The sequence below is a fragment of the Streptomyces roseus genome (assembly GCF_001044425.1).
Taxonomy (GTDB): Bacteria; Actinomycetota; Actinomycetes; order Streptomycetales; family Streptomycetaceae; genus Streptomyces; species Streptomyces roseus.
In genome coordinates this window covers 74,752-132,422 of sequence record NZ_LFML01000149.1, presented here as the reverse complement: position 1 = coordinate 132,422, position 57,671 = coordinate 74,752, and the positions used below count along the sequence as shown (strand labels likewise).

General features: G+C 73.3%; 36 protein-coding genes (1 of these 36 running past the window's edge). 15 read left to right on the top strand and 21 right to left on the bottom strand.

Annotated features, from left to right (window positions below; genetic code table 11):
* Together ACS04_RS40185 and ACS04_RS39785 are read right to left on the bottom strand one after the other, a co-directional pair.
* Positions 1 to 2,000, bottom strand: partial view of a type I polyketide synthase gene (locus ACS04_RS40185; protein WP_048480122.1) — the start only. The gene continues 2,902 nt to the left of window position 1, outside the view; only the first 2,000 of its 4,902 coding nucleotides appear in the window; the start codon lies at positions 1,998 to 2,000; the stop codon falls past the left edge of the window.
* 70 nt (positions 2,001 to 2,070) lie between these two features.
* A complete protein-coding gene (locus tag ACS04_RS39785) occupies positions 2,071 to 12,822 on the bottom strand; it encodes a type I polyketide synthase (protein WP_048480121.1) in 10,752 nt (3,583 codons plus the stop codon).
* Between the two features lie 695 nt (positions 12,823 to 13,517).
* On the opposite strand from ACS04_RS39785, the gene ACS04_RS30880 reads away from it, so the two are divergent.
* From ACS04_RS30880 to ACS04_RS30860, 5 genes are all read left to right on the top strand, one after another.
* Positions 13,518 to 15,149: an MFS transporter gene (locus ACS04_RS30880; protein WP_048480120.1), complete on the top strand. Its 1,632-nt coding sequence runs from the start codon at positions 13,518 to 13,520 to the stop codon at positions 15,147 to 15,149.
* Between the two features lie 714 nt (positions 15,150 to 15,863).
* Positions 15,864 to 16,910, top strand: coding sequence for a polysaccharide deacetylase family protein (locus ACS04_RS30875; protein ID WP_048480119.1), 1,047 nt, complete (start codon positions 15,864 to 15,866; stop codon positions 16,908 to 16,910).
* Between the two features lie 5 nt (positions 16,911 to 16,915).
* Positions 16,916 to 18,190, top strand: coding sequence for a D-arabinono-1,4-lactone oxidase (locus ACS04_RS30870; RefSeq protein WP_048480174.1), 1,275 nt, complete (start codon positions 16,916 to 16,918; stop codon positions 18,188 to 18,190).
* Between the two features lie 20 nt (positions 18,191 to 18,210).
* Positions 18,211 to 19,029 carry a phytanoyl-CoA dioxygenase family protein gene (locus ACS04_RS30865; protein ID WP_078865531.1) on the top strand — a complete coding sequence of 273 codons (819 nt, stop codon included), beginning with the start codon at positions 18,211 to 18,213 and terminating at the stop codon, positions 19,027 to 19,029.
* 11 nt (positions 19,030 to 19,040) lie between these two features.
* Positions 19,041 to 19,823: an LLM class F420-dependent oxidoreductase gene (locus ACS04_RS30860; RefSeq protein WP_245236626.1), complete on the top strand. Its 783-nt coding sequence runs from the start codon at positions 19,041 to 19,043 to the stop codon at positions 19,821 to 19,823.
* Positions 19,824 to 20,128: 305 nt separating this feature from the next.
* Here ACS04_RS30860 and ACS04_RS30855 read toward each other — a convergent pair whose 3' ends face one another.
* The 11 genes from ACS04_RS30855 to ACS04_RS30805 are packed head-to-tail and all read right to left on the bottom strand — an operon-like array spanning position 20,129 to position 31,647.
* Positions 20,129 to 21,016, bottom strand: coding sequence for an aminoglycoside phosphotransferase family protein (locus ACS04_RS30855; protein WP_048480117.1), 888 nt, complete (start codon positions 21,014 to 21,016; stop codon positions 20,129 to 20,131).
* A gap of 34 nt (positions 21,017 to 21,050) precedes the next feature.
* Positions 21,051 to 21,755 carry a helix-turn-helix domain-containing protein gene (locus ACS04_RS30850; RefSeq protein ID WP_053081049.1) on the bottom strand — a complete coding sequence of 235 codons (705 nt, stop codon included), beginning with the start codon at positions 21,753 to 21,755 and terminating at the stop codon, positions 21,051 to 21,053.
* 24 nt (positions 21,756 to 21,779) lie between these two features.
* A complete protein-coding gene (locus ACS04_RS30845) occupies positions 21,780 to 23,153 on the bottom strand; it encodes a glutamine synthetase family protein (protein ID WP_048480116.1) in 1,374 nt (457 codons plus the stop codon).
* Between the two features lies 1 nt (position 23,154).
* Entirely contained in the window at positions 23,155 to 23,859 is a 705-nt protein-coding gene (locus ACS04_RS30840) for a class II glutamine amidotransferase (RefSeq protein WP_053081048.1), read from the bottom strand.
* A 28-nt stretch (positions 23,860 to 23,887) separates the two neighbouring features.
* Entirely contained in the window at positions 23,888 to 25,114 is a 1,227-nt protein-coding gene (locus ACS04_RS30835) for an MFS transporter (protein WP_048480115.1), read from the bottom strand.
* Positions 25,111 to 26,358: an ATP-grasp domain-containing protein gene (locus ACS04_RS30830; protein WP_048480114.1), complete on the bottom strand. Its 1,248-nt coding sequence runs from the start codon at positions 26,356 to 26,358 to the stop codon at positions 25,111 to 25,113. The genes ACS04_RS30835 and ACS04_RS30830 overlap by 4 nt, the downstream gene beginning before the upstream one ends.
* A gap of 30 nt (positions 26,359 to 26,388) precedes the next feature.
* On the bottom strand, positions 26,389 to 27,657 hold the full coding sequence (locus tag ACS04_RS30825) for an ATP-grasp domain-containing protein (RefSeq protein ID WP_048480113.1): 1,269 nt from the start codon (positions 27,655 to 27,657) through the stop codon (positions 26,389 to 26,391).
* Positions 27,658 to 27,667: 10 nt separating this feature from the next.
* A complete protein-coding gene (locus ACS04_RS30820; RefSeq protein WP_048480112.1) occupies positions 27,668 to 28,933 on the bottom strand; it encodes a DegT/DnrJ/EryC1/StrS aminotransferase family protein in 1,266 nt (421 codons plus the stop codon).
* A 55-nt stretch (positions 28,934 to 28,988) separates the two neighbouring features.
* Positions 28,989 to 29,792: an SDR family NAD(P)-dependent oxidoreductase gene (locus tag ACS04_RS30815; RefSeq protein ID WP_048480111.1), complete on the bottom strand. Its 804-nt coding sequence runs from the start codon at positions 29,790 to 29,792 to the stop codon at positions 28,989 to 28,991.
* Positions 29,789 to 30,514 carry a cupin domain-containing protein gene (locus ACS04_RS35580; RefSeq protein ID WP_053081047.1) on the bottom strand — a complete coding sequence of 242 codons (726 nt, stop codon included), beginning with the start codon at positions 30,512 to 30,514 and terminating at the stop codon, positions 29,789 to 29,791. The genes ACS04_RS30815 and ACS04_RS35580 overlap by 4 nt, the downstream gene beginning before the upstream one ends.
* Positions 30,514 to 31,647 (bottom strand): 2-deoxy-scyllo-inosose synthase, encoded by a 1,134-nt coding sequence (locus tag ACS04_RS30805; RefSeq protein WP_048480110.1) that lies wholly within the window; start codon positions 31,645 to 31,647, stop codon positions 30,514 to 30,516. The genes ACS04_RS35580 and ACS04_RS30805 overlap by 1 nt, the downstream gene beginning before the upstream one ends.
* A 191-nt stretch (positions 31,648 to 31,838) precedes the next feature.
* On the opposite strand from ACS04_RS30805, the gene ACS04_RS30800 reads away from it, so the two are divergent.
* From ACS04_RS30800 to mpaD, 6 genes are read left to right on the top strand one after another with little or no spacing between them, the layout of a single operon-like run.
* The gene (locus ACS04_RS30800; RefSeq protein ID WP_053081046.1) at positions 31,839 to 32,660 is read left to right on the top strand and encodes a 2OG-Fe(II)-dependent halogenase WelO5 family protein; all 822 of its coding nucleotides are present in this window, start codon (positions 31,839 to 31,841) and stop codon (positions 32,658 to 32,660) included.
* Between the two features lie 20 nt (positions 32,661 to 32,680).
* A complete protein-coding gene (locus ACS04_RS30795; RefSeq protein WP_053081045.1) occupies positions 32,681 to 33,931 on the top strand; it encodes an ATP-grasp domain-containing protein in 1,251 nt (416 codons plus the stop codon).
* Between the two features lie 35 nt (positions 33,932 to 33,966).
* Entirely contained in the window at positions 33,967 to 35,166 is a 1,200-nt protein-coding gene (locus ACS04_RS30790; RefSeq protein WP_048480109.1) for an ATP-grasp domain-containing protein, read from the top strand.
* Positions 35,163 to 36,350 (top strand): ATP-grasp domain-containing protein, encoded by a 1,188-nt coding sequence (locus ACS04_RS35575; protein ID WP_107438750.1) that lies wholly within the window; start codon positions 35,163 to 35,165, stop codon positions 36,348 to 36,350. The genes ACS04_RS30790 and ACS04_RS35575 overlap by 4 nt, the downstream gene beginning before the upstream one ends.
* Before the next feature lie 26 nt (positions 36,351 to 36,376).
* Positions 36,377 to 37,732 carry an MFS transporter gene (locus tag ACS04_RS30780; RefSeq protein ID WP_048480108.1) on the top strand — a complete coding sequence of 452 codons (1,356 nt, stop codon included), beginning with the start codon at positions 36,377 to 36,379 and terminating at the stop codon, positions 37,730 to 37,732.
* A gap of 48 nt (positions 37,733 to 37,780) precedes the next feature.
* Positions 37,781 to 39,007: a daptide-type RiPP biosynthesis aminotransferase gene (gene mpaD / locus ACS04_RS30775; RefSeq protein WP_245236625.1), complete on the top strand. Its 1,227-nt coding sequence runs from the start codon at positions 37,781 to 37,783 to the stop codon at positions 39,005 to 39,007.
* Between the two features lie 106 nt (positions 39,008 to 39,113).
* Here mpaD and ACS04_RS30770 read toward each other — a convergent pair whose 3' ends face one another.
* The gene (locus tag ACS04_RS30770) at positions 39,114 to 40,334 is read right to left on the bottom strand and encodes a helix-turn-helix domain-containing protein (RefSeq protein ID WP_048480106.1); all 1,221 of its coding nucleotides are present in this window, start codon (positions 40,332 to 40,334) and stop codon (positions 39,114 to 39,116) included.
* A gap of 260 nt (positions 40,335 to 40,594) precedes the next feature.
* Here ACS04_RS30770 and ACS04_RS38460 point away from each other — a divergent pair, with 260 nt between their 5' ends.
* Positions 40,595 to 40,765 carry a hypothetical protein gene (locus ACS04_RS38460; RefSeq protein WP_158977700.1) on the top strand — a complete coding sequence of 57 codons (171 nt, stop codon included), beginning with the start codon at positions 40,595 to 40,597 and terminating at the stop codon, positions 40,763 to 40,765.
* 127 nt (positions 40,766 to 40,892) lie between these two features.
* Here the strand turns inward: ACS04_RS38460 and ACS04_RS30765 are convergent, their stop codons facing one another.
* The 7 genes from ACS04_RS30765 to ACS04_RS30735 form a co-directional block, all read right to left on the bottom strand.
* Positions 40,893 to 41,639, bottom strand: a complete 747-nt coding sequence (locus ACS04_RS30765; protein WP_078865537.1) for a TetR/AcrR family transcriptional regulator — start codon at positions 41,637 to 41,639, stop codon at positions 40,893 to 40,895.
* Between the two features lie 239 nt (positions 41,640 to 41,878).
* A complete protein-coding gene (locus ACS04_RS30760) occupies positions 41,879 to 42,634 on the bottom strand; it encodes a thioesterase II family protein (RefSeq protein WP_048480105.1) in 756 nt (251 codons plus the stop codon).
* Positions 42,631 to 43,998, bottom strand: coding sequence for a methylaspartate mutase (locus ACS04_RS30755; RefSeq protein WP_048480104.1), 1,368 nt, complete (start codon positions 43,996 to 43,998; stop codon positions 42,631 to 42,633). The genes ACS04_RS30760 and ACS04_RS30755 overlap by 4 nt, the downstream gene beginning before the upstream one ends.
* A complete protein-coding gene (locus tag ACS04_RS30750; protein ID WP_209441817.1) occupies positions 43,995 to 44,501 on the bottom strand; it encodes a cobalamin B12-binding domain-containing protein in 507 nt (168 codons plus the stop codon). Before ACS04_RS30750 ends, ACS04_RS30755 begins: the two co-directional genes overlap by 4 nt.
* Positions 44,494 to 45,729, bottom strand: coding sequence for a type III PLP-dependent enzyme domain-containing protein (locus ACS04_RS30745; RefSeq protein WP_048480102.1), 1,236 nt, complete (start codon positions 45,727 to 45,729; stop codon positions 44,494 to 44,496). Before ACS04_RS30745 ends, ACS04_RS30750 begins: the two co-directional genes overlap by 8 nt.
* An 11-nt stretch (positions 45,730 to 45,740) precedes the next feature.
* Positions 45,741 to 47,210, bottom strand: a complete 1,470-nt coding sequence (locus ACS04_RS30740) for an AMP-binding protein (protein WP_078865536.1) — start codon at positions 47,208 to 47,210, stop codon at positions 45,741 to 45,743.
* Positions 47,211 to 47,408: 198 nt separating this feature from the next.
* Positions 47,409 to 48,206: a thioesterase II family protein gene (locus ACS04_RS30735; RefSeq protein ID WP_048480101.1), complete on the bottom strand. Its 798-nt coding sequence runs from the start codon at positions 48,204 to 48,206 to the stop codon at positions 47,409 to 47,411.
* A 482-nt stretch (positions 48,207 to 48,688) separates the two neighbouring features.
* On the opposite strand from ACS04_RS30735, the gene ACS04_RS30730 reads away from it, so the two are divergent.
* From ACS04_RS30730 to ACS04_RS39780, 3 genes are all read left to right on the top strand, one after another.
* Positions 48,689 to 49,927 carry a cytochrome P450 gene (locus ACS04_RS30730; protein ID WP_048480100.1) on the top strand — a complete coding sequence of 413 codons (1,239 nt, stop codon included), beginning with the start codon at positions 48,689 to 48,691 and terminating at the stop codon, positions 49,925 to 49,927.
* Between the two features lie 14 nt (positions 49,928 to 49,941).
* Positions 49,942 to 50,157 carry a ferredoxin gene (locus tag ACS04_RS30725; RefSeq protein ID WP_229907090.1) on the top strand — a complete coding sequence of 72 codons (216 nt, stop codon included), beginning with the start codon at positions 49,942 to 49,944 and terminating at the stop codon, positions 50,155 to 50,157.
* A gap of 212 nt (positions 50,158 to 50,369) precedes the next feature.
* Positions 50,370 to 57,671, top strand: a 7,302-nt coding sequence (locus ACS04_RS39780; RefSeq protein WP_245236624.1) for a type I polyketide synthase, incomplete at its 3' end; no start/stop codon positions are given.

The window sequence follows — 57,671 nt, the reverse complement described above, 5'->3', positions numbered from 1 at the left end:
TCGAGGACCCCGGCGGCGTGGGCCGCGGCGACCTCCCCGATGGAGTGGCCGGCCAGGACGTCGGGGCGCAGGCCCCAGGAGCGGACGAGCCGGAACAGGGCGCTCTCGACGGCGAACAGCGCGGGCTGGGCGTAGGCGGTGCTGTTCAGCGCCTGCTCGTCGTCACCCCACATGACGCCCTTGAGCGGGGTGTCGAGGTGGGCGTCGAGGGCGGCGGCCGCCTCGTCGAGGGCGGCGGCGAAGACGGGGAAGGCGGCGTGCAGTTCACGGCCCATGCCCAGGCGCTGGGCGCCCTGCCCGGAGAAGAGGAAGGCGGTGCGGACGTCGGGCTCGGCCACGGCGCGGGCCGCGTCGCCCGGGACGTCCCCCTCGGCGAGGGCCGTCAGGCCCCGTACGAGCTCCTCGCGGTCCGCGGCGAGGAGGACCGCGCGGTGCTCCAGCGCGGCGCGGGTGAGGGCCAGCGAGTGGCCGAGGTCGCGTACGGGCGCCTCGTCACCGGCGGCGTCCAGGGCGCTCAGGTGGTCCAGCAGGTTGGCGGCCTGGGCGCGCAGCGCGTCGGCGGTCTTCGCCGAGAGCGGCAGCAGCGCGGGGGCGAGGGCTTCGGGGGCCTGGGCTTCGGGGGCCTGGGCGCCCTCCGGGGCCTCCTCGGCCGGCGCAGCCTCGATGATGACGTGCGCGTTGGTGCCGCTGAGGCCGAACGCGGAGACGGCGGCGCGCCGCGGCTCCCCGGTCTCGGGCCAGTCGACGGCCTCGGTGAGCAGCCGGATGTTGCCCGCCGACCAGTCCACCTTGGGGCTCGGCTCGTCGACGTGCAGGGTCTTGGGCAGGACGCCGTGGCGGATCGCCTGGACCATCTTGATGATGCCGCCGACCCCGGCCGCGGCCTGTGCGTGCCCGATGTTCGACTTGATGGAGCCCAGCCACAGCGGCTTGTCGGCGGGGCGGCCCTTGCCGTACGTGGCGAGCAGCGCCTGCGCCTCGATGGGGTCGCCGAGGGTGGTGCCCGTACCGTGCGCCTCGACCGCGTCGACCTGGTCGGCGGTGAGCTGCGCCCCGGCCAGGGTCTGCTCGATCAGCCGCTGCTGGGACGGGCCGTTGGGAGCGGTGATGCCGTTGGAGGCGCCGTCCTGGTTGACGGCGCTGCCGCGGATGACGGCGAGCACCGGGTGGCCGTTCCTGCGGGCGTCGGAGAGCCGCTCGACGACGAGCATGCCCGCGCCCTCGCCCCAGCCGGTGCCGTCGGCGGCCGCGGCGAAGGACTTGCAGCGGCCGTCGGGGGCCAGCCCGCGTTCCTGGCTGAAGCCGACGAAGGAGGTCGGCGTCGCCATCACGGTCACGCCGCCGGCCAGGGCCAGGGAGCATTCGCCGGCGCGCAGGGCCTTGACCGCCCAGTGCAGGGCGACGAGCGAGGAGGAGCAGGCCGTGTCCACGGTGACCGCGGGGCCCTCCAGGCCGAGGGTGTACGCGATGCGGCCGGAGGCGATCGAGCCGAGACCGCCGATCCCGCCGTCGGAGGGGTAGTCGTGGTAGACGACGCCCGCGTACACGCCGGTGCGGCTGCCGCGCAGCGAGTGCGGGTCGATGGTGGCGCGCTCCAGCGCCTCCCAGGAGGTCTCCAGCAGCAGGCGCTGCTGGGGGTCGGTCTCCCGCGCCTCCTTCGGGCTGATCTTGAAGAAGTCGGCGTCGAACCGGTCGGCGTCGTGCAGGAACCCGCCTTCCCGGGCGTACGACTTGCCGGGCGTGCCCGGCTCCGGGTCGTACAGCCCGTCGACGTCCCAGCCCCGGTTCAGCGGGAAGCCGGTGATCCCGTCGCCGCCGGAGGCCACCAGGTCCCACAGGTCCTCGGGGGAGCCGATCCCGCCGGGGTAGCGGCAGGCCATCCCGACGATCGCGATCGGCTCGTGCTCGCGGGCCTCGGCCTCGCGCAGGCGCCTCTTGGCGCTCTGCAGGTCGGCGGTCGCACGCTTGAGATAGTCGCGGAGTTTGTCCTGGTCAGGCATCTGAAGTCAACCAATCTGAAGCCAACTGTGGATCGCGGCGGTCGGGGTCGTTGTCCGTTGTCGCGGCGGGTCAGAGCCCGAGCTCCCGGTCCAGTGCCTCGAACAGTTCGTCGTCGGTGACCGCCTCGAAGTCCTGCTCCGGGCCGGCCGGTTCGGTGGTGCGGGTGTCCTGCCAGCGGCGCAGTACCGCTTCGAGCCGTGCGGTGATGCGGGCGGGGTCGGCGGCGCCCTGGGCGACGGCGGCGAGGGCCGCGTCCAGCTGGTCCAGCACCTCGGTCACCGCGTGCGTCCCGTCGTTGTCCTCGGGCCGCAGGGCGTCGGCCAGGTAGCCGGCCACGGCCCGCGAGGTCGGGAAGTCGAAGGCGAGGCTCGCCGGGAGGGCGAGTCCGGTGGCCGTGCCCAGGCGGCTGCGCAGTTCGACGACGGCCAGCGAGTCGAAGCCGAGCTCCTGGAACGACTGGTCGGCGGCGACGGCGTCGGCCGAGGCGTGGCCGAGCAGTCCGGCGACCTGCGAGCGCGTCAGCTCCAGGAGCAGCCGCTCCCGCTCCGCCGGGTCCAGGCCGGTGAGCCGGCGCCGCAGCCCTTCGGCCTCGTCGCCGCCCCGGCCCGAGCGGCCGGCGGGCGTCCGTACGAAGCCGGCCAGGACGGCCGGGACCCGGCCGGCGGCCGCGCGGAGGGTGCCGCGGTCCAGGTCGAGGGCGGTCAGGTCCGCCTCGGGGGTGCGCAGCGCCTCGTCGAGCAGGGCCAGGCCGCGCTCGGCGCCCAGCGCGGGCAGTCCGAGCGAGGCCAGCAGCTCCGTCTGCCCGGCGGGCGCGGCGGCCGCCTCCCAGGGCCCGAAGGCGAGGGCGGTGGCGGCGAGTCCGAGGGTGCGGCGGTGCCGGGCGAGCGAGCTGAGGAAGCCGGCCGCGGCGGCGCGGGCGCCCTGTCCGGCGCCGTGCATGAGCCCGGCGGAGGAGGACAGCAGCAGGAAGGCCGCGAGGGGCTGTTCGAGGGTGAGCTCGTGCAGGTTCCAGGCCGCGTCGGCGCTGCGCCGCAGGTCGGCGTCGAGTGCGGCGGCGTCCTGCGGGTCGGTGCGGGTGGCGCCGGCCGGGAGGTCGGCGTGGACGACCGCGACGAGCGGCTGCCCGGCGGGTACGCCGGCCAGCAGCGCGGCGAGGGCGGCGCGGTCGGCGGGATCGCAGTCGGCGACGACGGTCTCGGCGCCGAGGCCGGTGAGGTCGGTGCTGAGGTCACCGGGGCCGCTGGGGTCACCGGGGTCGGCGGTGGTCCGCGTACGGACGAGCAGCAGGCGGGCGGCGCCGTACTCGGTCACCAGGCGGCGGGCTACCGCCGCGCCTGCGGCGGACCCGGCTCCGGTGACCAGCACCGTGCCGGCCGCCAGGGACGGCCGGTCCGCGGCGGGCGCGGGGGCCTTGGCCAGGCGGGGCACGAGGACGGTGCCGGCCCGGATCGCGAACTCGGTGAGCCCGGCGCCGAGGGCGGCGGGCAGCGCCTGCCGGGAGGCCTCGGTGTCGTCGAGGTCGGCCAGCACGAAGCGGCCGGGGTGCTCGCTCTGGGCGGCCCGTACCAGACCCGGGACCGGGGCCTGGGCGAGGTCGGCGCCCTCGTCCTCGCGGACGGCGACGGCCCCGCGGGTGACCACCGCCAGGGGCGCGGCGGACTCCTGCTCCTCGCCGATCCAGCGCGCGAGCCGGTCCAGGGTGGCCGCGGCCACCGTACGGGCGCGGGCGGCCGCGTCGGCGTCGGCGGCCCCCTCGGGTACGGGGCATTCGAAGAGGACGGGCGCCTCCTGCGGCGCGGAGCCGCCGGCGGGGGTCTGGATCCAGGTCAGCCGGTGGAGGGCGCCGGGCTGTTCGCCGGTGCGCAGTTCCTCCGCCGAGACGGTGCGCTGGTCGACCGCGGCCGCCGACAGGACGGGGCGGCCCTCGGCGTCGGCCGCTTCGAGGGCGAGCGTGCCCTGCGCGTCGCGGGTGATGCGGACGCGGAGGGCGGTGGCGCCGGTCCGGTGCAGCCGCAGGTCGCTCCAGGAGGCGGTGGTCAGCGGGGCCGGGGCATCGGTGCCGGGCTGGTCGAGGCGGTCGAGGCGGTCGAGGTGCAGGGCCGCGTCGAGCAGGGCGGGGTGGACGGTGAACCGCTCGGCCGCGGCCTCGCCGGAGCCCGCGTCGGCGGGCAGCGCGATCTCGGCGAACAGTTCGCCGCCGCGCCGCCAGGCAGCGTGCAGGCCCTGGAAGACGGGGCCGTACCCGTAGCCGCGGACGAGCAGCCGCTCGTACGCGTCGGCCACCGCGACGGGCGAGGCGCCCGGGGGCGGCCACGCCGACAGGTCGGCGGGGGCGGTGGTGCCGGTGGTGCCGGTGGTGCCGGTGGTGCCGGTGGTGCCGGTGGTGCCGGTGGTGCCGGTGGTGCCGGTGGTGAGCGTGCCCTCGGCGTGCAGGGTCCAGCCGGAGTCCGCGTCGCCGTCGGCGTCCTCGGCCCGGGAGTACACGCCGACCGGGCGCAGACCGTCCTCGCCCGGCGCGCCCACCACCACGTGGAGGGGGACGCCGCCCTGCTCGGGCAGCGGCAGCGGGGCGTGCAGGGTCAGGCCGGCCAGCCGGTCGCAGCCGAACTCGGCCCCGGCGCGCAGGGCCAGTTCGACGAAGCCGGTGGCGGGGAGGACGACCGTACCGAGCAGGTCGTGGTCCTCCAGCCAGGGCTGGGCGGAGCGGGCGGGGCGGCCGGTGAAGGTGGCTCCGCCGGTGCCGGGGGCGGGGACAGCCGCGCTCAGCAGCGGGTGGTCCACGGCGTCGAGGCCGAGCGAGCCGGCGTCCCCGCCGCGGCGCTCGTCGAGCGCCCAGAAACGGTCGCGGCGGAAGGCATACGTCGGCAGCTCGACGCGCCGTGCGCCGCTGCCGGCGAAGAAGGCGTGCCAGTCGACGTCGACGCCGTGGGTGTGGGCCCGGGCGAGGGCGGCGACGAGGGTGTGCTCCTCGTCGTGTTCGCGGCGCGAGAGCGCCACGAACACCGGGGCGTCGGCGGTGCCCCTGCCCGTGCCCGCGTCGGTGCCGGTTCCCGTGTCGGTCTCGCGGCCCGTGCCGGTCTCTGCGTCGGCGAGGCAGGCGGGGCCGAGCCCCGCGAGGACGGCGTCCGGGCCGACCTCGACGAAGGCGGTGGCTCCGGCCTCGGCGAGGGCCCGTACGCCGTCGCAGAAGCGGACGGCCTCGCGGACGTGGCGGACCCAGTACTGCGGGTCGGCGATCTCCTCGGCGGTCATGATCCGGCCGGTCACGTTCGACACGAGCGGGATCCGGGGCTCGGCCGGGGTGAGTCCGGCCGCGACGGCGCCGAACTCGGCGAGCATCGGCTCCATGAGCGGCGAGTGGAAGGCGTGCGAGACGCGCAGCCGGGAGGTCTTGCGGCCGAGGGCGGTGAAGTGTTCCTGGATCGCGGTGACTTCGTCCTCGGCGCCGGAGACGACCACGGACTGCGGTCCGTTGACCGCGCCGATGCTCACGGCGTCGGTGAGCAGCGGCAGCACCTCCTCCTCGGAGGCCTGCACGGCCGCCATGGCTCCGCCGGAGGGCAGGGCCTGCATCAGCCGGCCGCGGGCGGCGACCAGCCGGGCGGCGTCGGCCAGGGACAGCACGCCGCAGACGTGGGCGGCGGTGATCTCGCCGATGGAGTGCCCGGCGAGGAAGTCCGGGCTCACCCCCCAGGACTCCAGCAGCCGGAACAGGGCGCTCTCGAAGGCGAACAGCCCGCTCTGGGTGTAGACCGTACGGCTCAGCTCGCCCGCGTCCTCGCCCCAGACGACCTCGCGCAGCGGCCGGTCCAGGTGCCGGTCGAGTTCGGCGAGGGCGGCGTCGAAGGCCTCGGCGAACACCGGGAAGGCGGCGTGCAGTTCGCGCCCCATGCCGGGGCGCTGGGCGCCCTGGCCGGAGAAGAGGAAGGCGGTGAGAGGGCCGGTGGCCGCCCGTACGGCGGGCACGGCGGCTGGCGCCCCGTCCGCGAGCGCGGCCAAGGCCCGGCGGGCCTGCGCGGAGTCGGTGGCGAGAAGCGCGACCCGGTGTTCCAGGGGCGCCCGCGTGGTCGCCAGCGAGTACCCGACGTCACGCGGCTCGGCGGCGGGCAGCGTGTCCAGGTGCGCCAGCAGCCGGCCGGCCTGCCGTACGAGCCCCTCCGCGTCCCGCGCGGAGAGCAGCCACGGCACGACCCGCGCCGGGACCTCCGCCGCCGGCGCGGCGGGGGTTTCGCCGGCGGGGGCCTCCGGGAGGGCCGGGGCCTCCAGGATGACGTGGGCGTTGGTGCCGCTGATGCCGAACGAGGAGACGCCGGCGCGGCGCGGGCGGTCCGACTCGGGCCACTTGCGGGCCTCGTCGAGGAGGCGGACCGCGCCCGCCTCCCAGTCGACCTTGGTCGACGCCGTGTCCAGGTGCAGGGACTTCGGCATGATGCCGGTCCGCAGCGCCTGGACCATCTTGATGACCCCGGCCACACCGGCAGCGGCCTGCGCGTGCCCGATGTTCGACTTGATGGAGCCCAGCCACAGCGGCTCCGCGTCCCCGCGGCCTTGCCCGTACGTCGCGAGCAGCGCCTGGGCCTCGATCGGGTCGCCGAGGGTGGTGCCCGTACCGTGCGCCTCGACGAGGTCGACGTCCGCGCTCGACAGGCCCGCGTTGGCCAGCGCCTGGCGGATGACCCGCTGCTGCGAGGGCCCGTTCGGCGCCATCAGGCCGTTGCTCGCACCGTCCTGGTTGACGGCGCTGCCGCGCAGCACGGCGAGCACCTGGTGCCCGTTGCGCCGTGCGTCCGACAGCCGCTCGATGACGAGGACGCCGACGCCCTCGGACCAGGCGGCGCCGTCGGCCGCGTCGGAGAAGGACTTGCAACGGCCGTCCTTGGACAGGCCGCGCTGGCGCGAGAACTCCACGAAGGTCTCGGTGGACGACATCACGGTCACGCCGCCGACCAGGGCCAGCGGGCATTCGCCGGACCGCAGGGCCTGCGCCGCGAGGTGCAGGGCGACCAGCGAGGAGGAGCAGGCGGTGTCCACCGTCACGGACGGGCCTTCGAGGCCGAACGTGTAGGAGACGCGGCCCGAACCGAGCGAACCGGCGGCGCTGTTGCCCGTGTAGTCGTGGTACATGATCCCGGCGAACACGCCGGTGGAGGTGCCCTTCAGCGAGGCCTGGTCGATCGCCGCGCGCTCCAGGGCCTCGTAGGCGACCTCCAGCAGCAGCCGGTGCTGCGGGTCCGTGGTCAGGGCGTCGTTGGGGCTCATGCCGAAGAACGCCGGGTCGAACTCGTCGGCGTCGTGCAGGAAGCCGCCGTGGCGGACGTACACCTTGCCGGGGGTGCCCGGCTCGGGGTCGTACAGTCCGTCGAGGTCCCAGCCGCGGTTGACGGGGAACTCGGTGATCGCGTCGACCTCGTCCTCGACGAGGCGCCACAGGTCCTCGGGCGAGCGGACGCCGCCCGGGTAGCGGCAGGCCATGCCGACGATGACGATCGGGTCGTCGTCGTCGGCCGCCGCGCCGCCCGTGACGGTCGCCGCAGCGGCGGTGTCCGCGGCCGGGGCGAGGAGGGTGTCGAGGTGCTCGGCGACCGCCTGGGCGTTCGGGTGGTCGAAGACGAGCGTCGGGGTCAGCCGCAGGCCGGTCGCGGTGGTGACCTGGTTGCGCAGCTCCAGTGCGGTGAGCGAGTCGAAGCCCAGCTCGTTGAAGGCGCGCTCGGGGCCGACCTCGGCCGTGGTGGAGTGCCCCAGGATCGAGGCCACCTGGCCGCGTACGAGGTCCAGCAGGGCGCGGCGGCGCTCCTTCTCCGGCAGCGCGGCGAGCTCCTGGCCGCGGGTGGCGGTACGGGCGCGGCCGGCGCCGGCCGCGGCGCGGGCGCGCCTGCGGACCAGCGCGGAGAACTGCGCGGGCAGCTCCTCGGCGGCGCGCAGGGCGGCGAGGTCGAGTGCGAGCGGTAGCAGGACGGGGTCGGCCGAGGCGGTGGCGGTCTCGAACAGGGCCAGGCCGTCGGCGGCGGACAGCGCGCCGATGCCGGAGCGGCGCATGCGCTGGAGGTCGGTGCCGTTCAGCTCCTGCGCCATGCCGTCGCCGCTGACGGAGCCGCCGTCGCCCTCGGTGGCCCACAGGCCCCAGGCGAGCGACTGGCCGGGCAGGCCCTCGGCGCGGCGGTGGGCGGCGAGGGCGTCGAGGAAGGCGTTGCCCGCGGCGTAGTTGCCCTGGCCCGGGTTGCCGAGGACGCCGGCGACCGAGGAGAACAGCACGAAGGCGGACAGCTCCCGGCCGCGGGTCAGCTCGTGGAGGTTCCACGCGGCGTCGACCTTGGGGCGCAGCGAGCCCGCCAGCAGCTCGGGGGTGAGCGAGCCGATGGTGACATCGCCGAGCACGCCCGCGAGGTGGATCACGGCGGACACCCGGTGGCGGGCGAGCAGCTCGCGCGCCTGGTCCGGGTCGGCGAGGTCGCAGGCGGCGAGGGTGACCTCGGCGCCGAGGCCGGTGAGTTCGGCGTGCAGGTCGGCGGCGCCGGGGGCCTCGGGGCCGCGGCGGCCGACCAGCAGGAGCTCCCGTACGCCGTGCTCGGTGACGAGGTGGCGGGCGACCAGGCGGCCCAGCGTGCCGGTGCCGCCGGCGAGCAGGACGGCGCCGGGGGCGTCGAAGCGGACCGCGGGGACCGCCTCCGGCGCCGTGGCCCCGTTCGCCGCACGGACCAGGCGCGGGGCGTACGGAGCACCGCCCCGTACGACGATCTCGGGCTCGGCGGCGGCCAGCAGGACGGCGGGCTCCACCGGGAGTCCGGCGGAGCCGGGTTCGAGGTCGGCCAGGACGATCCGGCCGGGGTTCTCGGCCTGGGCCGAGCGCATGAGACCGCGGACCGCCGCACCGGCCAGGTCCGTGACGCCCTCGCCGGGCGCGGCGACCGCGCCCCGGGTGAGGACGAGCAGGCGGGAGTCGGCGTACCGCTCGTCCGCGAGCCATTCCTGTACGCGGGCCAGGGCCCGGGCCGCGGCCGCGTGCACCCGGGCGGCGGTGTCCGCGGCCTCGATGCCTTCCGAGCCGTCGAGGACGAGTACGTCCTTGGCGGGCCCGGTACGGTCGTCGGCCTCCCACGGCCCCCAGGACAGCGGGGCGGGGGCGGCGGCGGGGGCCGGCAGCGGCTGGAGCTCGACGGTGAACAGCGCGCCGCCCGGGGCCTGTCCGGCGGACTCGGCCGGGGCTGCGGGCCGCGAGGTGAGCGACTCGACGGAGAAGACGGGGAGACCGTCCGTGTCGGCGCCGTCGATGGTGATGCCGTCCGGGCCGCAGGGGGCGATCCGTACGCGCAGACGGGTCGCGCCGACGGCGTGGAAGCGCACGCCGCGCCAGGCGAACGGCAGCAGCACGCCGGAGCCTTCGTTCTCGCCGTCACCCCGGCTGTCGCTTCGGCCGTCGCTTCGGCCGTCGTCCAGCAGGGAGCCGTGCAGGGCCGCGTCGAGGAGGGCGGGGTGAACGCCGAAGCGGTCGGCGTCCTCGTGCGCCTGCTCGGGCAGTTCGACCTCGGCGTACACCGCGTCGCCCTGGCGCCAGGCGGCCTTGAGGCCCTGGAACACCGGCCCGTAGTGGTAGCCGCGCTCGCGGAGCAGTTCGTACGCCTCGCCCACGGCCACCTCGGCGGCGCCGGCGGGCGGCCACACGGTGAGGTCCGCGCCGGAGGCGGCGGGAGCGGCGGCGAGGAGACCCTGGGCGTGCAGAACCCACGGCGTGTCGGGGAGGGAGTCCTGGGGCCGGGAGTGGATGAGCACGGGCCGCCGGTCCAGTTCGTCGGGTCCGGCGACCGAAACCTGGAGCGCGACGCCGCCGCGCTCGGGCAGGACGAGGGGGGCCTGGAGGATGAGCTCCTCCAGGGTGCCGTGGCCGATCTGCTCACCTGCGTGCAGGGCGAGTTCGACGAAGCCGGTGCCGGGCAGCAGCACGGCGCCGAGCACGTCGTGGTCGGCCAGCCAGGGCTGGGTGTCGACGCCGAGGCGGCCGCTGAAGGTCACCCCGTCCGTGCCCGGGGAGGAGATGACCGCGCCGAGCAGCGGGTGGTCGGCGGGGGCGAGGCCGAACGCGGAGGCGTCACCGGCGCCCGTGAGGTCGGTGATCATCCAGTACCGCTCGCGCTGGAACGCGTACGTCGGCAGCGCGACCGTCCGGGCGCCGGTCCCGGCGTAGAAGGCGGTCCAGTCGACGGCCGTGCCGGTGGCGTGCAGGCGGGCGAGGGCGGTCAGAAGGGTGCGCGCCTCGGGCCGGCTCTTGCGTACGGCGGGTTCGACGACGGCGTCTTCGCCGTCGAGGGTGTTCTGGGTGAGCGCGGTGAGGACGGCGTCGGGGCCGAGTTCGAGGAACCGGGTGACGCCCTTGGCGTGGAGGTGTTGGACGGTGTCGGAGAAGCGGACGGCTTCGCGCAGGTGGCGGGTCCAGTAGTCGGGGGTGCCCCAGTCCTCGCTGAGCTGTCCGTGGACCCCGGAGACGACGGGGATCTGCGCGGGCGCGTACGTCACGGACTCGGCGACGGCACGGAACTCCGCGAGCGCCGGATCCATCAGCGGGGAGTGGAAGGCGTGCGAGACACGCAGCCGGGTCGTCTTGCGGCCCAGACCGGTGAACGCGGACCGGATCGCCTCGACGGCCTCCTCTGCGCCGGAGACCACGATGGAGCGGGGGCTGTTGATCGCCGCGATGCCCACGACGTCGGAGACGTACGGAAGGACTTCCTCCTCCGTGGCTTCGATCGCGGCCATCGCTCCGCCGGCGGGCAGCGCCTGCATGAGGCGGCCGCGTGCGGTGACCAGTCGGGCCGCGTCTTCCAGGGAGAGGACACCCGCCGCGTGGGCGGCGGTGATCTCGCCGATGGAGTGGCCGGCCAGGAAGTCCGGCCGCACCCCCCACGATTCGACGAGCCGGAACAGGGCCGTCTCGATCGCGAAGAGGGCGGGCTGGGTGTAGGCGGTGCTGTTCAGCAGCGCCTCGTCCTCGGCGGACTCGCCCCACATCACCTCGTACAGCGGCCGGTCCAGGTGCGCGTCCAGCGCCCCGACCACCTCGTCCAGTGCCTGCGCGAACACCGGGAACGCGGCGTGCAGTTCACGCCCCATCCCCGGACGCTGCGCACCCTGGCCCGTGAACAGGAACGCCGAGCGGCCCTCCCGCACGACGCCCTGGACGGCGACGGACGTCGCCGAGCCCTCCGCGAGCGCCGAGAGGCCCGTCAGGAGCTCCTCGCGGTCGGCGCCGACGACGACGGCCCGGTGCTCGTGCGGGGTCCGGGTGGTCGCCGCCGAGAAGCCGAGGTCGGCAAGGCTCAGGTCCGCGTGCGCGGTGACGTGGGCGTACAGTCGCCCGGCCTGCTCCGCCAGGGCCTTCGGCGAGCGGCCCGAGACGGCGACGGGGACCAGCGGGAGGGTACGGACATCCGCGTCGGGCTCCACCGCGTCGGCCTCCACCGGGCCGGCGGCCGGGGCTTCCTCGACGATGACGTGGGCGTTCGTACCGCTGAGGCCGAAGGAGGAGATGCCGGCCCGGCGCGGGCGCTCGCCCGCCGGCCAGGCGACCGGCTCGGTCAGCAGCCTGACGTTGCCCGCCGTCCAGTCGACGTGCGGGGTCGGGTCCTCGGCGTACAGGGTCTTGGGCAGCAGGCCGTGGCGCAGTGCCTGGATCATCTTGATGACGCCGCCGACGCCGGCCGCGGCCTGCGTGTGCGCGAGGTTGGACTTGAGGGAGCCGAGCCACAGCGGCTGGTCCTCGTCGCGGCCCTGCCCGTACGTGGCGAGCAGCGCCTGCGCCTCGATGGGGTCGCCGAGGCGGGTGCCGGTGCCGTGAGCCTCCACGGCGTCGACGTCGGCGACGGTCAGGCCGGCGTTCTCCAGGGCGCTGCGGATGACCCGCTGCTGGGACGGCCCGTTGGGGGCGGTCATGGAACTGGACGCGCCGTCCTGGTTGACGGCGGAGCCGCGGATGACCGCGAGGACGGGGTGGCCGTTGCGGCGGGCGTCGGAGAGCCGCTCCAGGACGAGGACGCCGACGCCCTCGGAGCAGCCGGTGCCGTCGGCGTTCGAGGCGAAGGGCTTGCAGCGGCCGTCGGCGGCCATGCCGCGCTGGTGGCTGAAGTAGAGGAACATGTCCGGCTCGGTCATCACCGTGACCCCGCCGGCCAGCGCGAGCGTGGACTCGCCGGAGTTCAGGGACTGCGCGGCCAGGTGCAGGGCGACGAGGGAGGAGGAGCAGGCCGTGTCGATGGTGACGGCCGGGCCCTCCAGACCCAGGCTGAACGCGACGCGGCCGGTGACGAGGCTGCCTCCGGTGGTGGCCGCGGCCTCGGTGCCGAGCGCGTAGTCGTGGTACATCACGCCGCCGAAGACGCCGGTCTTCGTGCCGCGCAGGGTGTGCGGGGCGATGCCGGCGTTCTCGATGGCCTCCCACGAGGTCTCCAGGAGCAGCCGCTGCTGGGGGTCGAGGGCCAGGGCCTCGCGCGGGGAGATCCCGAACAGGCCCGCGTCGAAGTCGCCGGCGTCGTAGAGGAAGCCGCCCTCGCGGGTGATCGTCCGCCCGGGCTTGCCCGGCTCGGGGTCGTACAGGGCGTCGGTGTTCCAGCCGCGGTCCTCGGGGAACGCGGACACGCCGTCCCGGCCCTCGGCCACGAGCCGCCAGAGCTCGTCGGGGGAGGTGACACCGCCCGGGTACCGGCAGGCCATGCCCACGACCGCGATCGGCTCACCCGATGACCTGCGCTCCGCCGCCGCGAGCCTTTTGCGGGCCTCACGCAAGTCGGTGGTAGCCCGGCGTAGGTACCCGAGAAGCTTCTCCTCGTTGCTCACCGAGCACACCCTCCTATTGCCATTCGACGGCGCCGAGGCGAGCTGGGTTTTCCCGTGCGCTCCGGGCAGGAATTCCGACCCTGCGCCGAGCCGGCACGTACGTTCCACAAACTCGCCACGGACTGAGATCTCTCGAAAATTACTTCGGTGGGGGGTGGTCCGCCCACCCCTGAGCACGGCCCCGGGCCCCCTAGGATCACGGCCGCCCCACCCCTCCCCGTCGACGAGCGGCCGGAGTTGGCGCCGCGCCGCCGACTTGACCCCTTGGCGCGGGCAACGGCATACCAGGGGTCGGGTTAGGGGTGGATAGGGGTGGCTGTGGAGCAATTCGCTCCGTTAGCGTTCAGTACGGAAACTCTGACGACAGTCAGGTCAGGCGAATCGCCCATCCGGAAAAACGCTTGCTTTCAGGGATACAGCCATGCCTTACACATACCCGGAGTTAGCAGCCCGTACCGGCGATCCGATTTCCGTGCAGGATCTCACTCATATCAATTCCGACGAGCGCCTGGGGTACTTCACCCCACGGCGCTCATGCTGTCTTCCGCCGCTCCTCGCAGGACCCGTTCCCGCCCCCACCGTTCGCGGCGCAGCCCCCCACCGAACCCTCCACCCCCCAACGAGTACGTGACACGCGTGTGCGTACCTGATACGCTCTGCGTGCCGCGTACGCCGAGAGGATATGGACGATTGCCATGACGGAACTGAAGCCCAAGGCAGGAACGAAGGAGTGGATCGGCCTCGGAGTGATCGTTCTGGTCACCCTGCTGGTCTCTGTCGATGTATCCGTGCTGGGATTCGCGATCGCGCCGCTGAGTGAGGACATCTCACCCACGGCCTCGCAGCTGCTGTGGATCATGGACATCTACAGCTTCGTCCTGGCCGGCACCCTGGTCACCGTCGGCTGGCTGGGCGACCGCATCGGCCGCCGCAAGCTGCTGCTGATCGGTGCCGCCCTGTTCGGCGTGGCCTCCGCCTGCGCCGCTTTCTCCACCAGCCCCGAGATGCTCATCGCCTCGCGGGCCCTGCTCGGCCTCGCCGCGTCGACCCTGACGCCGACGTCGCTGGCGCTGATCCGCAACATGTTCCACGACTCCAAGGAGCGCAAGACGGCCATCGCGGCCTGGGGTGGCACGCTCACCTCGGGTGCCGCCATCGGTCCCGTCGTCGGCGGCCTCCTGCTGAACAACTTCTGGTGGGGCTCGGTCTTCCTGATCAACACCCCGGTGATGGTCCTGGTCCTGCTTTCGGCGCCGTTCCTGCTCCCCGAGTACCGTGACCCGAACCGCGGCAAGCTGGACCTGCTGAGCACCGCGCTCTCCCTGGCCGGCGTCATGACGCTGATCTACGGGTTCAAGGAGCTCGTCATCGAGGGTTACAGCCAGGGCGCGGTCATCTGGGCCGTCGTCGGCGCCGTCCTCGTCATCGCCTTCGTGATCCGCCAGAAGACCGCCGCCAACCCGATGATCAACATCTCGCTGTTCCGCAGCGGCGGCTTCAGCGGCGCCGTCATCGTCAACCTGATGGTCGCCTTCGCCCTGATGGGCAGCAGCGTCCTGACCAACCAGTACCTCCAGATGGTGCTCGGGTACTCCCCGCTCACCGCCTCGCTCTGGTCGCTGGCCCCGATGCCGGCCATCGGTATCGCCGTCGCCCTGTCGGCCTCGCTCGGCCGCAAGGTCCGCCCGGCCGTCCTCATCGGCTCCGCCCTGGTCATCATGGCCGCCGGCTTCGGCGTCCTGACCATGGTCGAGGTCGACTCCAGCATCGCGATCGTCCTCGTCGGCGTCGGCCTCCTGGCCGGCGGCATGGTGGCCTCGAAGACGCTGGCCGCCGAGATCGTGGTCACCTCGGCCCCGCCGGAGCAGGCCGGCTCCTCGGTGGCGACCTCCGAGACCTTCACCGAGTTCGGCATCGCCTTCGGCTTCGCCTCGCTCGGCTCCATCGGCTCCGCCGTCTACCGCGACGACATGGCCAAGATCAGCCCCGAGGGCGTCACCGGCTCGGCGCTCGACTCGCTGCGCAACACCATCGGCGGTGCGGCAGACGTCGCCGCCCACCAGTCGCAGCAGGTCGGCGCCCAGGTGATCGACGCCAGCCGGGAGGCCTTCACGCACGGCCTCCAGGTGGCCTCGGTCGCCGGCGCGGCCCTGATGCTCCTCACCGCGGTCGTCACCACCCTGCTGCTGCGCAAGACCCCGATCGAGGCGGCGCTGCCCGGCGCGGTCGAGGCCGCCCAGTCGCAGGAGCCGCAGCACATCCCGACCACCGCTGGTGCGGCTTCCACCCCCGCCGCCGCACCGCACTCTTCGGTCGCCTATCACTGATCCACCGACAGGACCCGAAGAGCCCGAAAGACGTCCGCCCCGGCCACCTTCAGGTGGCCGGGGCGGACGTCTTCGACTTCCCGGGAGCGGCCGATCCCGTTCCCGGCGCACGGCAACCGGCTTCGAACGGTTCCTGTGCCACGCTGCGCGGCATGGGGTGGACACTGACCTGACTGCCCGGAACCCTGCCGCCGACCCGGGCGACGTGGCCGCCGGCGGCGATCGTCACGCTCCTATCCCCGTCTTCACATCCGCTCTGGCGCGCTTGTTCCTGACACGCGCGGCACGGTCGCGGTCTCCCGAAGCCGGTACCAGGCTGTTCTGAAGAGCGATCAGCGCACCGTGTTCGCGATCCCGGGCCCCCTCTTCGTCCGCGCCGCGTACGCCGCCCTGGCAGCCGGAGAGCTCCGCCGAGCAGGCCGCGACGCGCAGCCCCCGTCCACGACCAGCGGTTCGGCGGCGGCCTCGCCCAGACGGCCATGCGCGGCGAGCACATCGATACAGCAGGGCTTGTACGGCATTGCAGCGGAACCGGGGCGGCTCGCCGGACGACACTCCATCAGGCAATTAAGTTGCCAAAACTTGACATCGATGCGCCAAACCCGCCATGCTCTGGGCACTATGCGACATGCGTCGGCCGCGGCAAATTGCAGGAGAAACCGCCAGTCGGCTCATGACAAGCATTTGACAACGAGTTGCCAACCTGGAGGGCGAATGCTCTATTCGGGAATAGGCTGGAGCGGCGACGGCTTCACGGTGGATGTCATCGACGAGCACGGGGAACGCCGACGGAACGCACGGCTGTTCGGACCCCGGGACACCCGGGAGCTGATCGCGTACCTGCGGGACCTCGAGGATCCGCTCGTCGCCGTGATCGACAGCACCAATGGCGTGCTCGACGGGCGCCTGATGGCCGCGGGCCTGACCGTGCACCGCGCGGACCCCCAGCTGCTGGGCGCCAGGCCCGATTTCGGGTCCGTGCCCGCCGGGGAGATCGCCGCCGCGGCCCGTCGCGCGCAGCCGGAGCCGACGCGGTTGCAGCGCGACCGCGGGACACAGACCGGGCGGGAGGACGATCTCGACGCCTTCGCCCGCAGCAGTGAGCGGGCATGGGACGCGTGGGCCGCGCGCGGTGCATGCGTGAGCCGGGGCAGCGGGGAGCGGCCGGAGGTCTCGCTGACCTTCGACGACGGTCCGCAGCCGCCGTACACCGGACAGGTGCTGGACGTCCTGGCGCGCTACGGCGTCAAGGCCACCTTCTTCTGCACCGGGATGTTCGCGAAGGCCTACCCCGAGTACCTGGCGCGGATGCGGGAGGAGGGGCACGGCGTCGCCAACCACACCTGGTCGCACCCGATGCTCTTCGAGCTGACCCGGACCCAGCTCGCAGAACAGCTGGAGCGCACCAACGAGGCGATCGCCGAGGCCACCGGCGGACCGGCGCCCACACTGTTCCGGCCGCCGTACGGATCGCGCTCCCCCGAGGTGCTGGAGCAGCTCGCGGAGTCGGGGATGACCACCGTGCTGTGGGACGTGGCGCCCGACGACTGGCAGATGCCGGGCGCGGACACCATCGCCGACCGGGTGGTCCGGGAGGCAGGACCCGGTTCGATCGTGCTGCTGCACGACAGCGGCGGCGACCGCTCGCAGACCGTGGCCGCGCTGGCCCCCGCCATCGAGGGGCTGCTGGAGCGCGGGCTGACGTTCGTACCCGTCGAGGAGCAGCTCGCCGCGCCCGCCCTGACCGGTCAGAGCCGGTGAGCACCATGACGCAGACACAGATACGGGCGCAGGCGCAGACGCTGAGCAACTGGGCCGGCAGTCTGACGTACGGGGCGCGCCGGGTGCACCGGCCGCGCACGCTCGACGAGCTGCGCGCGCTCGTCGCCTCGTCCGACCGGATCCGGGCACTGGGCACCGGGCACTCCTTCAGTGCCGTCGCGGACACCACCGGCGACCTGGTGCGGCTGGACCTGTTGCCGCAGTCCATCGTGGTGGACGCGCAGGAGCGGACCGTGACGTTGTCGGCGGGCACCCGCTACGCCGAGCTGGCCCGGCTCCTGCACGGGGCCGGGCACGCCCTGGGCAACATGGCCTCGCTGCCGCACATCTCGGTGGCCGGCTCGGTGGCCACCGGCACCCACGGCTCGGGCGACGACCAGCGCTGCCTCGCGGCGGCGGTGCGCGCGCTGGAGTTCGTCGGGCCGCAGGGCGACCTGGTCAAGCTGCGGCGCGACACCCACGGTGACGAGTTCGCCGGGGCGGTGGTGGCGCTGGGCGCGCTGGGTGTCGTCACCCGGCTCACCCTGGAGGTGGAGCCCGCCTACGAGGTGGCCCAGCGGGTCCGGCTCGACGTGCCGCTGGACGAGGTGGCCGGGGACGTGGACGCGGTGTTCGGCGCCGCGTACAGCGTCAGCCTGTTCACCGACTGGGCCAGCGGGCTGGGGTCGGTGTGGCTCAAGCACAGGACCGACCGGCCCGCCTCCGGCTGGGCCGGCGGCCGGGAGGCGACCGTACCGGTCCATCCGGTACCCGGAGTGGACCCGGGTTCGAGCACCGAGCAGCTGGGCGTGCCCGGTCCCTGGTACCAGCGGCTGCCGCACTTCCGGCCGGAGCTCACGCCGGGCGCCGGTGAGGAGCTGCAGTCGGAGTACTTCGTGCCCCGGGAGCGGGCGGCGGAGGCATTCGCCGCGATCCGCTCGGTGGCCGACCGGATCGCCCCGGTGCTGCACATCGCCGAGGTGCGCACCGTCCGTGGTGACGACCTGTGGCTGAGCTCCGCCCACGGACGCGACACCGTCACCTTCCACTTCACCTGGCTCAAGGACCTGCCCGCGGTCCGGCCGGTGATCGCGGCCGTCGAGGAGCTCCTGATGCCGCTGGGAGCCCGGCCGCACTGGGCCAAGCTCACCGAGACCCCGGCCGCGCGGATCGCCGCCGGCTACCCGCGGGCCGCGGACTTCGCCCGGCTCGCGCGCAAGTACGACCCGGAAGGCAAGTTCCGCTCCGCCTTCATCGATCAGCTGTTCGCACATTCGTAGGGATTCTGGGGGTAATTGCGATGACACCGAACGCCGCCCTGCTCGAACTCGCCGCTCCGGCGGTCGCGCTGCGCGCCGACCAGCTCCGGCAGTTCCAGGAGCTCGGCTATCTGGTCCTGCCCGGCTTCCTGCCACCGGACCTGGTCGAGCGGATGAGGCCCGAGGTCGACCGGTGGGTGGACCACGGACTGCGGGCGCGGTCCATCGACTCGGTGCGGGACCCGCAGCGGTTCGGCGTGCCGCCCATCATGGAGCTCGAACTGCCCGCCCACGGCGAGCTGATCACCCACGCCCCGCTGCTGAGGGTGATCGACCAGCTGATGGGCCGGGCGCCGTACGTGTTCCACCACCTGCACAGCGACCGCCAGGCCCCGGACGTACCGGGCAAGTCCTGGCACCACGACTACGAGGACGGCGCCCAGGACGACCGCTCGGCGACCATGATCCACGCCCTGCACTACCTGGACGGGCTGGACGCGGACACCTCCTCGCTGGTGGTGCTGCCCGGGTCGCACCGCGAGCACGCGGACAAGGCGGCCCGGGTGCACCTGGGCACCCGCCCGCTGCCCGGCGAGGTCGTGCTGGACGCCCTGCCGCCGGGCAGCACCGTCGTCCTGCACTCGGCGCTGTTCCACGCCCGCCGGCCCCGCCCGGACGACGTGCCGGGCAAGCCGCGGTACTTCGTCGACGCCTCGTACTGTGAGGTCGGCAGGCTGTGGCCGCCGGTCAAGCCGTACTGGCGCTACATGCTGCGCCGGGCCCGCGAGCTGGACCTGGCTCCGGAGCGTCCGGAGCTGTTCGCCGAGCGCCACTTCTCCGAGTACGTGAGGTCGGCGTGACGGGGCGGCCGGTGCGGATCGGGCTGCAGGTGCAGCCCGAGCACGCCGACTACGCGGCGATCCGCCGGGCGGCGGCCGGGGCCGAGGAGCTCGGCGCGGACGTGGTCTTCGTCTGGGACCACTTCTTCCCGCTGACCGGCGATCCGGACGGCAAGCACTTCGAGTGCTGGACGGTGCTCGCGGCGCTGGCCGAGTCCACCTCCACGGTGCAGCTCGGGCCGCTGGTGAGCTGCGTCGGGTACCGCAACCCCGACCTGATCGCGGACATGGCCCGTACGGTCGACCACATCAGCGGCGGCCGGGCCCTGCTCGGGCTCGGCTCCGGCTGGTACGAGAAGGACTTCACCGAGTACGGCTATCCGTTCGGGACCGACGGGGAGCGGCTGCGGGGTCTGGCCGCGGCGCTCCCGCGGATCAAGTCCCGGCTGGCGCGGCTCAATCCGGCGCCGGCCGGGAGGCTGCCGGTAATGCTCGGCGGCGGCGGCGAGAAGCGCACCCTGCGGATGGTCGCCGAGCACGCGGACATCTGGCACGCCTTCCAGGACCCGGCCACGCTGCGGCACAAGCTGTCCGTGCTGCACCGGCACTGCGCGGACGTGGGCCGGGACCCCGCGCAGATCGAGGTCGCCACGAGCGTGTCCGGGCTGGCCGCGCACGAGGGGGACCCGGAGGAGCTGGGGCCCGAGCTGCGCGAGCTGGGGGTCTCGCTGTTCATCGTCGGCGCCGGCGGCCCCGACTTCGACCTCGGGACGCTGCGGCGGTGGATCGCCTGGCGGGATGCCGTCAACGGCTGAGGACGCGGCGTGAGAAGGCAGAAGAGCCCGGGGAACCGGGCTCTTCTGCCTTCTCACGGGGGCCCCGCCGTACTCGTCGCTCGCTCCCGTCTGCGGAGAGGCCGTGCTGGTCGGTGAAGTCGCTGCGCGCCTCGTGCGGATGGCCCTCGGCCGTCACCCGGCAGCGGGTGCGGGGTGTCGGGCGATTCCGGCGGACAGCCCCTTGCCTGGGATCCGTACGCTGAGGTCGACGTCGGAGCACGCCGCTCGTGCCCGGTCGGTCAGTTCGACGGACGAGTCGATGCCGGGCGGGGCGGAGCTCCGGACTACTGGGCGCGGGACGCCAGGACCTCGCGGATGACGTGCCGGGCGTTGGCCGAGATCACCGGATTGGTACGGCGGTAGTACGGGAGCTGGATGACCGCCATGGACAGCGCCCAGCCGCGGCTGCGGGCCCAGGTCGCGTCGTCCGCCCGGACCGCCTCGCGGTACGCCGGGCGGACGGCGGCGGGCAACAGGTTCCAGGCCGGGATCAGGTCGGTGGCCGGCTCGCCCATGCCGACGGTGCCGAAGTCGATGACCGCGCCCAGGCGGTCGCCGGAGAGCAGCACGTTGCTCGGCATCAGGTCGGAGTGGGTCCAGCAGGGCGGGCCCGTATGGCGGGGGGCGGCGAGCGCCTCCTCCCAGGCGTCGGTGATCTCGTCGGCGTCGAAGGGCTCGTCGGTGCGGCGCAGGGCCTCGATGGCGGCCCGCATCTCGTCGTCCTCGGCGATCAGCGGCTCGCCGCGGTGCGCGGGCGGGCCGCCGGGGAGGTCGACACTGCGGAAGGCGAGGGCGAAGCGGGCGAGGTCGCGGGCGACGAGTTCAGGTGCGGCGAGCTCGCCCTCGACCGGGTTGCGGCCCTCGATCCAGCGGTGCACCGCCCAGCGCAGGGGGTACTCCGTGTCGGGGGCGCCGACGGCGACGACCTCGGGGACCGGCAGCGGCAGCAGGGGGGCCAGTCGGGGGAGGAGCTCGGCCTCCATGGCGATGGCTTCGGCGCCGCCGGGGCGCAGCGGCAGCCGGACGCTCAGGTCCTCGCCCAGCCGGTAGATCGCGTTGACCGTGCCGCCCGAGGAGAGCCGGGTGACCGGCAGTTCGGCCCACTGCGGGAACTGGGCGCGCAGGAGCCGCCGGACCAGTCCGGCGTCGGTCTCGGCCTCGTCCGCGTGCATCCTGCTCATGTACGTCTCGGTCCTCTCGTCGCTGTCATGATCGTCGCACGGCGGGAGCGGGGCGCGGGAGCTCGGATTCCGCCGTGATCTCGCCCAGTTCCCCGACGTACGCGCGGGCCTCGGCCAGCCGGCCGGCATCGGTCTCGGCGCGGATCAGCGCGTGCAGGACCGCCGAGCGGTCGGCGGCGGACAGGCCGTCGGCCAGGCGGTGCGCGGCCGCCGCCTCGGCGCAGGCGCGGGTGGTGTCCCCGAGCATGCGGGAGCACCGCGACAGCCGGGTCAGGGCCCGCACGATCAGCTCGGGGATGCCGATCGTTTCGCTGAGCGCGGTGAGTTCCACCAGCAGTTCGTGTTCGTCCTCGTACTGGCTCTCCTCGTGGCGTACGCCGGCGAGAAGCCACAGCGACAGCCACCGCAGCGCCGGGTCGAGCCGGTCGGCGCCGCTGTCGAGCAGGGCGGCGAGGTCCCCGGCAGCCCGGGCCGGGTGGGCGCAGGAGGCGGCCAGGGCCAGGGCCTGCGCGAGGCTCTGGCACGGTCTCGTCTCGAACGCCGACGGCGGGACGCCCAGCCGTCGGCACAGGTGTTCCACTACGCGTCGGGTGGGTACGGGCCGGGTGCCCGACTCCAGCCGGGACAGATAGCCCGTGGACAGTCCGCCCGTGGCCAGTTGTGTCTGCGACAGTCCGCGTTCCCGGCGGAGGGCCCGCAGCCGTTGACCGAACGCCGGCTGTTCCAGCATCGCGACCTCCTGTGCGTGCCCGGCTCAGTAGCGGGTGGCGTAGGTCAGGAAGGCGAAGTCCGGCCCCAGCTCCTTCATCACCCTGATGTCGGCCTCCTTGATCGCCGGGTAGAGCCGGCGGCGCAGCGGACCCAGGACGTCCATGAGGAACTCGTCGCGTGTCAGCGCCTGCACGGCCTCCTCCAGAGAGCGGGGCAGGGCCAGGCCGAGGGCGTCGCGCCGGGCGTCGGTGAGCCCGTTCGGGTCCTCGGCGAGCTGCGGTCCGGGGTCCAGGCGCCGGGCGATGCCGTCGAGTCCGGCGTGGACGACGGCGCCCAGGGCCAGGTAGGGGTTGGCCGTGGAGTCGCTCGCCTTGAGTTCGATGTTGGTGGAGGCGGCGGTGCTGCCGCGCAGCCGGCTGGGCACCCGTACGGCGGCTTCCCGGTTGTCCTGGCCGTAGCAGGCGTGCGCGCCCGACCACATGCCCGGCTGGAGCCGCTCGTAGCTGTTCACGCCGGCGCAGGTCAGCGCCAGCAGGCCGGGCAGGTGGTGGAGCACTCCGCCGATGAAGTGATAGGCCCGCTCCGACAGGCCGAGTGCGTCGGAGTCGTCGGCGAACACGTTCACCGGGCCGGCGCCGCCGGGCCGGTCCTGCCACATCGACAGGTGGAGGTGGTTGCCGTTGCCGCGGAAGCCGGGCGCGGGGACGGGCGCGAACGTGGCCCACAGGCCCATCGTCGAGGCTATGCCCCGGGTGATCACCTTGTGCCACACCGACAGGTCGGCCGCCGCGAGGGCGGGGCCGTGGCGCAGGGTCATCTCGTGCTGGCCGGCGCCGAACTCCGGGTGGTACATCTCCACATCGATGCCCTGTCCCTGCAGGGCCCTGGTCAGCCCGACCGCGAAATCGTTGGCGGCGTCGAACCCGGCGTTGTCGAAGCACAGGCTGTCGTCGAGGACGCTGAGGGAACCGGACTCCGGCCGGGTGTCACACAGGGTGAACTCGGGCTCGAAGGAGGCCACGACCTGCAGGTCGCCGGCCGCCGCCAGCGCGGACTTGAGGAAGGTGCGCGGGCAGGCCTCCCAGGGGGTGCCGTCGAGCTCGACCAGGTCGCAGAGCATGGCCGCGGAGCCCGGCGCGTGCGGCAGGACGATGAAGGTGTCCGGGTCGGGCACCAGCCGGACCTCGCCGACGGCGTCGAAGCCGGGCACCGGCTGGCCGACGTCCATCAGGCTCGCCGCCTGCCGTGACTTGGCCAGGCCGATGCCGGATTCCATCCGGGATTCCAGGAACCGGCGGGTGACCGCTTTTCCGCGGACGATGCCGTTGTGGTCCACCCACAGGAAGCGGATCAGTTCGACGCCGTGCGCGTCGATCTTCTGGAGGATGTGGCGGTACTGGTCGGCGAACTCGGACATCTCACGTCTCCTTGGGGAACGGGAAGTGCGTGACCGTGCCGGCCGGCAGCGGCTCCCACTGCGTCGCGGGGGCGAGCGCGGGGACGATCTCGGAGGCGATGACCTCCAGGCCGGGAAGGCGCAGGCGCTGCATCGTGAAGAACACCGGAGTGGCCACGTCCGGCGCGCTCCAGTGCACCAGGTAGGCGCCGGCGGGATGGACGGCGACGGCGTTGCCGGAGTTGCCGCCGGGAGGCAGGGCGTCCAGCTTGCCCAGAGCGGCGGCCTGGTCGAGGCCGTCGGCGCCGTACGGGACGAGGTGGTCGAAGTACTCCCGCGAGTCGAACGCGGAGGCCTCCAGTCCCAGGGCCAGGTACGCGGTCGGCAGGTAGCCGTTGTGCATGAAGTACCAGCCGTCGTCCCGGGTCAGCGGGTGGGTGAAGGCCGGGCCGCGCTGGGACTCCAGGGTCGCGTTGCGGGTGTGGATCGCGAGGAAGTCGGTCTTGGTCTGCGGCAACGGGGACTCGTGCAGGCTCTGCACCAGCGGTCGTACGTCGGCGTGCGCCCGCAGGCCGTGCCCGGGCTCGCGCCAGACGGCGCCCCAGCCGTGCGCGTGCACCTTGGTGGGGTTGTCGTGGTCGGCGGTCCGGCCGCAGCTCATCTCCAGGGCGGCGGTGGCGATGTCGGCCGCCGCGAAGTCCCCGGAGGCGAGGATGATTCGGCACATGGTGGTTCGGTTCCTTTCTCGGCCGGCCTCAGCCGGCCGGCTCGCGGACGACATCGGCGGGCGCCGGGGCCGGCCGGCGGACACGGTGGGCCAGGAGGCCGCACAGGGCTCCGGTGACCAGGGCCACGCCCAGCCAGTAGCCCTGGGCGAGTCCGGCACGGTCCAGGGCCAGGAAGAGGGTGCCGCCGGCCAGCGAGCCGGCCGCCTCACCGGCGGTCCAGCTGACCTGGCGCAGGTTGAAGGCCTCCAGGGTGGACTTCACGGGAAGGGCGGCGAAGGCCGTGCTCACCATGGGGGTGAACAACATCTCGGCGCCGGAGAACAGCACGACGGCCACGGCGGCGCCGAGCACGACGGGCAGTCCGGTGCCGAGCACCACCATCGAGACGCTGAACATTGCGGCGCCGTACACCAGCAGGGCGATCGGGCGGTGGCCCTTGGCCAGCAGCCTGCCGGTTGCGGCGGTGACCGCCGACTGGCACAGGACGATGGCCACGGCGGGTGCGGCGAGCAGTGCGGCCCGCACCGGCGCGGAGTCGATGTCCCGGGCCGCGAACAACGCGAACGCCGAGTACAACTGGCCGTATACGAAGGCTCCGAGGACGCAGAGGGCGACGGTCCGGCGGATCGCGGCGTCGTCGCGGACGAGCCGCAGCACGGCCCGGCTGACCGGCCAGCGGCTGGAGGTCGGGGTGGGCCGCAGCTCCTTGGGGATGCCGAACTGCAGGGAGAGGCCGGCGAGCAGGTAGCAGCCCGCCACCACGCCGAACAGCAGCCGGGGGTCGGCCGCCGGGTACAGCGCCGCGGCGAGGAACGGGCCGAGTGCCGCTGCCAGGTTGACCGCGATCTGGAGCACCGAGTACACCCTGTGACGGCCGATGTCGTCGGGGACGGCCTCGGCGACCAGGACCCGGGACAGCAGGAAGTGCACGCTGCCGCCGAACCCGGCCAGCACGATCAGCAGGACCTGGACCGCCCCGGCCCGGGTGTAGGGCATCAGGCCGAAGCCGAGGGCGGACAGGACCGTGCCGCCGGTCATGGCGGCGACGATGCCGAATCGCGGCAGCCAGCGGTTGACCAGCAGCGCCGAGATCCCGGCCGACGCGCTGTAGAGGAACAGTCCGGTCCCGACGATCCAGGTGCCGCCGACCTGGGCGGCCAGGAAGACGCCGAGGACCGGCAGGACGACGTACTGGCCGAGGTTGCCGGCCGTGTGGTCCGCGGCCAGCCAGCCGGTGAAGGCCCTGCGGTTCACGAGGCGGCCTCCTCGGGCTCGGTGGACTCCTCGGGGGCGTCCACCTCGAAGCGGACCAGGCCGGCCAGCCGGTCGGCGAGCTCCGCCGCCTCGCGGGGGGAGTCGGCGCCCACGACGAGGTGGCCGGCCCGGTCGTAGGACTCGCGGACCTCGCCCGTGACGTCACCCGGACGCACGGTCAGGTCGGCGCGCAGCACCGCGGGATGGGCCCGGGCCTCGTCCCAGCCGAGGATCCGGCGGATCCGGCCCTGCGGCGGCGCGAGGAAGCGGACGGCCGCCGCCCGGGTGGGGGTCAGGTCGCGGCCGGCGGTGTCCCGGCCGAGCGCGTCGTCGATGACCAGGCCGAACAGCTCCAGACCAGGGATGGCGTGTTCGAGCATGAGGTGGATCCAGTCGCCGCCATTGCGCACGTGGACCTCGCCGAGGACGGGGCCGGCGGCGGTGGACCACAGTTCGACGTGGAAGACGCCGTAGCGCAGGCCCAGGGCCGTCAGCGCGGCCGTCACGGCCCGCTCGAACTCCTCGCGCCGGGCGGGCGGCAGGTCGGCGGGCAGGACGTGCCCGGCCTCCACGAAGTGCGGGGGCGGCAGCAGCTGTTTCTCGGTGACCGCCAGCACCCGGGGCGCGCCGCCCAGGAACACCCCTTCGACGCTGTACTCGGGTCCCTCGACGAACTGTTCGACCACGAAGGCCGCGCGCGCGGGCAGGGCCGCGACGGCGGCGGCCAGGTCCTCGGGCCCGTCGACCCGGCTGACGCCGACGCTGCCCGAGCCGTCGCGCGGTTTGACGATCCAGGGGCCGGTCGTGGCGGAGAGGAACGCCTGGGCCTCGTCGGCGGACGCGCACAGCCGGAACTCCGGCTGCGGCAGCCCGGCCGCACTCAGGGCTTGCCGGCAGCGGTCCTTCTCCCGGACGGTACGGACGGCCGCGGGCGGGTTCCCGGGGGCGCCCAGTGCCTCGGCCACCTCGGCGAGGGCGACCTGCACCTGCTCGCGCACCCCGAGGACCAGGTCGAACCGCCGCCCTCGGGCCCAGGCCAGGGCCCGGGCCGGGTCCTCGACCTCGGTGCGGTGCAGGGCGCCGGCGAACTCGGACAGGTGGGGGGCGTCCGGGTACTCGGGGGTGGCCTGCGTGGTGACCCCGCGGGCGGCGGCCTGCCGCAGCAGCCGGGTGCCCACGTCGCGCCCGAGGTCCATCGGTGCGCTCCCGCCCCAGAACAGCAGCGAGCTGGGTGTGGCGTTCATCGTTCTCCCTGGAGGGGGTGCGTCGGGCGGTCAGGCCAGCCGGAAGGCGTCCTCGGCCAGCTGCTCGACGACCTGGTGGTCGGCGAGGATCTCGGCGTGCGAGGCGCCGGAGTGGAACACGCGCATCGGGCTGGTCATCAGGTCGACGGTGGGGACCAGGTCGGTGCCCGCCGGGCGCCGGACCACGACCTCGCGGACGGTGGGCAGGGCGGCGATCTTGTCAAGCACCCCCTGGTCCACTTCGCTCACCCGGCCCGAGCGGCGGGTGGCGACGTTGTGCACGACCGCCTCGTTGCGCTTGGGGTACACGGTGCCGCCGTGGCGGGCGGTGAACTCGGCGGGCCGGGCGTAGGCGAGGGCGGCCAGCCGGGCCGGGTTGGTGCCGCTGAACTCCTCGTGGTGGGCGGGGTTCATGTTCCCGTTCAGCCGGGCGCCGATCTCGACCAGGGCCGGGCCCGATTCGGTCATGATGACCTCGGCGTGGCCGGGGCCGTGCGCGATGCCCAGTGCGTCGAGCACCTTCAGCACGTAGCCGATCAGGGCGCGGACGTGCGGGGCGTCGGGGTCCTGGAGCACGTCCAGGTCGTAGACGGGCCGGCCGGACGGCAGCAGCTTCTTGTCGTAGCGCCACACCCCGCACACCGTGTGCTGTCCGTCGGCGCTCACCGTGTCCACGATGTACTCCGTGCCGTCCAGGTAGGACTGGACGAGGACGTCGGTGTTGCGCTGGTCGTACATGGTGATGCCGGCCAGTACCGCCCGCGCGGCCTCGGCGACCTCGGCCTCGGAACGGCAGACGTAGACGTTGTCGGAGGAGGACGAGCTGCGCGGCTTGACCACCACCGGGTAGCGGCCGTGGGCGCGGGCCCAGTCGGTGGCGGCGTCGGGGTGGCCGGCGAGGAACTGCTCGGCGCAGTGCAGTCCGGCCGCCCGGACGGTCTCGATCATGGTGAACTTGTCCCGGCGGGCCGGGGACTTCGCCGTGCCGTTGGTGGCCAGTCCGAGGCGTTCGCTGAGCAGGTCCGCCAGCGGGACCCCGGGCTCCTGGCCTGCGAGCACGGCGACCGGGGCGTGGGCGCGCAGCCGTTCGACGGTGGCGTCCACCGCGTCCGGACCGGCGCACACGAACGTCTCGCGGTATCCGGACAGGTCCGGCGGCACCATCTTGGCCATGAACTCGGCGGTGCTCTGAACGTGCAGGGCGTCGACCCCGAGCCGGGCGAATTCGCCGACGTAGGCGCCGGAGTTGGAGTAGCCGTCGACGACGACCACCACCGGGGCGGCGGATGTGGCGTTCATGGGGTTCCTCTCATCGGCCGAGGTCGGCGCGGTGGTCGAGCAGCTTGCGGAGCGCGGCCACGATGTCGTCGGCATCGCGGCGCTCCCCCAGCAGCGCGCTGTGGTGGAAGGTCAGGTGCCGGGCGGCGGCCAGCTCGCTGACCGGCAGCCGGTGGCGTGCGGGATCGGTCCGCCGGCGGTGGTCGGCGCCCAGGTCGAAACGGCGACGGCTGTGCGGCCGGTACAGGGGGGCGCCCGGGATCGCCGGGTAGACGGGCTTGACCGGCAGCCCCAGTTCCGCGGTGAGGGCGGCGCCGGCCGTGGGGGCGTCGACGCCGTCGAGGTCCCGCGGCAGCCGGAAGACGAACCCGAAGTAGGTGCGCCGTTCGGTTCCCGGGGAGGTCCGCTGGGGGGTGAATCCGAGGTCGGTCAGCGCCTTCTCCAGGACGGAGGCCTGCAGGGCGCGCTGCTCGTTGTACCGGTCCAGCTCCTCCAACTGGGCGATGAGCAGGGCGGCGTGGAACTCCGACAGGGCGCGGTTGCTGCCCATCACGGTGCCGGTGCTGACCAGTTCCATCTCGTGGAGGGCGGGCGGCCGGTCGGGTTGGTGGCGGCCGTCGGCGCGCAGCTCGGCCATGCGCAGCGCGAGCTCGGCGTCGCCGGTGACCGCGGCGCCGCCCTCGCCGCAGGTCAGCACCTTGGTGTGGTGCATGCTGAACGCCCCGGCGCGGCCCATGGTGCCGGCGCGGGCGCCGCGGTAGACCGCGCCGTGGGCCTGGGCGGCGTCCTCGATCAGGACGAGATCGTGGCGTCGGGCCAGGTCGCGCAGGGCGTCCATGTCGGCCAGGGACGAGTACAGGTGGACGACCACGAGGGCCCGGGTGGCGGGAGTGATGGCCGCCTCGGCGGCGGCCGGGTCCATGCACAGCGTGTCGGGGTCGACGTCGACGAAGACCGGCACGGCGTTGACGCCCAACACCGTGGAGGCCGAGGCGACCCAGGAGAGGCCGGGGACCAGGACCTCGTCGCCCGCGCCGATCCCGCAGGCCTCCAGGGCGATCATCAGGGCGGCGGTGCCGCTGGCCGTCGGCACGCAGTGGCCGGTGCCGTTGTACCGGGCGAACATCCGGGCGAAGGTCCGCTCCTTGGTGTCCGTACCGCGGTACGGGCCGCTGATCGACCAGCGCCCGGAGTGCAGGACCTCGGTGAGCTGTTCGGCAGCCCGCTCGGCGGGCCGGGGCCACAGCGGCCAGTCCGCGGTGCGCACCGGGTCTCCGCCGTGCACGGCGAGGGTCATGGCACAGCCTTTCGTGCGGGTCGGGGGTACGGAGTGGGGTGTGCGGGGGCGGGGGTCAGAGCAGGCCGCGGACGGTGCCGCCGTCGACGCCCCAGACGCTTCCGGTGACGAAGGAGGCGGCGTCGGAGGCCAGGAACGTGATCACCCGTGCCACCTCGTCGGGTTCGCCCATCCGTCCCAGGGGCAGCTGCCGGCGGCTGAGCTCATGGCGGACAGCGGCTTCGGCGTCCCGGCCGTGCAGGTCGCCCAGGGAGTCGGCGAAGCCGCCCGGGCGGGTCCACAGCGGGGTCCATACCGGGCCGGGGGCGACCGCGTTGACCCGGATGCCGGGGCCTTCGGACAGGGCCAGGCTCTTGGTCAGGCTGATCAGGCCCACCTTGGAGACCTGGTAGTCGACGGGCGCGGCCTCAGGCTGGCGGGCCAGGTCGGAGGTGTTGGTCACCACGCTGCCGTGGCCCTGGGCCCGCATGCCGGGCAGCACCAGGCGCAGCGCCCGTACCGCGCTGAGGTAGTTGATCTCGAAGGTGGCCAGGTGGTCGGCGTCGGTGAGCTCGTGGAATGACCGGGCCAGGCACTGGCCGACGTTGTTGACCAGGACGTCGGCCGTACCGCCGAAGTCGTCGAGGACTGCGGTCACGCCGGCCGTCACGCCCTCGGCGGTGGAGAGGTCGGCCACGTGCACGGTGACCTGGGCGCCGAGGTCGCGGATCTCCTTCTCGACCTCGGTCAGCCGGTCGGCGTCCCGGTCCACCAGGCCGAGCCGGGCGCCCTCGGCGGCGAACGCACGGGCCGTGGCGGCGCCGATGCCACCGGCCGCGCCGGTGATGAGCACCCGGCGTCCGTCGAGTTCCAGCTTCATCGGACCGTCACCTCGGTGCTGATCAGGGAGAGCGGGCCGGCCGCGCGGACGGTCCAGGGGGTGCGGGGCGGCACGGCGAGCGAGAGCCCGGGGCCGCCCGCGTGCCGTTCTCCGGCGACCACGAACTCCGCGCCGCCGTCGAGCACGTGCAGTACCTGGGTCCGGTCGGTGTGCTCGGCTCCGGCGACGGCCTCGCCGTCGGGCACCTCGACGAGGGTGAAGGCGTGCCAGTCGCCGGTGAAGAACGGGCGCAGGTCGACGCGGGCCCGGCGGACGCCGTCCGGGGCGGACAGCAGGGCGGGGACGTTGAGGTGGGCGGGCTCGGCCGCCTCCCCCTCTCCGGGGAAGACCTCGACGACGAAGAAGTGCATCTCCTCGTCGGTGCGGTTGGCGATGGAGTGGGCCGCCCCGATCGGGGTGGTGACCAGGTCGCCGGGGCCGGCGTGGATCTCCTCGTCGTTCATGGTGACCACGGCCCGGCCGCGGACGATGTAGTAGATCTCCTCGGTGCGCAGGTGCACGTGCTCGCCGACGGAGGCGCCGGGGGTGAGGACCACGTACTCGACGCAGTTCCACTCGCCTTCCAGGTGCATGCCGTTCATCAGCATCTTCCAGCGGCACACACCCTCGCCGCCGACCTGGCGGTGGGTCACGGCCAAGCCGCTGGTGTCGTTGACGATCGGGCCGAACGGGGACCGCTGCCCGCGGACGACGGTCGCCATCACGCCACCTCGCCGGCGATCGACTGGACACCGAGGCGGACGATCGCCTCGGGCACCTGGGTGATCTGGGCGCCGCCGGGGCGGTGCGGCTTGCCGAGGCCCTCCAAGAGGATCAGGTCGCGGGTGCCGGCGGTCGCCTTGACGTAACCGCGCTTGTTGTCCAGGGCGATGGTGCGCATGACCGCTTCGACGCTCACGCCGGCGGGCAGCACGGTGGGCGCGCCGTTGAGGGCGAGCAGGGTGCGGTGTGCGGCCTCGTCCTCGGCGGTGAGGAGGCCCAGTTCGCGGGCGATCCGGGCGACCGCGAGCATGCCCAGGCCGATGGCGTAGCCGTGCCGCAGCTCGCCGCCGGTGAGCAGTTCGGCGGCGTGGCCGATGGTGTGGCCGTACTCGAGGATCAGGGCGTCACCGCGCTCGGTCTTGTCGTCCCGCATCACGGCGCACTTGGCCTCGACGCACAGGTCGATGAACCAGGCGAAGTCCTCGGGGGTGTATTGCGCGTCGGACCGGAGCCGGGCGGCGACCTCGTCGTAGCGGTCCGGGACGATGCCCAGCACGTTCTTGATCATTTCGCAGAGGGCCGAGCGGATCTCGTCCGCCGGCAGCGTGCGCAGGAAGTCCAGGTGGTTCCAGACGAACACCGGGGCGTAGAAGGTGCCCAGGTGGTTCTTGCCGACGCTGGTGTTGACCGCCTGCTTCAGCGACAGGACCGAGTCGGACATGGCCAGCAGCGTGGTGGGCACGTGGACGAGGCGGATACCGCGGAACACCAGGGCGCTGAGCAGGCCGGCCATGTTGCCGACCAGGCCGCCGCCGAGGGCGATGACCACGGAACGGCGGGTGATGCCGGTGGGGATCAGCCGCTCGGCGAGGGCGGTCACCACGTCGAGGGACTTGGCCTTCTCGTCCGCCACCGCGGTCAGCACGGTGGTGGGTGCCACCTCGCCGGCGCAACGGGCGATCCCGTCGATCTGGTCCTGGGTCAGTCCGGTGTCGGCGACGATCACGAAGCGGTCGGCGTCCAGGCCTTCCAACTTGCGTGTGAGGGCGCCCAGCGATTCCGGTCCGTGTCCGACGGAGAACCCGTAGCGCACGTCACCGAAGCGGACTTCGCGTTCGGTCACGGTGGTCATTTCAGCCAGCAGAGTCACAACTTCCCCGTTCACTGGTTCGCTCGTGGGCCTTGAACGTACCAACGCCTGGCAATGTTTGGCAACCCATCCTCCGAATACTTGCCAGGTGTTGCCAACACGTGGCAGTGTGGTGGAAACGAAGCCGGGGGGCCGCACCGCCTGGCACGCCGTACCGGCAGAAGGGAACTGGGGTGACCGAGCAGGCGACCGAGAGTTGGGGCCGTATCGTCCACGACGTCGAGCGCGACGGGCACATCGACGGAGCAAGCCTGGTCAAGGGCTTGGTGGACGGCACGGTTGCCGTGGTGGTGCTGCGCAACCTGCTGCCTGAGGCGGAGTTCGCGAACAACCGGGAGCGGCTCGAGCCGGTCTTCGGCCAGGCCTCGACCACGCAGTACACCAATGGCAGTCTGACCACCATCGGCCCGTACCTGGCCAAACACCTGGCCGAGCCGGACACGTACTTCACCGAGGCCCGCAAGGCCAACGAGTTCACCGCGTCCCTCGGCGTGGACCTCGGCGAGCGCACCCGTCAGCGGCTGGCCGAGGTCCTGGGCCTGAAGCGCTTCGACACCGAGGCGGAGCCCGACGGCCGCAGCTACGCGCAGCAGAACGTCCGGATCTACGCGGACAGCATCCGCACACCGCTGCACAACGACAACATCATGCGCGACGCGGCCGGCACCGGCCTGGCCCTGGCCTCGCTGCGCCACCAGCTCAGCTGCGTGGTGTGCATCCAGGAGTGCGAGACCGGCGGTGAGCTGCGCATCCACCGCAAGCGGTGGACCGAGGCGGACAACGAGTACAAGATCGTCGGCGGCCTCGGCTACGACGAGGCCGTCACCGACGGCGCCCCGGCCCACGAGTTCAAGCCGCAGGCCGGCGACGTGTACCTGCTGAACCCGACCTTCTACCACTCCATCGAGCAGGTCTCCGGCTCCGACCGGATCACGATGGGCTTCTTTTTCGGCTTCTACGACGACGAACTCGCCGAGGCCGTCTCGTGGATCTGACCGCTCGGGAGGAACGGGACGTGAACGAGAACATCCTGGTCATCGGATCCGGCGACCAGCACTTCCGCGAGTACGCCCTGCGCGGTCTCGCCGAGCGCTACTCCGTGCTGCTGATCGCCCAGACCCCGCTGTCCTGGCAGGCGCCGTACGTGGCCGACCACCGGGAGGTCGAGCTCGCGGACAAGGCGCAGGTACTGGCCGCGGCCAAGGACCTCGCCGGCCGCCACCGGGTGGCCGGCGTGCTCACCTGGGACGAGATGCAGGTGGCGGTCGCCGCCGAGGTCGGCGCCGCCCTGGGCGTGGCGACCATGCCGGTGGAGGCCGCCCGGGCATGCCGTGACAAGGGCGCCCAGCGGGAGGCGTTCGCCGCGCACGACGTGCCGTCCGCCCGGTTCCGCCTGGCCGGCACGGTGGAGGCGGCCCTCGCGGCGGCGAGGGACATCGGCTACCCGGTGGTGGTCAAGCCCCGCGGCCGGGCGGCCAGCATCGCCGTCCAGCTCGTCGGCTCCGACGAGGAACTGCGCACGGCCTTCGAGTTCGCCCGCGGCTCGGAGAACTCCGCCATCGAGGACGGGCTGGTCCTGGTCGAGGAGTACCTGCGGGGCCCCGAGATCAGCGTCGACTGCTGGGTGCTCGACGGCCGGGTGGAACCCTACGCCGTCGCGCTCAAGCGCACCGGCTTCCCGCCGTTCTTCGAGGAGGTCGCCCATGTGGTCGGGGACGTGCTCGACGCGGCCACCACCGCAGCCGTCCGGGACGTGGTCGTCCGCGCCCACCGGGCGCTGGGCATCGACCGCACCGCCACGCACACCGAGCTGATGCTCACCGCCGACGGCCCGAAGATCATCGAGGTCAACGGTCGGCTGGGCGGCGAGCTCATCCCGTACCTGGCCGAACTGTGCGCGCCCGGCTTCTCCGCGGGCGAGCTGCTCGGCTCGGTGGCCACGGGACGCGCCCCGCGGACGGTGGCCGAACCCGGCCGGCTGATGGGCATCCGGTTCCTCTACCCCCCGCACGGCATGGTCTTCCACGACCTCGACCATCCGGCCGCACTCGCCGACGAGCCGTGGGTGCAGGAGATCCGCCGGGTCACTCCCCCAGGTCTCGAACTGCACCTGCCGCCGAAGCAGTTCCTGGGCCGCGCGGGCTTCGTGATCGCGTCCGGGGACAGCGTGGCCGCGGTGGACGAGCACCTGCTGGCGCTGGCGGACAAGGTCTCGGTGGTCGGCACCCCGGTCGACGGCACCCCGCCGGACGGCCCGGACCAGTGACAACGTACGACGATTCCTCAGATGGAGGCAGGCAGATGTCCAAGGCGGTCATCTTCGGCGAGTACAAGCTCGCCCGGATCCTTCCGGAGCTGCGGGCACGCGGCTTCGAGGACGTGGTGGTCTATTCGGCGGTCGACTTCGACGGGTTCGACGTCGAGGTCAAGCGCCTCGGGCTCGACTGGTCGAGCGCGGACGTGCTCGACGTCCTGGAGCGGGAGCGGGCGGACGTGGCGATCGCCAACCCGTATGCCCACGGCCAGGAGCAGCTCCCCCTCGTCTACGGCGAGGCGGCCGCCAAGTGGGAGGGCCACTTCCTCGCGCACTCGGCGGAGTTCGCCGAGGTCGCCTGCGACAAAGTGGTCCTGCACGAGACGGCGGTCGCCCGCGGCTGGCCGGTGCCCGAGGGCGCCGTGTGCCGCAGCGCCGACGAGGTGCGTGCGGTCGTGACCGAGCTGGGCTTCCCGGTGGTGCTGAAGGAGGCGCAGTCCCAGGCGGGCGACGGCCGGTTCTTCGTGGCGTCGGCGGCCGACCTGGACGGCGTACTGGCCGGCCCGCTCGGCCTGCCGGTGATCGTGCAGCGCTTCCAGCAGGGCTTCGAGTGCGGCGTCGAGCTGATCAGTGCCGGCGGTGCGCAGCGGCGCTGGCCGGTCGCCTCGCTGGGCAGCCTCGACACCGGCCTGGACCCGTCCTTCCGGGCCCGGGTCATGCCGTTCGCGCTGCCCGAGCGGGCCGCCGCGGGCCTGGAGCGGCTGGTTGAGGACATCGAGCGCAACCTCGCCCCGAACGGGCCGTGGCAGATCGACTTCGCGGTGGTCGACGGCGAGCTGTGCCTCTTGGAGATCAACGCCCGGCTGGGCGGCCTGTCCGACCTGGACTCCGTCGCCACCGGGACCGACCCGCACGCCGTGTTCGTCGCGGCCGCCCTGGGCGAGGAACTCCCGCCGGTCGCGCAGCGCGCGGTCGCCATCGAGCTGCCGTCCACCGAGGCGCCCGGCAACCCGCTCCCGGCGGAGCCCACGGGCAGCAACCTGATGACGGTCACCGCCCGTACGCCCACCAACCGGTGCTTCATCGACAGCGACCACATGCAGGTCATCGTCACCGTCGACGACGTCGCGGCCACCAAGGAGTGGATCGCCGCGCTGTCGGCCGCCAACCTGCTGCGCTGCAAGACGGAGAGCGCCTACGCCCAGCTGGACGCGGCGCTGGCGACGTTCGGGGAGGCCCGGCGATGAGGGTGCTGATCGCGGGACTCGGAGAGAAGAAGGAGTTCGGGCTGCGCTCCCTGCGCGACGCCGGGCACTTCGTCGGGGTCATCGACCTCGCGCACCGCATCCCGGTCAGCATGGTGGACTGGTGGCGGGCCGGGGACCGGTTCTCCGTCGAGTCGATGCTGGCCGCCGCCCGGTCCGCGGACTTCACGTGGGACGCGGTTGTCTGCTGGGAGGAGCTCTCCACCGACCTCGCACGTGAGGTCGCCGAGCGGCTCGGGGTTCCGGCCACGCGCATGCCGGCGGGTCACTTCCGGCACAAGGGCGTGATGCACGCCCGGCTGCGCGAGCTCGGCATCCCGACCCCGCAGCTCGGGGTCGCGCACACGCTCGCCGAGTGCGCGGACCTGATCAACGGCCGCTACCCGGCGGTCGTCAAGCCCACCGACTACGGCGGCAGCGGCGGCGTGCGAATCGTGCGGGGGCCGGAGGAGCTGCCCGAGGCCTTCGCCTTCGCCCTGGAAGCCGCGCGGGGCGGCCAGGTGGCGGTCGATCGCTACGTCTCCGGCACGGAATACAGCGTCGAATCGGTCACCTGGGCCCCGGGCAAGACCGAGGTCATCACGGTCACCGAGAAGCACCTCAGCAAGCCGCCGTACTTCGCCGAGGTCGGCCACGTGGTCCCGGCCGTGCTGCCCCCCGCCGAACGCGAGGAGCTGGAGCGGGCGGTCGTACGGGTGCTGGACGCGCTCGGTATGGAGGCCGGGGTCTCGCACGCGGAGTTCCGGCTGACCCCGGATGGGCCGGTCCTGATGGAGGTCGCCGGACGCCCCGCGGGCGACCAGGTGCCCAGGCTGGTGTCGCTGGCCACCGGCTGGAACCTCTACCTCGCCGAACTCGCCGCGGTGGCGGGGAGCACGGTGTCGCCCGAGGCGCCCGCGGCGCAGTGCGCCGCCATCCGGTTCTTCAACGGGGACGGCAGGACCCCCTTCCGGCACCCGGTGACCTTGGAGAACTCCCTCGCCGCGCCGTTCGCCGGAGTGCTGCGGGAACTGTCCTACTCCGAGCCGGAGGGCGCGGTCACCGATGCCCCCCGCGGCATCGGGGGGCGCAACGGGCACGCGGTGCTGGCCGGTTCGGCCGAGGAGGTCCGCGAGGCCCTGCGCGTCCTGGACGACGGACGGCCCATCTACCAGGGCGCCGAGTAGCCGGGACCCGTGGAAGGGACGAGAACGTGCTGAACCTGGAAGCCGCGCCGAGACCGGGTCTGTGGCGCAACCACGATTTCCTGCGCCTGTGGTCGGGCGAGACCGTCGCCCAGATCGGGGCGCAGGTCACCCAGCTGGCGCTCCCCCTGCTGGTCCTCGGCGTGCCGGGGGCCGGCGCCGCGGAGGTCGGCCTGGTCTCCGGCGTGCAGCTGCTGCCCGCCCTGTGCGTGACGCCGCTGGCCGGTCTGCTCATCGACCTGTGGGACCGGCGCCGGATCCTGCTGGGGGTCAACCTCGGGCGGGCGCTCGCACTGACCCTGGTGCCGGTGCTGTACCTGACCGACACCCTGTCCATCGCGGCGCTGTGCGCCGTCGCGTTCGTCGTCGGCGCCTGCACGGCCGTCTTCGAGGTCGCCTACATCGCGTACCTGCCGGTCGTGGTGGAGCAGGACGACCTGGTCGAGGCCAACAGCAAGCTGCAGGCCTCGTACTCGGTGTCGCAGATCGGCGGACCGGGTCTCGGCGGCCTGCTGACCAAGGCCCTCGGTGCCTGGTTCGCGATCCTCGCCAACGTCGCTTCCTACCTGGCCGCCTTCGTCCTGCTCTGGTCGATCCGGCACCGCGAGCCCGCGGTCGGCGGCGACACGGCGGCGGACCGACCGCGGCTGAGCGACATCCTCACCAGCTTCGCCCTGCTCTGGCGGCACCGGGTCCTGCGCGTGCTGACCTTCCAGGCGGGCTGGTTCAACTTCTGCGAGCAGGCGATCCTGACCCTGTTCCTGGTGTACGCCGTCAAGGAGCTGGAAATGGACGCCGGCGGGGTCGGCGTCGTCCTCGCCCTCGGCGCCCTGGGCTCGCTGCTCGGCGCGATCGCCGCCAAGCGGCTTGGTGAACACCTGGGTTTCGGCTCCACCCTGGTCACGGCGATGGGCGTGGCCTCCTGCGCCCCGCTGCTGCTGGCCCTGACGGGCGGTCCGGGCTGGGCGGCCCATGTGCTCGCGGTACTGGCGTTCGGCCTCTACGGCTTCGGCCTGACGATCTACAACGTGCACGTGGTCGCGTTCCGGCAGTCGGTCATCCCGCTCGCCGTGATCGGCCGGGCGACCGCCGCCTACCGCATGCTCACCTACGGCCCCTTCCCGCTCGGCGCGTTCGTCGGGGGATTCCTGGGCGAACGGATCGGGCTGTGGAACTCGGTGCTGGTCACCGCGGTGCTCTCGGTCGTGGGCTGGCTGCTGTTCGCCCTCGTCGGCAGTCGGCACATCCGCGCGGCGGAACCGGCCGGGACCCGCGCGACCGACGCGGCCCGACCGAGTGCCAAGACCCCCGAGACCCCCGAGACCGGCAAGACGCGTGAAACGCGTGAGACGCATGCCGTCTGACGGGCTCGTACGACTTCTCTCCACCTCACACGAATGGGAAGACTTCACATGACCACCACCACCGCGCACCGTTACCCCCTGTGGGAGTCGCTCGTCCTGCCCAGCCGCTACGGGCGCCCCGAGGTCCACGGCATCGGCTGCGAGGGCAACCGGGTCCACTTCGCCGACGGCACCTCTGCGCTGGACGTGATGAGCGGCCTGTGGAACGCCAACCTCGGCTACGGCAACAAGGCCGTCACCGAGGCCATCACGGAGTGCCTGAACACCGCGTCCTACCTGCCGCTGTTCCGCGGCGGGCACCGCCTCGCCGAGCAGGCGGCCACGGCCCTGCTCGGCGTCAGCGGCCCCGACCACTTCGGCCGCGTGCTGTTCTCCACCTCCGGCGGCGCCGCCAACGACGTGATGATGAAGCTGGTCCGCCACTACCAGGCGCTGCGCGGCGAGGAGAACCGCGACATCGTCGTCGGCCTCAAGGGCAGCTGGCACGGCCTGACCTACGGCAGCTTCGCCCTCACCGGCCAGCCGCTGGGCCAGGACGTCTACCGCATCGACCGCAGCCGGGTCCGGCACGTCAGCCACGAGGGCGCCGGCGACCTGACCGAGCTGCTCGCCCGGGAAGGCGACCGGATCGCCGCCGTCGTACTGGAGCCCGTCCTCGGCACCGGTGCGCACCCGGTCTCCCAGGAGCTGCTGGACTCCATCGAGGAGCTGCGCGCGCAGTACGGGTTCCTGGTGATCGCCGACGAGGTCGCCACCGGCTTCGGCCGCACCGGCGCGTACTTCGCCTCCCAGAACTGGCCGTTCAAGCCCGACATCATGATCACATCCAAGGGTCTGACCAACGGCACCTGCGCGGCGTCCGCCATCGTCGTCTCCCACGACGTCTGCGAGACGTTCGAGGCCACGGACGCGGTCCTCTTCCACGGCGAGACCCAGGCCGGCTCCCCCACCAGCTGCGCCGCCGTCATCGCGACCATCGCGGAGATGGAGCGCCTGGACGCCGTCGCCCTGGCGCAGAAGCTGTCCCTGAAGCTGGACGCCCTGCTGGAGGAGATCTCCGCCCACCCGAAGGTCGTCGAGACCCGTGGCCTGGGCTGTTTCCGCGGCATCCAGCTGTCCGTCCCCTCGGACCCGCTGACGGCCGCCGCCCGCCGGCGCGGCCTGATCGTCCAGCCCGGCACCGACTTCATCATGCTGGTGCCGGCGCTGACCTTCACCGACGAGGAGTTCGAGGAGCTCGCGAGCGGTCTGCGCGCCGCCCTGGACGAGATCTGAGCGCGTCGCCCCCGTAATGCCGGAAGCGGCCGCTCCCCCGAGAGGGGAGCGGCCGCTTCCGGCATTACGGGGGCGACGGCGTTCGCGGTGACCGGGGTGCGCGGTGTCAGCGGGCGGGGGCACCCTCCAGGACCTCCGCCAGGACCCGCCAGATCTCGGCGGCCAGGTCCAGGTAGGCGGCGCCGCGCGCCTCCTCGGCCAGCTGCTTGAGGCGGGTGAGGCCCTGCTCCCGGTGGCCCTCCACGATCAGGAGCCGGGCGTCCAGCGTCTGCAGCCGGATCCGGTCCCGGTAGGTGAGCACCAGATTGTCGGGGTCGAGCCGGGAGAGCGCGGCGCGCGCCGTGTCGTGGTGGCCTTCCGTGAAGGCGAGGTGAGCCTGGAGGACCAGCAGCTCCTGCTGCTGAACCTGGGTGCCGATGAGCGCGAACGCCGCGTCCGCCTCCTTCAGGCACGCACGGGCGCGCCCGAGGGAGGGCGGACTCCCCTGGAGGTAGAGGGAGGCGGCGGCCAACCGCAGTCGCGCCCACAGCACGGGATCCACACGGCTGTCCAGGGCGGTCATGGCCTGCTGGAGGAAGGCGCGCGCGGCGTCGTCGTCGCCCTGGCGCGAGGAGACCGTGGCGGCCGACCAGAGCGCCTCGGCCCTGAGGGTCTGCGGCCCGTCGGCGACGAGGGCCACCAGCTCTTCGGCGTGCGCCCGGGCATCGGGCAGCCGGCCCGCCTCGGCCTCCACGGAGACCAGCGCGAGCAGCGCGTTCGCCTTGTCGGACACCGGCAGTGCGGCTTCCCTGGCCACCTGGTGGGCGCTCACGGCGAGTTCCAGCGCGCGGGCGACGTCACCCGTGGCGCGCAGGCAGCGGGCGAGCCGGCTGCGGGACCTGCACTGGAGTGCGGGCAGCTCGAACTCGTCGGCGATCTGGGACAGTTCCTCGAGGCAGGCCAACTGCTCGGCGTGCTCCCCGCGGCCGTTGCGGTACTGCGCGATCAGCCAGAGGGCCTGCCAGCGCAGCAACGGGTCCTCGTCCGCGGCCGCGGCCAGTACCTCGATCAGGTCCTCCACGGCCGCGTCGTTGTCGGTGGAGGCGGCCAGGCTCAGTGCCCGGGCGAGCGAGTTGGTCGTGCTCGGCCGGGCGTAGAAGGCGGAGCGGTCGACGCCGAGCCGCTTGGCAAGATAGACGATCACCCGCTCCGTCGGTTGCCTCGCACCCGACTCCAGCCGCGACAGATATCCCGTGGAGATCTCGCCGCCGGCCAGCTCGGCCTGGGAGAGTCCCTGTTGCTGCCTCAGTGTCTTCAGACGGAGCCCGAAGGACGACTCGGTTGTCATGTCAGCCCTACTTAAAAGGTGTACAAACGTGGCCCCGTGCCCGCCAGTGTACCCAGGGCGTTCACACGCTGGCAAATCTTCTGCCGGAATTGCATGGAGTCCAGCGCAACTAGTTGACCTTCTTGGCAATTTTTGGCAAGTTGATGTTACCGGCCCGGGGACGCCAGCTCGGGGACGGTGGCGCTTCGGAGTGACGTCCGTCTGACGGTTCGCGCCTATTTGTGCATCTCCCCCTCCATCCCTCTCAGGAGTCCATCCCCATGCGATCCTTCGTTGCCGCCACGGTGATCCTGACGGCCGCCCTCGTCGCCACCCTCGCCAACCCCTCCCCCGCCGACATCGAATGGCCGAACCCGCACCCCACCACCGTCTCCAGCACCTCCTCCGTCGACATCGAGTGGCCGGTCGTCCGGCCCACCGGCGGCGCCTGAGACGGGCAAGAACCGGTACGGGTCCGTCCCGTCGCCCTTTTCAGGTGACGGGCCGGACCCGTACTCGTACGGCGCCCGGCGCCGGCCGAACGCGAGGCTCCGGGGCCGGGCGCGGAGAAGGCCGTGATCAGGCCAGGGGGTTTTCGCCCGTGTTCTTGCGGATCAGGACCTCGATGCCGTCCAGGACGCGTTCCAGGCCGAACGTGAAGTCGTCATCCGTCTCCTGGAAGGTGCCGGCTTCGATCAGTTCGCGGACCGCGGGGAAGGTTTCCGCGTCGACGAACTTGTCCATCGCCCGGCCGTAGTTGGCCATGAGCTCTTCCTCGCTCTGGTCCTGGCTGGTCAGCGGCATGGACACCTGCGCGTTGTTGCGTACGTAGCCGACCATCAGCAGCATCACCGAGAGCTTCTCGTTCGGCGACAGCCCGGTGCGGCCCAGGGTGCGCAGCCCGCATTCGAGCCAGCTCATCTGGCCCGGCTCCAGCGGCGGCCCGCTGACCGGGACCTGGAGCATCCACGGGTGGCGCCGGAAGATCTCCAGGAACGCGCGGGCCCACAGCTCCAGGCCGCCGCGCCAGTCCTTGTCGCTGCCTTCGAGCAGCGGCGGCTTGCCGTACGCCATGTCGACCATGAGCGAGTGGAGTTCGTCCTTGCTCGACACGTGCCGGTACAGGGACATCGTCGCGAAGTCGAGCCGCTCGGCCACCCGGGCCATCGACAGGGAGCCCAGCCCGAACTCGTCCGCGTACTCGATCGCCGCCGTGACGATGCGTGCCGCGCTCAGGCCCGCGCGGGCTCCGCGCTGTTCCTTGCTGCGCAGCTCCCACAGCACGTCGATGCTGCCCGGCAGGCCGCTGCCCTCGTTGCTGGTCATGGAGCGTCCCGCCTTCATTCGTCCTCTTCGAGAGATCCGGATGGATGCCTTGCGTGAGAGCGTGCGCATGCGTAAGCACATGCGTATCACGCACGCATCCAGTGACATGGTATGCGTCACCAGGCCGTTTTCCCGCACCCCGGTCGGAAAGCCGGGCCGGGATACGGGAAAGGCTCCCGCCGGATTCGGCGGGAGCCGGGGCCCCGACCCGGGCCGGCCGGGAGCCGGCCGGGAGCCGGTCAGCCCAGGTGTGCGGAGATCTCCCCCAGGACGGCGCCCGCCTGGGAGTTGAGGTAGAAGTGACCGCCGGGGTAGGTGCGCAGCGCGTACGGGCCCGTGGTGTGGCGCTCCCAGGCCCGCGCCTCCTCGGCCGTCACGTGCGGGTCGCTGTCGCCGGTCAGGACGAAGAGCGGGCAGGTCAGCGGCGGGCCGGGCTGGTACCGGTAGGTCTCGGCGGCCCGGTAGTCGGCGCGGATCGCCGGCAGGATCATACGGACGATCTCCGGGTCGCCCAGCACCGCGCTGTCGGTACCCGCGAGCCGCGTGATGTCCGCGAGCAGCCCCTCGTCGTCGCGCAGGTGCACCCGCTCGTCGCGGACGGTGGACGGGGCGCGCCGGCCCGAGGCGAACAGTCCGTGCAGGACGGTGCCCCCGGCCTCCAGGCGCCGGGCGACCTCGAAGGCGAGGGTCGCGCCCATGCTGTGCCCGAAGAAGGTGACGGGCCGGTCGCACCACGGGCGTATCTCCGCGGCGAGGGCGTCCGCGAGCTCCCCGATCGTGTCCAGGCAGGGCTCGTGCCGGCGGTCCTGGCGGCCCGGGTACTGGATTGCCAGCACGTCCGCGCCCGGGGTCAGCGCCCGGGAGACGGGGAAGTAGAAGGAGGCCGAACCGCCCGCGTGCGGGAAGCAGATCAGCCGGTGCCGGGCATCCTGGCCGCCGGGGTGGAAGCGGCGCACCCAGGCGCCGGTCTCCACGGGGATGGTCTGTGTGGTCATGCGGTGTACTCCTTCGTCCGTGACCCGATCGCCGCCCGGCCGCGGATCAGCTCGGCGGTGGCGGGGTCGAGTTCGCGGGGTCCCGCGTCGAACTTGCAGCGGACATGGAACAGGTCGTTCATGAGGTCGGCCGAGCCGATCTTCCGCGAGGGCCCGCGCTCGGCGATCCCGGCGATCGGCAGCTTGCCGGTGTCGGCCCAGGCCAGCCGGCCGCGCGCGTCGATGTAGCTGCGCGCCCGGCCCGCGTTGTCGGGGTGCACGCAGTACGGGACGTCGAGGTAGCCGTGCCGGAAGGCCTTCAGCAGGGCCCGCCCCAGGTCGTCGTCGAGGTTGAGGACGGCCTCGACCAGGGCGCGCGCCTCCTGGTAGGTCGGGGTGTCGGCGAAGGTCTCGTCGCGGCCGCGGCCGGTGCGCAGCGCGGTGTCGCTGGCGTATTCGAGGGCCTGGACGTTCTCGGCGACGGTGGGGATGCGGCGGGCCTCGGCGGCCGTCTTGACGATGAGGCGTTCGGCGCCGGTGGTGACGGCGAGCCGGGCGGCATCGGCGAGCAGCCCGTACGCGCCGTGGTCGGTCTCGGGGTAGACGCCCATGTAGGCGTAGATGACGACGTGCCAGTTGGCGACCGGCAGCATCTCGGCGCTCAGCCGGCGCAGGGCGGTGACGGCCTCGCGGTCCTGGACGGGGTCGGTCTGCTGGGCGTAGCTCATGGAGATGGAGCGCAGCCCGCGCTGCGCGAAGAACATCGCTTCGAGGAAGCTGATGGCGACGAGCTGGCCGGGCGGGCACAGCTGGCCCATCATGCAGCCGCCGAAGGTCTCCAGGTGGGGTTCGATGCCGACGTCCTGCATCCGCACGTACAGGTCGCAGCACTCCTCCCAGTTGCGTACGGCGTCGGCGAGCGGGGTGCGCCCGTAGGGCAGGCAGTACGAGACCGGCCCGCCCTCGGTGGCGTTGAGGTTCAGCCGCATCATCGCCCGGAAGATGTCGAGGGGCGTGGCGGAGCCGTGCCGGACCTGGACGGGGAAGTCCCGGTCGCGCACGCCGTCGAGGACGGCGGCGGTGGTGTGCGCCGGGTGGCTGACGACCGGGTAGCCGTTGAGGTCGATGCCGTCGCGCAGGGCGGTCTCGACGGCGTCCAGGTTCCCGACGCGGGTGTAGCTGTCGAGGGTGAGGGTGCCGACCGTGGCGGCGCGGGCGGCCTTGGTGGCGACGAGCCCGGTACGCATCCGGCCTGGGTCCCCGAAGCCCATGCGGGGCTGCACGACGAGGCGGCCGTTGCCGCCCTCCCTGCGGACGAACTCCCCGAAGTCGACGGGGGCGGGGCCGGCGGGCAGCCCTTCGCGGACGGTGGCGGGTCCGCTCATGCGGAGACCCGGGCGTGGTCCGCGGCCTCCACGGCCGGCCGCCGGGGCTGCGACGGCAGGGTGGCGAGGAAGGCGTGGAACGCGGCGATCGGGTCCTGGCCGTCCTCGAACACGGCGTCGAAGCCGGCGGCCATCAGCTCGTGGGTACGGCTGGCGCCCTCGCCGCCGTCCGTGCCGAGCTTGCCGCCGATGACGATGGGCGTCGCGGCCAGCGGGGCGGCCTCGCGCAGCTGTCCGATGACGCGCATGCCGTCCTGGTAGCCGTGGCCGTTGACGCTGCTGATGACGATCATCTCGGGGCTGCGGTCGCGGCATTCGGAGACGAGCAGTTCGTCGGGGACGCACGGGCCGAGGTTGACCACGTCGTACCCGCACTCCTCGATGAGCAGCTGGAGGAAGACGAGGTTCCAGGTGTGGGAGTCGGAGGCCAGGGTGGTGACGATCACGGTCCCCTTCGACCGATCGACGAGCGACTTGGCGCCTCTGGCGGACAGGTCACGCATCATCGCCCTCCACACTCCGGTAGGTGCGTACGTGTTCGATGCGCGAGACGGAGACGACCTTGCCCCCGGAGACGGCGACCTCGGTCGGGGCCGGGCGGCCGAGGAACATCAGGAGGCTCGACGTGGGCCCGTACGCGCCGGCGTTGGGGATGCGTACGAGGTCGCCGTCCTCCAGCGGGGGCAGGTCGATGCCGCGGCCCAGGACGTCGCCGGGGGTGCACAGCGGGCCGACCAGGCTCGCCTTCTCGGTCTCCTCCCCCGCCTCGACCTGCACGGACACCGGCAGCAGCCGGCCGAGGCCGGACATGCCGCCGAAGGTGTTGATGCCGGCGTCGAGGATGACGAACTTCTTGCCCCGGCTGATCTTGACGTTGCTGACGCGGGCCACGAGGGTGCCGCTGTCGCCGGACAGGTAGCGGCCCGACTCGACGGCGAGCCGCGGCGCCCCCTCGCGCCACTGCGGGAAGTGGAGGTCCAGCGAGGCCTCCAGCTCGGTGCGCAGCTTGGGGTAGCGGTGCCGCTCGCCGTGCTGCGCGTACGGGACGGAGAAGCCGCCGCCGATGTCGAGCAGGCGCAGCGGGACGCCGAGGTCCTCCTGGATCGCGGCGGCGACCTTGATGGTGTGGGTGAGTTCGCCGATGAGGGCTTCCTCGTCGGCGGCGTTGCTCTGGGAGAAGAGGTGGAGTCCGGCGATGCGGGTGCCGGGGACCGAGCGCAGCTGTTGGGCGAGGCCGGCGACGGTCTCGCTGTCGATGCCGAACTGGGTGGGGGCACCGGTCATGCGGATGCTGGTGGTGGCGCTGGCCGTGGCGCTGTTGATGCGCAGCAGGCAGTCGGCGACCGTGTCGTGTTCGAGGGCGGCGCCGCCGATGTGCTCCAGGTCGCTGAGGGACTCGGCGGAGAAGGTGCGCACGCCGGCCCCGATGGCCTCGGACAGCTCCTCGGGGGTCTTTCCGGGCCCGGTGTAGAGGATGTCGGAGCCGGGGTAGCCGGCTTCGAGGGCGGCGGCGAGCTCACCGGTGGAGCTGATCTCGGCCCTGCAGGCGGGGCCTTCGCCGTCGCGCAGCGCCCGTACGAGGTCGACGTGCGGGTTGGCCTTGAAGGCGTAGAACACCTCGAACCCCTCGGGCAGCCAGCCGAAGAGGTCCCGGCGGGCGGCGCGGGCGCGGTCGAGGTCGTAGACGTAGAGGGGCGTGCCGTACTGGCGGGCGAGCTCGGTCGGCTCCATGGACGGGAAACTCACTTTCCACTTCCTTCGAGCAGCAGGGCCAGCTCTTTGCGGGAGTTCTTGCCGTGCTGGGTGAGCGGGAACTCGCTCAGCACGCGGACGATCGCCGGGACCTTGGCGGGCTCCAGGCGCTGGGCCACGCCCTTCAGCACCTCGGCGGGGGTCAGGTCGGCTTCGACGAAGAGGGCGAGGTCGTGCTTCTCGCCGGGCGCCAGGGCCGCGGCGGCGCGCACTCCGGGGATGTCCATGGCGGCGCCTTCGATCTCCAGGGTGCTCATGCGCAGCCCCTTGCGCTTGAACATGTCGTCGCGGCGGCCCTCGAAGTAGAGGTAGCCGTCGGCGTCGAGGTGGCCGTAGTCCCCGGTGTGCAGGCTGCGCTGCCCGCTGGCGGGGTCGGTGCGGAAGGTGTTGGCGGTGATCTCGGGGCTGTTCCAGTAGCCGGGCATGACGTGCGGGCCGACGGCGACGATCTCGCCGACCTCGCCGGCGGGCAGTTCGTTGCCGTCCGCGTCGACGATCAGCACGCGGGTGCCGGGGAGCGGCAGGCCCACGGCGCCGGGGCGCATCCGGTCCTCCTCGGGCGGCATGACGGTGATGCGCTTGGCCTCGGTCTGGCCGTACTGGCGCACCACGCGGGCTCCGGGGAAGTGCTCGCGCAGCGCGTCGATGGTGGCGGGCGGCAGGGCGGCGCCGGTGTTGGTGAACATCCGGACCGGGGCCTGCGGCCCGGTGTCCCGCTTCGCCAGGGTGACGATCATGCTGGCGAAGGAGGGGACGATCGGGACGACCGTCGCGCCGGTCTCGCGCATGCGGCGCACCAGCGTGAGGTCGGAGTCCTGGTCGGCGAGGACGATCTCGCAGCGGGCGATGCAGGTCATGACGACCTTGTAGAGGCCGTAGTCCCAGGACATCGGGAAGCGGCAGAAGACGATGTCGTCCGACCGGTACCCGAGCGCCTCGACCAGGCCCCGGGAGGCGAAGGCGACCTGGGCGTGTGGGCACACGACGCCCTTGGGGGCGGCGGTGCTGCCGGAGGTGTAGATGAGGGTCGCCACGTCGTCGGGGCGTACCTCGGAGGTGATGCGGGCGCCTTGGGCCCGCAGTTCCTCCACCTCGGACCACACGTCGGCGAGCAGGTGCACCGCGCCGACGGCCTCGCCGAGGGCGGCCGCGGTGGCGGAGTCGCCGATGGCCAGCTTGGGCCCGGCGTTCTCGCTGACCTGGCGCAGGTGGTAGGGCTTCATGGTGGGGTTGAGCGGTACGAACACCGCTCCGGCGCGGGAGGCCCCGTAGAACATGGCGGCCAGCTCGCGGCTGGTCGGCAGCTGGAGCACGACCGGGTCGCCGACGCCGATGCCGCGGCCGTGCAGCCAGGCCGCGAAGGCCTGGCCGTACTCGTCGAGCTGCCGGTAGGTCCAGGCACCCGCGCCGTCGCGGATGGCGGGGGCGTCCGGCGCCGCCGCGGCGGCGGCGTCCAGCAGCCCGTGGACGGTTTCCTTTTGGGACGGTCCGGGTCCGGGAGCAATTCCCGCTGCTGCGGATTCTTCGCGTATCGAATACGAGAGGCTGGCCAACGCCCCACTCCTGCCTTGAGTTGTGGCTCGGGTCGTCCCCCCGTGAACCGGCTGGAAAATACCCGAGGGAGACAGGACATCCTTCTTTTCAGATGTCGCTTGAATTCAGACTGAGTTCGATTGGAACGACCGGGCAATGTGGTCGGTAACGACCTTCCGTACGCCCTCGGCGTGTTCGTTCAGGAAGAAATGGCCACCGGTGAAGACGGTGAGGCTGAACGGTCCGGCGGTGTGTTCGCGCCATGCCTCTGCCTGGTCCCTGTCCACGTGCGGGTCCTCGGTCCCGGTCAGCACGGCGATCGGCGTGCGCAGCGGCGGGCCGGGGCGCCAGCGGTAGCTCTCGGCGGCCTTGTAGTCGCTGCGGATGGTGGGAAGGATCATGCGGACGAGCTCCGGGTCCTCCAGGACGGCCGCGTCGGTGCCCTGGAGGCGCAGGATGCCCGCGACGAGCTCCTCCTCGGTCTCGGCGGCCTGCGCGGCCTGGGCGGCCTGGGCGCGGCCCGGTACGCCGCGGGTCCGGGACGGGGCGCGCATCCCGGAGACGACGAGCCCGGCCGCCGGCCGGCCCGCTTCCTCCAGGCGGCGGGCGGTCTCGAAGGCGACCATGGCCCCCATGCTGTGCCCGAACAGGGTCACGGGCCGGTCCGACCAGGCCAGGACCTCCTCGGCGGTGCGGTCGGCGAGCGTCTCGACGGACTCGACGCAGGGCTCCGTACGCCGGTCCTGGCGCCCGGGGTACTGCACGGCGAGCACGTCCACCCCGGGGGCGAGCGCCTGCGCCGTCGGGAACCAGTAGGTGGCGGCGCCGCCCGCGTGCGGGAAGCAGACGAGGCGGTGGGGGGCGTCCGGTGAGGGCTGGAACCGCCGGATCCATGCGCTGGTGCCCTGCGGCGTTTCCGTCATGACTCCTCGACTTCCCTTGCCGGTGACCGGGCCTCGTCCCGGGACCGGGCGGTATCCCGGGACCGGGGGTATCCCGAGGCCGGGCGGTATCCCGAGGCCTCACCCCATCGAAACGGGGCGCGGGCTGCGGCCGCCATTGCCACCGCCCCCTGCAACCACCCTTCACCACCCCTAATTTCGCCCGGTCCCCGCCATTCCCATCAGGGGCGGCGCGGCTTAGGGGTTTTCAGCGGGCGTGAAGGACAGCAGCCTGCATGGGGTGAACTCCGGATGGGGGTCCTCCCGGACGGGACACCTCCCGGCAATGCCGGGGGACAGTCCGGGGGAGGAATGCGCAGGCGCTTTCCGTCGACGGTGACGCGCCGGTGCGTGCGCCCTCCCACCGCCACCCGCTGAGCCCGAGCCCGAGCCCGACCACGACCCACGCGATCGATCCAGGCCGTGACCGCACACCAGGTGCGGGGCGGATGAGAGAGGGACCCATGACGGAACTCACCACTGCGCGGTCGGAGACGACGGTCCGCGCGTTTCCGCTGCCGCGCACCGGCTGTCCGATGCAGCCGGCTCCGGACTACGCCGTGCTGCGCGAGACGGAGCCCGTCTCCCGCGTGAAGCTGACGTTCAACGGTCGCGAGGCCTGGCTGCTGACCCGGTACGAGGACATGCAGCAGATGCTGCGCGACCCCCGTTTCGAGTCGGACATCGCCGACCCCGGCTACCCGCTCCAGTTCGGTTTCCCCCTGGAGCTGCTGGAGCAGGGCATCGTCCAGCGGACCCTCTTCCACATGGACCCGCCCGTCCACACGCAGCACCGCATGATGCTGATGCCGGAGATGACCGCCAAGAAGGTCGAGGCCATGCGGCCCCGCACCCAGGAGATCGTCGACGAGCTCATCGACGCGATGCTCGCCCAGGGCGGCCCGGTGGACATCATCTCCGCGCTGACGATGCCGTTGCCGTCCGTCGCGATGACCGAGCTGCTCGACGTACCGCGCGACCAGACGGACCTCTTCTACCGCTGGATCACCTCGCTGGTGACCCAGGGCACCCCGGAGGAGCACGCGGCCGCCAACACCGAGGTCGAGATCCTGCTGCACCGGCTGATCGCCGAGCGTACGGAGAACCCCGCCGACGACCTGATCAGCAGCCTGATCCTGCGCAACCGGGAGCGCGGCGGCGACCTCGGCCCCACCGACATCAGCGCCCTCGTCCGCACGATGATCGCGGGCGGTCACGAGAGCACGATGAACGGCATGACCATGGCCGTCCTGGTGCTGCTCAGCCACCCCGACCAGGCGGCGCTCCTGCGCGAGAAGCCGGAGCTCGCCGGCCAGGCGGTCGACGAGCTGATGCGCTTCTCCAGCGTCGCCGACCACGGCACCGTCCGCGTCGCGAAGGAGGACGCGGAGATCGGCGGGCAGCTGATCCGCAAGGGCGAGGGCGTCATCTGCTCGCTCACCGCGGCCAACCACGACCCGAGGGTCTTCGCGGACCCGAACACCCTCGACTTCCACCGCAAGGAGGCCGCGCAGAACATCGCGTTCGGCTACGGCCACCACCGCTGCGCCGGCCAGGTCCTGGTCCGGATGCAGATGGAGGTCGTCTTCACGACGCTGCTGCGCCGCATCCCGGGGCTGCGTCTGGCCAAGCCGGTCGAGGAGCTGCCCTTCAAGGAGAAGGCCCTCATCGACGGCCTGCACGAGCTGCCGGTCACCTGGTAACGGAGAGGACGAAGATGCTGCAGGTCATTATCGACAAGGACGTCTGTGTTGCCTGTGGGGCCTGTGTGCTCTCGGGTCCGGACGTCTTCGACCAGAACGAGGACGGCCAGGCCATCCTCGTCGTGGACGAGCCGGGCGAGTCGCTGCGCGACCAGATCCTGGAGTCCATCGAGGCCTGCCCGGTGCAGGCCCTGAGCCTCGTCGAGCACGCGGTAGCCACCGCCGAGTGACCCCGCCCGTCCGCCCGGAGACACCCCCCGTCTCCGGGCGGACGACGACTTGTCGACGCTCCGTCGCACCGGAGCCCTCCGGTCTCGGGCCCTCGAGCCCTCCGGTCTCGGGTCCTCAGGTCCTCGCGTCCTCGGGTCCTCGGGTCCTTACCAACGCGAACGCCTTTACGTCCTTTCGTCCTTTGCGGACAACGAGTGTGTGGAGTTGCTAGATGACTGAGCCCGGAAACTTTGTCTCCGGCACCGACGGTGTGCCGACCGGTCACACCGCGGCGGACGCGGCGACGGAGTCCGCGCTCGTGCGGGACCTCGAGGCGCTTCCGACGACCGAACAGACGCACGTCCTGCTCGACCTCGTACACGATCACGCCCTCGCCGTGCTGCGGGCGAAGTACGCCGACGCCCCGGAGGCGTTCGCGGGGGCCGCGCTGCCCGTGTCGCTCGACGCCGACCGCTCCTTCAAGGACCTGGGCCTGGACTCGGTCGCGCTGCTGGAGCTCCAGGTGCGGCTGAACGCGGCCACCGGCCTGGCGCTGCCACCGACCGTCGCCTTCGACCACCCCTCGCCGGCCGAACTCGCCGCGCACCTGCGCACCGAGGTCCTGGGCCTGGCCGACCGCCCCGAGGCGCCGGTGCGCGCCGCGGCCGTCTCCGACGAGCCCATCGCCATCGTCGGCATCGGCTGCCGCTACCCCGGCGGGATCGCCTCCCCGGAGGACCTGTGGCGCCTGGTCAGCAACGGAGAGCACGTACGGGACGAGTTCCCCGCCGACCGCGGCTGGGACCTGGAGGCGCTGTTCTCCGACGACGCGACGACGCCGGGCACCACGTACGTGCGCCACGGCGGCTTCCTGCCGGACGCGGCGGAGTTCGACGCGGACTTCTTCGGTATCAGCCCGCGCGAGGCCCTCGCGATGGACCCGCAGCAGCGGCTGGTGCTGGAGACGGTGTGGGAGGCCGTCGAGCGGGCCGGCATCGACCCGGCGACCCTGCGCGGCACCGAGGCGGGCGTGTTCATCGCCGCCGAGCCGCAGGAATACGCGATGCGGCTGCACGAGGCCCCGGACGGCCTCGACGGCTACCTGCTGAGCGGCAACGCCCCCAGCGTCATATCCGGCCGCGTCTCCTACGTCCTCGGCCTCGCGGGCCCGGCCCTGACCGTCGACACCGCCTGCTCCGGCTCCCTCGTCGGCATGCACCTGGCGGTCCAGTCGCTCCAGCGCGGCGAGTGCACGCTCGCGCTCGCCGGCGGCGTGGCCGTCATGGGCAGCCCGGGCACCTTCACCGCCTTCAGCCGCCAGCGGGGCCTCGCCCCCGACGGCACCGTCAAGGCCTTCGCGGCCGCCGCCGACGGCACCGCCTTCGCCGAGGGCGTCGGCGTGTTCGTCCTGGAGCGGCTCTCGGACGCGCAGCGCAGCGGCCACCCGATCGTCGGCGTCATCCGCGGCTCCGCCCTCAACCAGGACGGCGCCTCCAACGGCCTGACCGCGCCCAGCGGCCGGGCCCAGCAGCAGGTCATCCGCCAGGCCCTCGCCAACGCCGGCCTGACCTCGCGGCAGGTCGACGCGGTCGAGGCGCACGGCACCGGCACCACCCTCGGCGACCCGATCGAGGCGCAGGCCCTGCTCGCCACGTACGGCAAGGACCGCCCCGGGGACGACCCGGTGTGGCTCGGCTCCGCCAAGTCGAACATCGGGCACACCCAGGCGGCGGCCGGCTCGGCCGGCGTCATCAAGATGCTGATGGCGATGCGCCACGACGAGCTGCCCCGCACGCTCCACGTGGACGAACCCACCCCCAACGTCGACTGGTCCGCGGGCGAGGTCCGCCTGCTGACCGAGTCCCGGCCCTGGCCGAAGGGCGAGGAGCCCCGCCGCGCGGGCGTCTCCTCCTTCGGTGTCAGCGGCACCAACGCGCACGTCATCATCGAGGAGCCGCCGGCCGCCGAGGCCGCCGCCGACCCCGAGGACGCCCCCGCCGCCGCGCCCGGTACCGCCCGGCCGGCCGCCCCCGTGCTGCTGCCGGTCTCCGCCGCGGGCGAGGCCGCGCTGCGCGCCCAGGCCGCCCGCCTGCTCGCCCGCGCCGAGCAGGAGGACGCCCCGGCCGCCGCCGACCTCGGCTACTCCCTCGCCACCACCCGCGCCCGCCTCGCGCACCGCGCCGTGGTCGCCGCCGAGGACGCGGACGGCGTACGGGCGGGGCTGCGCGCCCTGGCCGAGGGCCAGGAGTCCCCGTACGTCTTCCCGGGCACCGCCGACAGCGGGCGCCTCGCCTTCCTCTTCACCGGCCAGGGCAGCCAGCGCGCCGCCATGGGCCGCGGGCTGTACGAAACCCAGCCGGTGTTCGCCGCCGCCCTGGACGAGGCGATCGGCCACCTCGACCTCCAGCTGGACCGGCCGCTGCACGAGATCCTGTTCGCCGCCGAGGGCAGCGCCGACAGCACCCTGCTCGACGAGACGGTGTACGCGCAGGCGACCCTGTTCGCCGTCGAGGTCGCCCTGTTCCGGCTGCTGGAGTCCTGGGGAGTGCGCCCCGACTACGTGGCGGGCCACTCGATCGGCGAGCTCGCCGCCGCGCACGTCGCGGGCGTGCTCTCGCTGGACGACGCGGCGACCCTGGTGGCCGCGCGCGGCCGCCTGATGCAGGAACTGCCGCGCGGCGGCGCCATGGTGGCCGTGGCGGCCTCCGAGGAGACCGTCGCCCCGCTGGTCGGGACACTCGCCGACCGGGTGGCGATCGCCGCCGTCAACGGCCCGGCGTCCGTGGTCGTATCGGGCGAGGCCGAGGCCGTCGCCGAGGTCGCCGCCCGCCTGGAGGCCGACGGCCACCGCACCAAGCGGCTGCGGGTGAGCCATGCCTTCCACTCGCCGCTCATGGAGCCGATGCTCGCGGAGTTCCGCCGCATCGCCGAGATCCTGGACTACAGCGCCCCGCGCATCCCCCTGGTGTCGACGCTGACCGGGCGCGCCGCGACCGCCGCCGAGCTGTGCTCCCCGGAGTACTGGGTCCGCCACGTCCGCGAGGCCGTCCGCTTCGCCGACGGGGTGCGGGCGCTCGCCGAGCTCGGCGCCACCACCTTCCTGGAGATCGGCCCCGACCCGGTCCTGTCGGGCCTGGGCCGCGACTGCCTCGAAGGCCTCGGACTCCCCGGCGGCTCCCCGGTGTTCGTCTCCGCGCTGCGCCGCGGCCACGAGGACCCGCGGCAGCTGTCGGCCGCCCTCGCCACCGCCCACGCCCGCGGGGCGCGGGTGGACTGGGAGGCGTACTACGCGGGCAGCGGCGCGCGCCGCGTCGAGCTGCCCACGTACGCGTTCCAGCGCGAGCGCTTCTGGCTGGCCGCCCCGATCTCGCGCGGCGACGCCGCCGGGCTCGGTCAGGTCGCCGCCGACCACCCGCTGCTGGGCGCGGTCGTCTCGCTCGCCGACACCGGCGCCTCGGTGCTGACCGGCCGGGTCTCCCCGCGCTCGCAGCAGTGGCTGGCCGACCACGTCATCGCCGGCAGCACGCTGCTTCCGGGCACCGCCTTCGTCGAACTCGCGCTGCGCGCGGGCGAGGAGACCGGCTGCGAGCGGCTCGACGAGCTGATCATGGAGGCTCCGCTGCTGCTCCCCGCGACGGGCGGGGTGGCCCTGCAGATCGTGGTCGAAGCCACCGCCGGCGACGGCCGCCGCCCGATCGCCTTCTACTCCCGCGACGAGGACGCCCCCGCCGACGCGTCGTGGACCCGCAACGCCTCGGGCGTGCTGAGCGCCGCCTCCGCCGGGCCCTTTGCCGCCGAGCCCTTCGACGCCTCCGTGTGGCCGCCGCGCGGCGCCCGCGCCGTGGACACCACGCGCCTGTACGAGGACATGGCCGCCCAGGGGTACGGCTACGGCCCCGCGTTCCACGGTCTGAAGGCCGTCTGGCGGGGCGCCGAAGGCGTGGCCTACGCCGAGGTCGCGCTGCCGGCGCACATCAAGGAGCAGGCCTCCGCGTTCGGGCTGCACCCGGCGCTGCTCGATGCCGTCCTCCAGGCCACCGACTTCGCCTCCCCCGAGCCCGTCGCCGACGGCCCGCGACTGCCGTTCGCCTGGTCGGGGGTCTCCCTGGCCGCGGCCGGGACCTCCGCGCTGCGCGTACGGATCACCGCGACCGGCGCCGATTCCGTCGCGCTCGACCTGGCGGGGGCCGACGGCCTGGCCGTGGCCTCCGTCGAGTCGTTCACGGTCCGCCCGGTCACCGCCGAACAGCTGCGCCCCCGGGCGCACGACGCGCTGTTCCACCTGCGCTGGACCTCCCGGCCGCTGCCCGTCCCGCTGTCGGCGGACGCCCAGGACGCCCAGGACGCCCAGGACGCCCAGGCGGCGCAGGACGCGCCGACCGCCGTCGCCCACCACGCCCTGCGGGGCACCGCGGGCGACATCCCCGCGCAGGTGCGTGCCGTGGCCGAGGACGTCTTGGCCGCGCTCCAGCGCCGGCTCGAAGACGAGGACCCGGCCGCCGGCCCCCTCGTCGTCCTCACCCGCGGGGCGGTCTCCGTCACCCCCGGCGAGGACGTCGACCTGGCCCAGGCGCCCGTCTGGGGCCTGGTGCGCTCCGCGCAGGCCGAGCACCCGGGCCGGTTCGTGCTGCTGGACTCCGACGGCTCGCTGGAGCCCGACGAGCTGCTGCGGATCGCCGCGGCCCTCGACGAGCCCGAAGCCGCCGTCCGCGGCGGCGAGCTGTACGTCTCCCGGCTGGCCACCCTCCCCGCCGCCGAGCCGCAGCCCGCGCCGTGGGGCCCGCAGGGCACCGTACTGATCACCGGCGGCACCGGCGGGGTCGGCGCCGCCGTCGCCCGCCACCTGGTCGCCGAGCACGGCGTACGCCACCTGCTGCTGACCGGCCGCCGCGGCGGGGACGCCCCGGGCGTCCGGGAGACCGCCGAGGAACTGACCGCGCTCGGCGCCCGGGTGACCGTCGCGGCCTGCGACGCGTCCGACCGGGACGCGCTGGCCGCGCTGCTCGCCGCGATCCCCGCCGACCGGCCGCTGACCGCCGTCGTCCACGCGGCCGGCGTCATCGACGACGGCCTGATCGGCTCCCTCGATCCCGCGCGGCTGGACACCGTACTGCGGCCGAAGGCCGACGGCGCCTGGCACCTGCACGAGCTGACGCGGGACCTGGACCTGTCCGCCTTCGTCCTCTTCTCCTCCACCGCCACGCTGCTCGACGGGGCGGGCCAGGCCAACTACGCGGCCGCGAACGGCTTCCTCGACGCCCTGGCCACCACCCGCCGCGCCGCCGGACTCCCGGCCACCTCCCTCGCCTGGGGCCTGTGGACGGGCGTCGGCGGCATGGGCGGGCAGCTCGACGAGGCCGCCCTGCGCCGCATCGAGCGGCTCGGCCTCCAGGTGCTCTCCCCCGCCGAGAACCTCGCGCTGCTCGACGGCGCGCTCACCGCCACCGGCGGCGAAGGCGCCGTCGTACCCGTCCGGTTCAACCTGCGCACCCTCCAGGCGCGGGACGCCGAGGTCCCCTCCGTGCTGCGCGGACTGGTCCGCCCGGCCCGCCGCGCCGCGGGCGTCGGCGCCGTCCCCGTCGAGCAGTCCCTCGCCCGCCGGCTCTCGGGCCTCTCCCGCGCCGAGCGCGGCGAGGCCCTGCTGGACCTCGTCCGCACGCAGGTCGCGGCCGTCCTCGGTCACGAGAGCGGCGACCGGATCAACCCGACGCGCGCCTTCAACGAGATGGGCTTCGACTCGCTCGCCGCCGTCGAGCTCCGCAACCGGCTCGGCTCGGCCATCGGCCTGCCGCTCGCGGCCACGCTGATCTTCGACTACCCGTCGCCGAGCGCGCTCGCCGACCACCTCGCGGACAAGCTGGGCACCCCGGGCAAGGAGGCCCGCCGTACGGCGGCGCCCGTCGCGCTCGCGGCGGCCGACGAGGACCCGATCGTGATCGTCGGAATGGCCTGCCGCTACCCGGGCGGGGTCTCGACGCCCGACGACCTGTGGCAGCTCGTCCAGGGCGGGGTCGACGCCGTCGGCCCGTTCCCGGTCGACCGCGGCTGGGACTCCGACATCCACGACCCGGAGCCGGGCAAGCCCGGCAAGAGCCTCAGCGACAAGGGCGGGTTCCTCTACGACGCCGCCGAGTTCGACGCCGAGTTCTTCGGTATCAGCCCGCGCGAGGCGCAGGCCATGGACCCGCAGCAGCGGCTGCTCCTGGAAGTCTCCTGGGAGACCTTCGAGCGGGCCGGCATCGACCCGCACGCCCTGCGCGGCAGCGACACCGGTGTCTTCGCCGGCGTGATGTACCACGACTGGGGCCTGCGCCTGGGCCCGCTGCCCGAACAGCTCGCGGGCTACCACGGCAACGGCAGCCTCGCGAGCGTGGTCTCGGGCCGCGTCGCGTACGCGCTCGGCCTCGAAGGCCCCGCCGTCACGGTGGACACGGCGTGCTCGTCCTCCCTCGTCGCCATGCACTGGGCGGCGCAGGCGCTGCGGCGCGGCGACTGCGGGCTGGCGCTCGCGGGCGGTGTGACCGTCATGTCCACCCCGGACACCTTCATCGACATGAGCCGGCAGGGCGGCCTGGCCGCCGACGGCCGGTGCAAGTCCTTCGGCAGCGGCGCCGACGGCACGGGCTGGGGCGAGGGCGTCGGCCTGGTCCTCCTGGAGCGCCGGTCGGACGCCGAGCGCAACGGCCACCGCATCCTCGGCGTCCTGCGCGGCTCCGCCGTCAACTCGGACGGCGCGTCCAACGGGCTGACCGCCCCGAACGGTCCCTCGCAGCAGCGCGTCATCCGCCGTGCCCTCCAGGACGGCGGCCTGACCGCCGCCGACGTCGACGTCGTCGAGGGCCACGGCACCGGCACCACGCTCGGCGACCCCATCGAGGCGCAGGCGCTGCTGGACACGTACGGCCAGGAGCGCCCGCAGGACGGACGGCCGCTGCTGCTGGGCTCGATCAAGTCGAACATCGGGCACACGCAGGCCGCCGCCGGTGTCGCGGGCGTCATCAAGATGCTCCAGGCGATGGAGCACGGCGTCCTGCCGCGGACCCTGTTCGCCGAAGAGCCCTCGCCTCAGGTCGCCTGGGACGCGGGCGCGGTGGAGCTGCTGACCGACGCGGTCGAGTGGCCGGCGGGCGAGCGGCCGCGCCGCGCGGGCATCTCCTCCTTCGGCATCAGCGGTACGAACGCCCACCTCACCCTCGAAGAGCCGCCGGCCCCGGCCCCCGCCGAGGCCGCCGCGCAGACCCCCGAGGCCCCCGAGGCCCCCGAGTCCTCCGCCGGGCTCCTCCCGTGGGTGGTGTCGGGCCGCACGGCGCAGGCCGTACGGGCTCAGGCGGAACGTCTGATCGCGCACCTGGAGACCCTGGACGAGGCGGACCTCGCGGTCACCGGCCGGGCGCTGGCCACCCGGCGCGCCCGGCTGAACGAGCGGGCCGTCGTCCTCGGCGAGACCCGCGAGGAGCTCCTCTCCGGTCTGACCGCCCTCGCCGTCGGTGAGACGGCGGCGGGTGTGGTGCAGGGCACCGTCCGCGAGGGCAAG

What these genes read in the sequence shown, in the direction of transcription:
- ACS04_RS30880 (WP_048480120.1), top strand. Translation starts at nt 13,518, where the DNA reads ATGACGGAACTGAAGCCCAAGGCAGGAACGAAGGAGTGGATCGGCCTC.
- ACS04_RS30875 (WP_048480119.1), top strand. Translation starts at nt 15,864, where the DNA reads ATGCTCTATTCGGGAATAGGCTGGAGCGGCGACGGCTTCACGGTGGAT.
- ACS04_RS30870 (WP_048480174.1), top strand. Translation starts at nt 16,916, where the DNA reads ATGACGCAGACACAGATACGGGCGCAGGCGCAGACGCTGAGCAACTGG.
- ACS04_RS30865 (WP_078865531.1), top strand. Translation starts at nt 18,211, where the DNA reads ATGACACCGAACGCCGCCCTGCTCGAACTCGCCGCTCCGGCGGTCGCG.
- ACS04_RS30855 (WP_048480117.1), bottom strand. Translation starts at nt 21,016, where the DNA reads ATGCACGCGGACGAGGCCGAGACCGACGCCGGACTGGTCCGGCGGCTC.
- ACS04_RS30850 (WP_053081049.1), bottom strand. Translation starts at nt 21,755, where the DNA reads ATGCTGGAACAGCCGGCGTTCGGTCAACGGCTGCGGGCCCTCCGCCGG.
- ACS04_RS30845 (WP_048480116.1), bottom strand. Translation starts at nt 23,153, where the DNA reads ATGTCCGAGTTCGCCGACCAGTACCGCCACATCCTCCAGAAGATCGAC.
- ACS04_RS30840 (WP_053081048.1), bottom strand. Translation starts at nt 23,859, where the DNA reads ATGTGCCGAATCATCCTCGCCTCCGGGGACTTCGCGGCGGCCGACATC.
- ACS04_RS30830 (WP_048480114.1), bottom strand. Translation starts at nt 26,358, where the DNA reads ATGAACGCCACACCCAGCTCGCTGCTGTTCTGGGGCGGGAGCGCACCG.
- ACS04_RS30825 (WP_048480113.1), bottom strand. Translation starts at nt 27,657, where the DNA reads ATGAACGCCACATCCGCCGCCCCGGTGGTGGTCGTCGTCGACGGCTAC.
- ACS04_RS30820 (WP_048480112.1), bottom strand. Translation starts at nt 28,933, where the DNA reads ATGACCCTCGCCGTGCACGGCGGAGACCCGGTGCGCACCGCGGACTGG.
- ACS04_RS30815 (WP_048480111.1), bottom strand. Translation starts at nt 29,792, where the DNA reads ATGAAGCTGGAACTCGACGGACGCCGGGTGCTCATCACCGGCGCGGCC.
- ACS04_RS35580 (WP_053081047.1), bottom strand. Translation starts at nt 30,514, where the DNA reads ATGGCGACCGTCGTCCGCGGGCAGCGGTCCCCGTTCGGCCCGATCGTC.
- ACS04_RS30805 (WP_048480110.1), bottom strand. Translation starts at nt 31,647, where the DNA reads ATGACCACCGTGACCGAACGCGAAGTCCGCTTCGGTGACGTGCGCTAC.
- ACS04_RS30790 (WP_048480109.1), top strand. Translation starts at nt 33,967, where the DNA reads ATGTCCAAGGCGGTCATCTTCGGCGAGTACAAGCTCGCCCGGATCCTT.
- ACS04_RS35575 (WP_107438750.1), top strand. Translation starts at nt 35,163, where the DNA reads ATGAGGGTGCTGATCGCGGGACTCGGAGAGAAGAAGGAGTTCGGGCTG.
- mpaD (WP_245236625.1), top strand. Translation starts at nt 37,781, where the DNA reads ATGACCACCACCACCGCGCACCGTTACCCCCTGTGGGAGTCGCTCGTC.
- ACS04_RS30770 (WP_048480106.1), bottom strand. Translation starts at nt 40,334, where the DNA reads ATGACAACCGAGTCGTCCTTCGGGCTCCGTCTGAAGACACTGAGGCAG.
- ACS04_RS38460 (WP_158977700.1), top strand. Translation starts at nt 40,595, where the DNA reads ATGCGATCCTTCGTTGCCGCCACGGTGATCCTGACGGCCGCCCTCGTC.
- ACS04_RS30765 (WP_078865537.1), bottom strand. Translation starts at nt 41,639, where the DNA reads ATGACCAGCAACGAGGGCAGCGGCCTGCCGGGCAGCATCGACGTGCTG.
- ACS04_RS30760 (WP_048480105.1), bottom strand. Translation starts at nt 42,634, where the DNA reads ATGACCACACAGACCATCCCCGTGGAGACCGGCGCCTGGGTGCGCCGC.
- ACS04_RS30755 (WP_048480104.1), bottom strand. Translation starts at nt 43,998, where the DNA reads ATGAGCGGACCCGCCACCGTCCGCGAAGGGCTGCCCGCCGGCCCCGCC.
- ACS04_RS30750 (WP_209441817.1), bottom strand. Translation starts at nt 44,501, where the DNA reads ATGCGTGACCTGTCCGCCAGAGGCGCCAAGTCGCTCGTCGATCGGTCG.
- ACS04_RS30745 (WP_048480102.1), bottom strand. Translation starts at nt 45,729, where the DNA reads ATGGAGCCGACCGAGCTCGCCCGCCAGTACGGCACGCCCCTCTACGTC.
- ACS04_RS30735 (WP_048480101.1), bottom strand. Translation starts at nt 48,206, where the DNA reads ATGACGGAAACGCCGCAGGGCACCAGCGCATGGATCCGGCGGTTCCAG.
- ACS04_RS30730 (WP_048480100.1), top strand. Translation starts at nt 48,689, where the DNA reads ATGACGGAACTCACCACTGCGCGGTCGGAGACGACGGTCCGCGCGTTT.
- ACS04_RS30725 (WP_229907090.1), top strand. Translation starts at nt 49,942, where the DNA reads ATGCTGCAGGTCATTATCGACAAGGACGTCTGTGTTGCCTGTGGGGCC.